At 67.6% G+C, this 57671-nt stretch carries 45 protein-coding genes (2 of these 45 running past the window's edge); 13 read left to right on the forward strand and 32 right to left on the reverse strand.

Features of this window, described 5'->3' with window-relative positions; all coding sequences use genetic code 11:
• The 7 genes in view from HWX09_RS08430 to HWX09_RS08460 are tightly spaced (at most 42 nt apart) and all read right to left on the reverse strand, a layout consistent with a single transcriptional unit that may run on beyond the window.
• Positions 1–431, reverse strand: the beginning of a protein-coding gene (locus HWX09_RS08430; RefSeq protein WP_227789466.1) for a mannitol dehydrogenase family protein. Its footprint begins 775 nt before the window's first position; only the first 431 of its 1206 coding nucleotides appear in the window; its start codon is at positions 429–431; the stop codon falls past the left edge of the window.
• A 31-nt stretch (positions 432–462) separates the two neighbouring features.
• On the reverse strand, positions 463–1473 hold the full coding sequence (locus HWX09_RS08435) for a zinc-binding alcohol dehydrogenase family protein (protein WP_027786591.1): 1011 nt from the start codon (positions 1471–1473) through the stop codon (positions 463–465).
• A gap of 22 nt (positions 1474–1495) precedes the next feature.
• Complete coding sequence (locus HWX09_RS08440; protein ID WP_027786590.1) at positions 1496–2371, reverse strand: amidohydrolase family protein; 876 nt, start codon at positions 2369–2371, stop codon at positions 1496–1498.
• Complete coding sequence (locus HWX09_RS08445; RefSeq protein ID WP_027786589.1) at positions 2368–3384, reverse strand: aldo/keto reductase; 1017 nt, start codon at positions 3382–3384, stop codon at positions 2368–2370. Before HWX09_RS08445 ends, HWX09_RS08440 begins: the two co-directional genes overlap by 4 nt.
• Before the next feature lie 36 nt (positions 3385–3420).
• Positions 3421–4368 (reverse strand): ABC transporter substrate-binding protein, encoded by a 948-nt coding sequence (locus HWX09_RS08450; protein WP_027786588.1) that lies wholly within the window; start codon positions 4366–4368, stop codon positions 3421–3423.
• Between the two features lie 42 nt (positions 4369–4410).
• Positions 4411–5442 (reverse strand): ABC transporter permease, encoded by a 1032-nt coding sequence (locus HWX09_RS08455; RefSeq protein ID WP_027786587.1) that lies wholly within the window; start codon positions 5440–5442, stop codon positions 4411–4413.
• Entirely contained in the window at positions 5435–6979 is a 1545-nt protein-coding gene (locus HWX09_RS08460) for a sugar ABC transporter ATP-binding protein (protein ID WP_027786586.1), read from the reverse strand. The genes HWX09_RS08455 and HWX09_RS08460 overlap by 8 nt, the downstream gene beginning before the upstream one ends.
• 233 nt (positions 6980–7212) lie before the next feature.
• Between HWX09_RS08460 and HWX09_RS08465 the strand changes: the two genes are divergently transcribed.
• The gene (locus HWX09_RS08465) at positions 7213–7914 is read left to right on the forward strand and encodes a FadR/GntR family transcriptional regulator (RefSeq protein ID WP_027786585.1); all 702 of its coding nucleotides are present in this window, start codon (positions 7213–7215) and stop codon (positions 7912–7914) included.
• Between the two features lie 250 nt (positions 7915–8164).
• Positions 8165–10270 carry a TonB-dependent receptor gene (locus tag HWX09_RS08470; RefSeq protein ID WP_027786584.1) on the forward strand — a complete coding sequence of 702 codons (2106 nt, stop codon included), beginning with the start codon at positions 8165–8167 and terminating at the stop codon, positions 10268–10270.
• A gap of 29 nt (positions 10271–10299) precedes the next feature.
• Here the strand turns inward: HWX09_RS08470 and HWX09_RS08475 are convergent, their stop codons facing one another.
• The 6 genes from HWX09_RS08475 to HWX09_RS08500 form a co-directional block, all read right to left on the reverse strand.
• Positions 10300–11553: an arsenic transporter gene (locus HWX09_RS08475; RefSeq protein ID WP_027786583.1), complete on the reverse strand. Its 1254-nt coding sequence runs from the start codon at positions 11551–11553 to the stop codon at positions 10300–10302.
• A gap of 37 nt (positions 11554–11590) precedes the next feature.
• The gene (locus HWX09_RS08480) at positions 11591–12856 is read right to left on the reverse strand and encodes an MFS transporter (RefSeq protein ID WP_027786582.1); all 1266 of its coding nucleotides are present in this window, start codon (positions 12854–12856) and stop codon (positions 11591–11593) included.
• Between the two features lie 20 nt (positions 12857–12876).
• Positions 12877–13425: a hypothetical protein gene (locus tag HWX09_RS08485; RefSeq protein ID WP_027786581.1), complete on the reverse strand. Its 549-nt coding sequence runs from the start codon at positions 13423–13425 to the stop codon at positions 12877–12879.
• A 42-nt stretch (positions 13426–13467) separates the two neighbouring features.
• Positions 13468–14049, reverse strand: a complete 582-nt coding sequence (locus HWX09_RS08490; protein WP_230469160.1) for a hypothetical protein — start codon at positions 14047–14049, stop codon at positions 13468–13470.
• Between the two features lie 369 nt (positions 14050–14418).
• A complete protein-coding gene (locus tag HWX09_RS08495) occupies positions 14419–15801 on the reverse strand; it encodes a sigma-54 dependent transcriptional regulator (protein WP_027786579.1) in 1383 nt (460 codons plus the stop codon).
• The gene (locus tag HWX09_RS08500) at positions 15783–17273 is read right to left on the reverse strand and encodes a HAMP domain-containing sensor histidine kinase (RefSeq protein ID WP_027786578.1); all 1491 of its coding nucleotides are present in this window, start codon (positions 17271–17273) and stop codon (positions 15783–15785) included. The genes HWX09_RS08495 and HWX09_RS08500 overlap by 19 nt, the downstream gene beginning before the upstream one ends.
• A 223-nt stretch (positions 17274–17496) precedes the next feature.
• Between HWX09_RS08500 and HWX09_RS08505 the strand changes: the two genes are divergently transcribed.
• On the forward strand, positions 17497–17754 hold the full coding sequence (locus HWX09_RS08505) for a hypothetical protein (protein WP_027786577.1): 258 nt from the start codon (positions 17497–17499) through the stop codon (positions 17752–17754).
• Positions 17755–17888: 134 nt separating this feature from the next.
• Here HWX09_RS08505 and HWX09_RS08510 read toward each other — a convergent pair whose 3' ends face one another.
• The 7 genes from HWX09_RS08510 to xylA form a co-directional block, all read right to left on the reverse strand.
• Positions 17889–20012: a LamG-like jellyroll fold domain-containing protein gene (locus tag HWX09_RS08510; protein ID WP_227789479.1), complete on the reverse strand. Its 2124-nt coding sequence runs from the start codon at positions 20010–20012 to the stop codon at positions 17889–17891.
• 515 nt (positions 20013–20527) lie between these two features.
• Positions 20528–20848 (reverse strand): hypothetical protein, encoded by a 321-nt coding sequence (locus tag HWX09_RS08515; protein ID WP_027786575.1) that lies wholly within the window; start codon positions 20846–20848, stop codon positions 20528–20530.
• A 37-nt stretch (positions 20849–20885) separates the two neighbouring features.
• Entirely contained in the window at positions 20886–22097 is a 1212-nt protein-coding gene (locus tag HWX09_RS08520; protein WP_027786574.1) for a sugar ABC transporter permease, read from the reverse strand.
• Complete coding sequence (gene xylG, locus HWX09_RS08525) at positions 22094–23653, reverse strand: D-xylose ABC transporter ATP-binding protein (protein ID WP_027786573.1); 1560 nt, start codon at positions 23651–23653, stop codon at positions 22094–22096. Before xylG ends, HWX09_RS08520 begins: the two co-directional genes overlap by 4 nt.
• Positions 23654–23716: 63 nt before the next feature.
• Positions 23717–24745: a D-xylose ABC transporter substrate-binding protein gene (gene xylF / locus HWX09_RS08530; protein WP_027786572.1), complete on the reverse strand. Its 1029-nt coding sequence runs from the start codon at positions 24743–24745 to the stop codon at positions 23717–23719.
• A 70-nt stretch (positions 24746–24815) separates the two neighbouring features.
• Complete coding sequence (gene xylB / locus HWX09_RS08535; protein ID WP_027786571.1) at positions 24816–26309, reverse strand: xylulokinase; 1494 nt, start codon at positions 26307–26309, stop codon at positions 24816–24818.
• A gap of 4 nt (positions 26310–26313) precedes the next feature.
• Positions 26314–27636: a xylose isomerase gene (xylA, locus tag HWX09_RS08540; protein ID WP_027786570.1), complete on the reverse strand. Its 1323-nt coding sequence runs from the start codon at positions 27634–27636 to the stop codon at positions 26314–26316.
• Positions 27637–27900: 264 nt separating this feature from the next.
• Between xylA and HWX09_RS08545 the strand changes: the two genes are divergently transcribed.
• A complete protein-coding gene (locus HWX09_RS08545; RefSeq protein WP_027786569.1) occupies positions 27901–29094 on the forward strand; it encodes a DNA-binding transcriptional regulator in 1194 nt (397 codons plus the stop codon).
• Positions 29095–29121: 27 nt separating this feature from the next.
• A complete protein-coding gene (locus HWX09_RS08550; protein ID WP_027786568.1) occupies positions 29122–30210 on the forward strand; it encodes an aldose epimerase family protein in 1089 nt (362 codons plus the stop codon).
• Between the two features lie 226 nt (positions 30211–30436).
• On the opposite strand, the gene HWX09_RS08555 is transcribed toward HWX09_RS08550, so the two are convergent.
• The gene (locus HWX09_RS08555; RefSeq protein ID WP_027786567.1) at positions 30437–31330 is read right to left on the reverse strand and encodes a LysR family transcriptional regulator; all 894 of its coding nucleotides are present in this window, start codon (positions 31328–31330) and stop codon (positions 30437–30439) included.
• Here HWX09_RS08555 and HWX09_RS08560 point away from each other — a divergent pair.
• Positions 31299–32243, forward strand: a complete 945-nt coding sequence (locus HWX09_RS08560; RefSeq protein WP_230469159.1) for an SDR family oxidoreductase — start codon at positions 31299–31301, stop codon at positions 32241–32243. The genes HWX09_RS08555 and HWX09_RS08560 overlap by 32 nt on opposite strands.
• 59 nt (positions 32244–32302) lie before the next feature.
• Here the strand turns inward: HWX09_RS08560 and HWX09_RS08565 are convergent, their stop codons facing one another.
• Entirely contained in the window at positions 32303–33541 is a 1239-nt protein-coding gene (locus HWX09_RS08565) for an SfnB family sulfur acquisition oxidoreductase (protein WP_034185528.1), read from the reverse strand.
• A gap of 339 nt (positions 33542–33880) precedes the next feature.
• On the opposite strand from HWX09_RS08565, the gene HWX09_RS08570 reads away from it, so the two are divergent.
• Together HWX09_RS08570 and HWX09_RS08575 are read left to right on the forward strand one after the other, a co-directional pair.
• Complete coding sequence (locus HWX09_RS08570) at positions 33881–35152, forward strand: acyl-CoA dehydrogenase family protein (RefSeq protein ID WP_027786564.1); 1272 nt, start codon at positions 33881–33883, stop codon at positions 35150–35152.
• Positions 35149–36549 carry an LLM class flavin-dependent oxidoreductase gene (locus HWX09_RS08575; protein WP_027786563.1) on the forward strand — a complete coding sequence of 467 codons (1401 nt, stop codon included), beginning with the start codon at positions 35149–35151 and terminating at the stop codon, positions 36547–36549. The genes HWX09_RS08570 and HWX09_RS08575 overlap by 4 nt, the downstream gene beginning before the upstream one ends.
• A 142-nt stretch (positions 36550–36691) precedes the next feature.
• Here HWX09_RS08575 and HWX09_RS08580 read toward each other — a convergent pair whose 3' ends face one another.
• Both HWX09_RS08580 and HWX09_RS08585 read right to left on the reverse strand, forming a co-directional pair.
• The gene (locus HWX09_RS08580; RefSeq protein ID WP_027786562.1) at positions 36692–38119 is read right to left on the reverse strand and encodes an MFS transporter; all 1428 of its coding nucleotides are present in this window, start codon (positions 38117–38119) and stop codon (positions 36692–36694) included.
• Between the two features lie 255 nt (positions 38120–38374).
• On the reverse strand, positions 38375–39283 hold the full coding sequence (locus HWX09_RS08585; protein WP_027786561.1) for an alpha/beta hydrolase: 909 nt from the start codon (positions 39281–39283) through the stop codon (positions 38375–38377).
• An 86-nt stretch (positions 39284–39369) separates the two neighbouring features.
• Here HWX09_RS08585 and HWX09_RS08590 point away from each other — a divergent pair, with 86 nt between their 5' ends.
• The gene (locus HWX09_RS08590) at positions 39370–39756 is read left to right on the forward strand and encodes a MerR family transcriptional regulator (protein WP_027786560.1); all 387 of its coding nucleotides are present in this window, start codon (positions 39370–39372) and stop codon (positions 39754–39756) included.
• Positions 39757–39942: 186 nt separating this feature from the next.
• Here the strand turns inward: HWX09_RS08590 and HWX09_RS08595 are convergent, their stop codons facing one another.
• On the reverse strand, positions 39943–40350 hold the full coding sequence (locus HWX09_RS08595; RefSeq protein WP_027786559.1) for a VOC family protein: 408 nt from the start codon (positions 40348–40350) through the stop codon (positions 39943–39945).
• A gap of 337 nt (positions 40351–40687) precedes the next feature.
• The gene (locus HWX09_RS08600; RefSeq protein WP_027786558.1) at positions 40688–44281 is read right to left on the reverse strand and encodes a YadA-like family protein; all 3594 of its coding nucleotides are present in this window, start codon (positions 44279–44281) and stop codon (positions 40688–40690) included.
• Between the two features lie 1130 nt (positions 44282–45411).
• Here HWX09_RS08600 and HWX09_RS08605 point away from each other — a divergent pair.
• Positions 45412–46227 (forward strand): response regulator, encoded by an 816-nt coding sequence (locus HWX09_RS08605; RefSeq protein WP_027786557.1) that lies wholly within the window; start codon positions 45412–45414, stop codon positions 46225–46227.
• A 16-nt stretch (positions 46228–46243) separates the two neighbouring features.
• Here HWX09_RS08605 and HWX09_RS08610 read toward each other — a convergent pair whose 3' ends face one another.
• Entirely contained in the window at positions 46244–48415 is a 2172-nt protein-coding gene (locus tag HWX09_RS08610) for a TonB-dependent siderophore receptor (protein ID WP_027786556.1), read from the reverse strand.
• Between the two features lie 278 nt (positions 48416–48693).
• Here HWX09_RS08610 and HWX09_RS08615 point away from each other — a divergent pair, with 278 nt between their 5' ends.
• The 3 genes from HWX09_RS08615 to HWX09_RS08625 all read left to right on the forward strand — a co-directional run bounded on the left by HWX09_RS08615 (position 48694) and on the right by HWX09_RS08625 (position 51380).
• Positions 48694–49605, forward strand: a complete 912-nt coding sequence (locus tag HWX09_RS08615; protein ID WP_027786555.1) for a DUF72 domain-containing protein — start codon at positions 48694–48696, stop codon at positions 49603–49605.
• A gap of 169 nt (positions 49606–49774) precedes the next feature.
• Positions 49775–49945: a hypothetical protein gene (locus HWX09_RS08620; RefSeq protein WP_175884989.1), complete on the forward strand. Its 171-nt coding sequence runs from the start codon at positions 49775–49777 to the stop codon at positions 49943–49945.
• A gap of 274 nt (positions 49946–50219) precedes the next feature.
• A complete protein-coding gene (locus HWX09_RS08625; protein ID WP_027786554.1) occupies positions 50220–51380 on the forward strand; it encodes a glycosyl hydrolase 53 family protein in 1161 nt (386 codons plus the stop codon).
• Positions 51381–51459: 79 nt separating this feature from the next.
• On the opposite strand, the gene HWX09_RS08630 is transcribed toward HWX09_RS08625, so the two are convergent.
• From HWX09_RS08630 to HWX09_RS08650, 5 genes are all read right to left on the reverse strand, one after another.
• The gene (locus HWX09_RS08630) at positions 51460–52764 is read right to left on the reverse strand and encodes a sugar efflux transporter (protein WP_027786553.1); all 1305 of its coding nucleotides are present in this window, start codon (positions 52762–52764) and stop codon (positions 51460–51462) included.
• A gap of 4 nt (positions 52765–52768) precedes the next feature.
• Entirely contained in the window at positions 52769–54739 is a 1971-nt protein-coding gene (locus tag HWX09_RS08635; protein WP_027786552.1) for a beta-galactosidase, read from the reverse strand.
• Positions 54740–54774: 35 nt separating this feature from the next.
• On the reverse strand, positions 54775–55626 hold the full coding sequence (locus HWX09_RS08640) for a carbohydrate ABC transporter permease (RefSeq protein ID WP_027786551.1): 852 nt from the start codon (positions 55624–55626) through the stop codon (positions 54775–54777).
• An 11-nt stretch (positions 55627–55637) separates the two neighbouring features.
• Positions 55638–56555 carry a sugar ABC transporter permease gene (locus tag HWX09_RS08645; protein WP_027786550.1) on the reverse strand — a complete coding sequence of 306 codons (918 nt, stop codon included), beginning with the start codon at positions 56553–56555 and terminating at the stop codon, positions 55638–55640.
• Positions 56556–56634: 79 nt separating this feature from the next.
• A protein-coding gene (locus HWX09_RS08650) for an extracellular solute-binding protein (RefSeq protein WP_027786549.1) crosses the window boundary here: on the reverse strand, positions 56635–57671 show its 3' portion. Its footprint extends 202 nt past the window's final position; the window shows 1037 of its 1239 coding nt (coding positions 203–1239); its start codon lies beyond the right edge, outside the window; the stop codon is at positions 56635–56637.

Raw genomic sequence — 57671 nt, forward strand, 5'->3', positions numbered from 1 at the left:
TGCAGCAGCACGAGCAGCTTCGCCGGAAAGCCGCGCGGGGTCTGCTGCGGCCGGTCCGGCAGGTCCGCCGCGTCGCGCGGATCGGTGCGATAGCCTGCGTCGCCGGTGTTCGATACGATCACGCGGACCGTCTCGATCGCGGCGCGGCGTATCTCCGCCCAGTCGCGCTCGGCGTCCCATGCGCGATGCACGGCGCGGCATTCGACGACTTCGTCGACGATGCCGCCGCGGTCGCGCCCGCGAATCCGCACCGGATAGCGACCGGTCGCGCGCAGCGCGTCGATGCGGGCGCGGCTGGCCGGATTGCCGGTCGTCTGCACGATGCCGATGCCGCCCATCGCGTTGCCGTCGTCCAGCGCCTGGGAGACGAACAGGTCGACATGCGCCAGCAGGAAGCGGCTCGTGCCGAATTGCAGGATCGGCGGCGTCATCGCATGCGCTCCACGTGCCGGATTCGACGGATCAACATTCGACGAGCGCCTTCACGACGGTCTGCCCCGCTTCCAGCAGACGCGGAAGCGCGTCCGGCACCTCGTCGAGCCGCATCCGGTGCGTGTTCAGCGCACGGTCCGGAATACGCCCTGAACGCATCGCGTCGAGCACCGTCGCGAAATCCTCGGCGGTGGCATTGCGGCTTGCGAGCAGCGTGGTTTCCCGCTTGTGGAATTCGGGATCCGAAAACGCAACGTGCCCGCGCACGATCGAGATCAACGTGTATTTGCCGCCGTGCGCGACGAATTCGAAACCGCGATTCATCGCATCGAGGTTGCCCGTCGCGTCGAATACCGCATCGAAATACTCGCCGTCGGTCAACGACGCGAGACGCGCCGCGTCGTCTTCCCCCACTTCCACCGCCGCATCGACCGCCAGGTGCTCGCGGCAAAACGCCAGCCGATCGGCCCGCGTGTCGAGGCACGTGACGTCGGCGCCGCGCAGCTTCGCGAAGATCATCGCGGCCATGCCGATCGGCCCGGCGCCGACGACCAGCGCCCGCTGTCCGGCACGGACGTCGGCGCGCCGCACCGCATGCGCGCCGATCGCAAGAAATTCCAGCATCGCCGCCTGGTCGAGCGAAATGCCGTCGGCCTTGTGGACGAACTGGGCGGGCACGCTGAGGTATTCGGCCAGCGCACCGTCGCGATGCACGCCGAGCACCTTGATGTTGACGCAGCAGTTCGTGTTGCCGTGACGGCATGCGATGCAATGCCCGCACGACAGATACGGCATCACGTACACAGCGTCCCCGACGTCGAGCCCCGACTCGGGTTCCGCCTCGACGACCACCGCGGAAAGCTCGTGACCCATCACGCGCGGATAGTCGAGGTATGGCTGGTTGCCGGTGAAGATGTGCAAATCGGTGCCGCAGATGCCGACACGTTGCACGCGCAACAATACTTCGCCGCTGCCGCGCACGGGCAGTTCGCGATGCTGCACGCGCAGCACGCCGGGGGATTCGCAAATCACGCTGAGCATGTCGGGTTCCTTTCGTTCTGGTTCATTCGTCGTGGCGTGCGGTGTCGATCCGGTAAAAGCGGCGCGCGTTGCCGCCGAAAAGATCGGCCAGTGAAGCCGAGCCAAGCAACCGCGTGCAATCGTCCTCGCACGCAGCCAGCCATTCGCCGTAGCCGCCGCATGCCGACGCCAGCCGCAGCACCGGCCAGTCGCTGCCCCACATCAGGCGCGTCGGCCCGAACAGCTCGGCCAGCGCGTGGACATACGGCCGCGTGCGCGCCCGCACGGCATCCGGGCCGGCCGACGACCCGGCCTCCGTCCAGAGGCCGGACAGCTTGCAATGCAGGTTCGGCAGGCTCGCGAGCCGGCGCATCGACGACAGCCACGGCTGCAACTCGCCGCGCTCGACGAATGGCTTGGCGCCGTGGTCGATCACGATCGGCAGATCCGGATGGCGTCGCGCGAACGCATGCAGCGCATCGAGATGGCGCGGCATCACCAGCGCATCGAAACCGAGCCCATGCTCGAGCATCGCGGCGACTGCGCGATCCAGCCGCGGATCGTCGATCCATGCGTCGTCGGGCAGATCCTGCAGCATCGGTCGCAAGCCGCGCGCCTTCGGCGCGGATGCAAACGCCGCGATCCGCGCCGGCGCGTCGTCGGCCTTCATGTCGACCCAGCCGACCACGGCGCCGACGCTCGGCGTGGCGGCCGCGAGATCGAGCAGAAAGCGCGTGTCGGCTTCGCTCGGCAGCGATTGCACGAGGACGGTGGTATCGATGCGCGCGGCATCGAGCAGCGGCGCCAGATCGGCGGGGCCGAAATCGCGGTGAATCGCGTCGAGTTCGGCCGGCGGCCAGCAGCCGGCCCGCGCGCCGATTCGCCAGTAATGCTGATGGGCGTCGATGCGTGCGGTCATGCGCGTGCCCCCGGAACCGGCGCGCGCGCGTCGATCAGACCTTCGTCGCGCAGCGCATCCCACAGTTCGGCCGGCGCGGGGCGCTCGAACCATTCGATGTTCTGCTTAAGCTGAGCCACGCTGCGCGCCCCGACCACGCACGACACGACGGCCGGATGGCCGAACGGAAACTGCAATGCAGCGGCGGGAAGCGGCACGTCGAAGCGGTTGCACAGCGCGCCGAGCCGCGTGGCCTTGTCGATCACGTCGGCGCTCGCATCCGCATAGTTGAACTTGCCGTTGCCGGCAAGCACGCCGGAATTGAACACGCCGCCGATCACGATACCCGTCCCTTCACGGGCGCACGCATCGAGCAGCGGTTCCAGCGCCGTCTGTTCGAGCAGCGTGTAGCGGCCGGCCAGCAGCACGGCGTCGAGCGCCGCTTCGTTCAGCGCATCGGCCGCGACTTCCCATTCGTTCACGCCAAGACCGAACCCGCCGATCTCGCCGCCCGCGCGCAGCGCGTCCAGCGCGCGAAACCCGCCGCCGCGGGTCAACTGCTCCCAGTAGTGCGCGTGACGATCGCCGTGCGTCATCGCGCCGATGTCGTGCACATACAGCAGGTCGATCCGCGCGAGCCCGAGCCGTTGCCGGCTGTCGTCGTGCGAACGCATGATGCCGTCGTAGCTGTAGTCGTAGACCGGCCGGAACGGCAACGGCTCGGCCCAGCCGTCGTCGCCTGGCCGCACGCTCGCGTCGGCGCGCATCAGCCGCCCGACTTTCGTGCTGAGCGTGAAGGCGCCGCGCTCGCGCGGGGCGAGCCCCGCCCCCGTGCGCCGCTCGGACAGCGTGTAACCGTAATAAGGCGCGGTGTCGAAGTAGCGCAGGCCGGCCGCCCACGCGGCGTCGACGAGCGCGGCGGCGTCGGCGGCCGACATCGGACGATAAAGGCCGCCGAGCTGCGAGCAGCCGAGACCGAGCGCGGACACCGTCAGCCCGCTGCGCGGCAACATGCGCGTATCGTTTGCATTCATGCGTCGTGACTCGATGCGGGAAAGCGGCACGGCCGGTCAGTACAGGACATTCTTCGCCGCCTGCGAATCGAGGTTCTGCTTGTCGACCATCACGACGCCGGTATCGATCAGCTTCGGCGCGGGCTTGCGCTCGATGACGTCGAGCGCCGTGCGCACGCCCTGGTTCCCCATTTGCCACGAGCCCTGCACCGCGATCGCCTGCACGGTGCCGTCGCGCACGAAGCCCTGCAGGTCCTCGTTGCCGTCGAACCCGATCGCCACCACCTTGCCCGCCTTGCCCGACTGCTTCAGTGCGCGGCCCATCCCGACCGCGGTCGGCTCGTTCGCGCCGAAGATGCCCTTCAGGTCCGGATTCGCCGACAGCACGTCGGTCGTCTGGTTCAGCGCGGTCGCCATTTGCGATTGCGAGTAGTACGGACCAACGACCTGCAGCTTCGAATGGCTCTCGATATACTTGCGGAACCCGCCGACGCGGCTGACCTCGGACCCGGCGCCCGGCACGTACGACATGATCGCGATCTTGCCGGACTGCCCGACGCGGTCGATCAGCGCCTTCGCGCACAGCGCGCCCGCCTTCTCGTTGTCGGTCGACAGGAACGCCTGGTAATACGGCTTGCCGGCATCCGCGATGGCCGAATCGATCAGCACGACGGGAATATGCGCTTCCCACGCCTTCTTGATCGCGGGTACCAGCGCATCGGGGTCGGACGGCGCGAGCACGATGCCCGCCACATGGCGCGTGACCGCGTTGTCGACCATGTTCACCTGTCCGCTGATGTCGGACTCGGCCGCCGGCCCCTGGAACGTCATCGTGTAGCCCTTGGCCCCGTCGAGCGCCGCCTTCGCGCCTTTCTGCACGTTCTGCCAATAGTTCGAATTGACCGTCTTGACGATCACGGCGATCTCGCCGCCCGCCGCATACGCGCCGCTGTTGCACGCCGCGAATACGCACGCCGATGCCGCCAGCAGGATGGGTTTGTTCATGTCTCGCTCCGCTTCTCGTTGGTAGGGACTGCTTGCTGCCGGTCAGGGCCGGCGACTGCGCAACTGGTCGATCCAGACCGTGCCCAGGATCACGACGCCGATGATGATCTGCTGAATGAAGCTCGACACGCCGTTCATGTTCAGGCCGTTGCGCAGCACGCCGATCACGAACGCGCCGATCGCCGTGCCGGAAATCGTGCCGACGCCGCCCATCAGCGACGTGCCGCCGATGACCGAACTGGCGATGGCGTCGAGCTCGTACATGACGCCCTCGTTCGGCTGCCCCGTGACGAGCCGCGACATCAGCACGCAGCCGGTCACGCCCGCGAGCGCGCCGGACAGCACATAGGTGAACAGCTTCACGCCCTGCACGTTCACGCCCGAGAGCCGGGCCGCCTCCGCGTTCGACCCGACCGCGTAGATATGACGGCCGAGCGACGTTCGAGACAGCAGGACGGACACCACGACGAACAGCACGACCATGATCACGACCGGATACGGAATGCCGGGAAAGGTCGTGTCGGGGAACCCGTCCGCGCCGATGCGCGAGATCCGCAGCAGCGCACCGTTGCCGAGTGCGCCGAACGCGTCGCCGAGATCCGATACCGGCCGGGCGCCCGTGATCTGGAGCGCGATGCCGCGCGCGACGAGCATCATGCCGAGCGTCGCGATGAAGGGCGGCAGGCCCATGCGCGTCACGCAAATGCCGTTGACGAACCCGCACAGCGCGCCGACCAGGATGCCGGCCGCCATGGCCGCCGGCACCGGCACGCCGGCCTTGACCAGCAGCGCCGCGCACACGCCGGCCAGCGCGAGCACCGAGCCGACCGACAGGTCGATGCCGCCCGTGATGATCACGCAGGTCGCGGCCACGCCCAGATAGGCGATGGACGTGACCTGCAGGCCGACGGTCATCAGGTTGTCGACCGAGAAGAACGCCGCGCTCGAAATCGAAAACGCGAACACGAGCACGACCAGGCTGCCCAGCGCCGCGAACTTCTGGATCAGGTCGCGCCGCCGCTGTCGCGCCGCCCGTTCGTCGGCCTGGCTTCGATCGGATGTCATTTCAAGCATGGGAACGCCCCGACGCGTAGTGCATGATCTCCTCCTGACTGGTGTGTTTGGTGTCGAGAAACGCGGTCAATCGACCTTCGTGAAAAACGGCGATCCGATCGGTCATGCCAAGCAGCTCCGGCAGTTCCGAACTGATCAGCACCACGCCGACGCCGTCGGCGGCGAGCCGGTCCATCAGCCCGTAGATCGCGAATTTCGCGCCGACGTCGATCCCGCGCGTCGGCTCGTCGAAGAACAGGATCTTCGAACCGCGGTAGAGCCATTTGCCGATGACGACCTTCTGCTGGTTGCCGCCGGACAGATTGCGCACGCGCTGATGCACGGACGGCGTGCGAATCGCGAGGTCCTGCACGTAGCGGCGCGCCACGTCCAGCTCGGCGTCGAAGCGCAGGAAACCGAGGCGCGACGAGATACCGCGCACGTTCGCGAGCGTGAGGTTCGCCGCGACGGGCATCGGCAGCGCGAGCCCTTCTTTCTTGCGGTCCTCCGACAGATACGCGATGCCGTGCCGGATCGCCTCGCGCGGCGAGCGGATCGTCACGGGCCGGCCGTGCAGCGCGATCGTGCCGCCGTCGGGGCGGTCCGCGCCGAAGATCGCGCGTGCGATCTCGGTGCGCCCGGCGCCCATCAATCCCGCGAAACCCAGGATCTCGCCGCGGCGCAGCGCGAACGACACCGGCCCGAACACACCGTCGCGGCGCAGTTCCCGCACGTCGAGCAGCACGTCGTCCGTCGGCACCGATTGCCGTGACGGATAGGCGTCGTCGAGCGTCCGCCCGACCATGCGCGCGACGATGTCGTCGATGCTCACGTCGGCGAAATCGTCCGTCGAGATGTGGCGCCCGTCGCGCAACACCGTCACGCGATCGACGATCTGCGCCATTTCGTCGAGCCGGTGCGAGATATACAGAATCGCCACGCCGTCGGCGCGCAGTTCCTCGATGATGCGAAAGAGCTGCACCGTTTCCGTTTCGGTCAGCGACGACGTGGGTTCGTCCATGATCAGCACGCGCGCATCGAGCGACAGCGCCTTCGCGATCTCGACCATTTGCTGCTGCGCGATGGACAGCACGCCGACCTTCGTCGTGGGCGCGACATTCAGGCCGATTCGCGCGATGCAGCGCGCCGCATCCGTATTCATGCGCCTCGTATCGACGAACGGCCCGCGCCGCGGCTCGCGTGCGAGAAACAGGTTCTCCGCCACGCTCAGGTGCGGGACGAGATTGAGTTCCTGGTGAATGATCGCGATGCCCGCCGCCTGCGCTTCGGATGCCGAACGAAATCGCACCGGCGCGCCGCGATAGCGAATCACCCCCTCGTCGGGCAGGTACTGACCGCTGATGATCTTCATCAGCGTGGATTTGCCCGCGCCGTTTTCGCCGCACACCGCATGCACCTCGCCGCGGCGCAGATCGAGGCGAATCCGGTCGAGCGCGACGACGCCCGGGAAGCATTTGCGAATCCCTTCCAGGCGCAGGATCTCCCGGTCCGCTTCGTCCTGAGCGGCCTGACCGGGCAGATTGCGAGGCATTGCCATTGCGTCTCCTTGGGGTGGATCGACCTCGGCAGGCTCTGGTCAGTCCAATTTAGACGAATTACAGCAATCAAACCAATTTTGGTCAAGCCAATTTAACTATTCACATCTGATCTTACCAATGGTGAAAACCCGCACATCGGGATGAACGGGCCGCCGCAAAGGGCGAAGCAGCGTGCGTGATAGACTCCGCGACACGCGCTTGCGCCGAAAGCGCATTGACCCCATTGCATCGAATGAAATCGACAGAACCCAAGCGGCTTTACCAATCGGTCGCGGCCCAGATCGTCGCGTTGATTCGTCAGGGCGAATTCGCGATCGGCGAGCGGCTGCCGCCGGAACGCGAGCTGGCGCTGACGCTCGGCGTATCGCGCCCGTCGCTTCGCGAGGCGCTGATCGCGCTGGAAATTGGCGGCCAGATCGAAATCCGGATGGGCTCCGGCGTCTATGTCCGCGACACGGCGGCCGACGATGTCGGCACGATGGTCACGCTCGGCGACAGCCCGTCGGAATTGATGCAGGCCCGCGCGGCCGTCGAAGGCAGCGTCGCCGCACTGGCCGCCGCGCGGATGACGGCCGCGATGCTCGAGCGCCTGCGCCGCACCGTTCAGCGCATGAAGCGGCTCGCGGAGGCCGGCAAATCCCCGGTCGAAGCCGACCGGCAGTTCCACATGCTGATCGCGGAAGCCGCCGGCAATTCGGTGCTCACCCGCTTCGTCGGCGAGCTGTTCGACAGCCGTCACGACCCGATCGCGACGGCCATGCGCGGCCACGCGGAGAATCCTCAGACCTGGACCGCCGCCGTGCGCGAGCACGAGGACGTGCTCCTCGCGCTGCAGGCCGGCGACCCGATCGCGGCGCAGACGGCCATCCGCGCGCATCTTCGCGCGTCCGAGGCGCGCTGGATCGACGGCGGGCTGAAAGCCGATCCCGACTGATCGCGCACCGGCGCCGGCACGCGTCGGCGAGCGCGTCGTCATGTGACGCCAGCCCGGTTTCCGTCCCTCTCTTCCCCTCCTTCGCGGCCGCGTGCCGCGCCGTTTCGCGTTGCGCGTCCGTTCTGAAAATTACGATTGCAAATGCCTCTCATTTGCATTAAATTGCCGCGCAAATGTACTGTTTGGAACACAGATGTCGGCGCGAGGCCGCCCGCCGTGCCCGAACGCGAAACACACCAACAGGAGGCGTATGAGCAGGAGCAACTGGGCGGCCGCACCGATGGCCATCGTGGTCGGCACGGCGGGCATGGGCGCCGCCGACGCGCAGGAAACGTCGCTGCCCACCATCGAGGTATCGGCGCAACGCGCGACGGCGCCGTTTCGCATGCGCGAATCGACGAGCGCGACGCGCGGCGAGGCGGACGTGATGGAGATTCCGTTCGCGGTCAGCAGCGTCGATACGAAGCTGATCCAGACCGTGGCCGCCACGCGCGGCGACGATCTTTACGACTGGGTCGCGGGTGTCTCGCGCCAGAACAACTTCGGCGGCCTATGGGACAACTACGCTGTGCGCGGCTTCGCCGGCGACGGCAACACGTCCGGCACCGACTATCTGGTCAACGGCTTTTCGTGGAATCGCGGCATGAGCGTGCCGCGCGACACCGTCAACCTCGAGCGCATGGAAGTGCTCAAGGGGCCGGCGTCCGCGCTGTATGGCCGCGGCGATCCGGGCGGGATCATCAGCTATACGACGAAGCAGCCGCAGTTCGCACGCGCGAACACCATCGGCGTGTCGGCCGGCAGCTACGGCGCATTGCGCCAGACGCTCGATTCGACCGGCCCCGTCACGAAATCGCTGGCGTACCGCTTCGTCGCGATGAACGAGAACAACGGCAGCTTTCGCGACACGGTGTCGAGCAAACGCTACCTGTTCTCGCCGTCGTTCACCTGGGACATCGGCGCCGACACGACGCTCCACTACGAGTTCGAGAGTGCGCGTCAGCGCGCGCCGCTCGATCGCGGCGTGCTGGCGGTCAACGGGCAGCTCGGCGTGATCCCCGCGTCGCGCTTTCTCGGCGAGCCGCGCGACGGCGACTACGACGTGCGCAACACGGGCCACCAGTTCACGCTCGAGCATCGCATCGATTCGCGCTGGTCGATCAACGCCGGCGTCGCGCAACGCAACACCGACCTGTCGGGGCGTTCGTCCGAAGCCTTCGCGTTGCAGCCGGACGGCCGCACGCTGTGGCGCCGCTACCGGCAAGTCGCGTTTCACTCGAACGACCTGCAAGGCCGCCTCGAGACGACCGGCACGTTCCGCACGGGCGGCATCGGCCATACGCTCGTGATGGGCGTCGATGCGTACCGCTTCAACTACGACCAGTTCGTCACGCGTTCCACGCCGACCGCCGCGGCGCCGTATGCGATCGACATCTTCGATCCGGTCTACGGCCAGCCCGCGCCGACACCGCGCACCGCGACCAACCTGCTCGAGCGCGACGACGGTCAAGGCGTCTACGCACAGGACACGCTCGCGTTCGGGCCGCACTGGAAAATCCTTGCCGGGCTGCGCTGGGATCGCTTCCACCAGTCGATCGACAACCGCCTGAAGGGCGTGACGACGAGCCAGTTGCAGACCGCGGTGAGCCCGCGTGTCGGCGTCGTGTATGAAATGAGCCCCGCGTTGTCGCTGTATGCGAACACCGCGTATTCGTTCCGGCCGAACAACGGCGCCGACGTCGGCGGCCGCGCGTTCGATCCCGAAAAGGGCCGCGGCTACGAAGCCGGGGCGAAATGGGCAGGCGCGCGCTGGCTCACGACCGTCTCGGCGTTCTACGTCACCAAGCGCAACGTGCTCACCGCCGACCCGGCGAACGCCGGCTTCTCGCGCGCGGCCGGCGAAGTGCGCAGCCGGGGCGTCGAATTCGAGTGGAGCGGCGACCTCGGCCACGGCTTGCGCGGCATCGCCAATTTCGCGTACGTCGACGCCGAGGTCACGCGCGATACCGTGCTGGCGCCCGGTTCACGTCTCGTCGACGTACCGCGGCTGAGCGGCAGCGCGCTGCTCATGTACGAGACCACGCTGCCGTTCGCGGACAAGGCCGGCGCCGGCGCGGGCCTGATCTACGTCGGGCGCCGGGCCGGCAACACGGCCAACACGCAGGACGGCTTCGAGCTGCCGGCCTACGCGACCGTCCAGCTCAACGGCTACCTTCAGGTCAACAAGCACCTGCGTGCGTCGGTGGTGCTGAACAACCTGTTCAATCGCACCACCTACGTCAGCTCGTACAACAGCCTGTGGGTCACGCCGGGCGCGCCGCGCAGCCTGTTCGCGTCGCTCGCGTACTCGTTCTAGGCCGGCCGGGACGGCTGACGCATCGCGCGTCAGCCGCCGACCACGAATCGCGCGCCCAGCGCGAGCAGCAACGCCGGCGGCATCACGCACGCACCGACCGCGAGGAATGCGCGGAAACCGACCTGCAGCCCTTCGCGCCGGATCGCCCTCAGCCACAGAATCGTCGCGAGCGATCCGGTGACCGACAGGTTCGGGCCGAGGTCCACGCCGATCAGGATCGCATCGACCACCGTTCGCGGGCTGTGCGCGGCCTGGATCGTCGAGCTCGCGATCAGCCCGGCGGGCAAGTTGTTGACCCCGTTCGACACCAGCGCGACCGCGACGCCCGCCGCCGCGGCGGCGACGTGCTCGCCGCTTTGCATCAGCGCGTGCAGCAGCCCCGCCAGTACGTGCACCGCGCCGGTCCGGTCGAGCGTCTCGACAACGACGAACAACCCCGCGACAAGCGGCAGCACGCTCCATGAAATCGCGCGAACGATCGGCACGCACGCCGCGCGATCCCGCATCGCCACGCACGCGACCGTGACGACGCCCGCCAGTGCGGTCGGCAATCCAAGCGGGCGATCCAGGACCGACACCACCATCAGCGCGACGGCCGTTGCCGCGATGCCCGCCAGCGCGATGCGCCCGCCGCGCGTCAGCGGTTGCACCGGCAGCCCCGACTCGCAACCGCCGGAAAGCGCACGTCGCTGCACGATCCGCAGCATGACGAACGTGCACGCGATCGACGCGACGGACGGCGCCGCGAAGTGCACGAGCCATGGGCCGAGCGACGGCATGCGCGCGCCATACAGCACCAGGTTCGCCGGATTCGAAATCGGCAGCACGAAACTCGCGGCATTCGCGACGAGCGCACAACTGTACAGCAGCGGCATCGGATCGGCCTTCGCGCGGCGCGCGGCGGCAAGGACCGCGGGCGTCAGCACGACGGCGGTCGCATCGTTCGACAGGAACACCGTGGTGACGACACCGACCAGGTAGATCAGCGCGAACAACCGCCGCGGCGAGCCCTGCGCGAGATTGACGACGTGCGTCGCGACCCAGTCGAACAGCCCCTCGCGACGGGCCGCCTCGGACAGCAGCATCATGCCCGTCAGAAAGAGGTACACGTCGCCGCCTTTCGCGACGGCGTCCAGCGCCTGGGCAGCGGGCAGCAGGTTCAACCCGACCAATAGCAGCGCGCCGCTCACCGCCCACGTGGCCTCGGGCCAACCGAACGGACGCGTGATGACGCCCGCGGTGGCGAGCGCGGAAATCAGCCAGGCAAGCGAAACAGGGTTCATGAGCAAAGGGACGGAGGCATGGGAATCGACATCGCTGTCACGACGATGTCGCCGATAGATCGGCGGGCTTGCCGCACACGCTGCTCAGCGATCGCGCGTGGCCGAGCCACAGCGCGAGCGAGCCCGTCGACACGGCGCCCAGCACGACGAACGCGGCCGGATAGCCGAAGTGCTGCGCGAGCACGCCGCCCAGCACCGGACTGAGCGCCGCGCCGATGCCCTGCGCGGTCGCGACGGCGCCCTGCCCGGCATTCACGCGGCCGGAGCCATGCAGCAGGCGAACCACGAGCGCGGGCACGACCACGCTTTGCAGGCCGGCGCCGATACCGTCGAGCACCTGCACCGGCCACACGCCCGCTTCGCTCATCCACGTCGCGGCGACCAGCCCGCGCACCGGCAGCACGAGGTACGAGCACAGCAGCACCCGCCAGTAACCGTGCGTGCGAATCAGTCGGGGCGCGAGCCACGCCGCCGCAATCATCACGCACTGCGCGATAACGATGGTCTGTGCAGTGAACGCGCTCGGGTTGCTGCGATGCGTGACGACGACGCCCATCCCGTAGAGCGGCAGCATCGCGGCGTTGCCGAGATGAAACAGCGCGAGCGACGCGCCGAGCAGAACCAGCGGCCGGTTTTCGGCGAGCGTGCGCAGGCCGCCGACGCGCGACGTCGACGCCGTGTCGAACGCATCGGGATGCGTCGCGTCCGTTCCCGGCGTAGCGCCGGCAGGATCGAGACCACGTGCGGACGCATGATCAATCGCGTGCCCGGGAATCGCCAGGGTGCTCACGATCGCGAGGACCGTAAACACGCCGACGAGCGCGAACACCGCGTCGAATCCGACATGCCAGCCGAGCCACCCAGCGAGCGCCGCACCGGCGACGTTGCCGGCATGGTTCGCCATCTGGTTGCGCCCGAACTGCCGATCGAACCCCTGCCGGCGCACTATGCCGAGCGTCACGCCCGCGGCGGCCGGCGCCAGCACCGCGCCGCTGACCGCCGCCAGGATCTGCGACGCCGCCACCGCCGGATAGCTGTGGACGAAGATCAACGCCAGCGACGCAAGCGCCGTCACCGCGGTCGCCACGACGATCAACGCCTGCTTCGCGCGCACCGCATCGACGAGCGCGCCGGCCAACGGCGTCGCGGCCATCGCGGCGAGCCCGGCCAGCGTCATGACCGAGCCGATCGCATCGGCACCCCAGCCGCGCGACAGCAGAATGACGCCGATGAACGGGCCGATGCCGGCCTGCACGTCGGCCAGGAAGAAGTTGAGCGCTTCGAGCGCGCGTGCCGCTCTCATGTCGTCTCACCGTCGCACGATCATTCGATATCCGCATCGACGAGCTCTGCGATCTCGCTCACGTCGAGCATCGTGCCGTGCGGCGTGACGATGCCGTGGCCCCACGCCTGCACATGGACACCGGGACGCAGATAATCGTGCAGGGCTTCAGCCGCATGCGGCGGTACCCGCAACGCGACGCCGCTCGTCAGCAACGCGCCGTTCAACTCGCCTTTCGGGCCGTGCAGCGCAAACGCGACTTCGCCGCTCGATTCCATCGGTTTTCGAGTGGCGTGCGTCGGCTTCGGCGGTGCAGCGTGCGCAGGCCCGTCGTCGACGATGTCGACGCCGTCGCGCCCGGTCAGTTGCACGGCCGCGATCATCGCCGCTCGACGCGGCTTGACGCCCCGCACGCGAATGCGGTCGCCGACCGCCACACGGCGCACCAGTTCGCGGCCCAGATGCGGCGGCACGTGAACCTGCAGGTCGCCGTTCAGGATCAGGCCGTCTATTTCTCCGTGCGGATTGAGCAGGAACTGCGTGACGCGGCCGCGCGTTTCGGGCAGGCAGGCGGGATCGATCCAGTGCATGGCAGGACTCCTTTCGATGGATTGGGGAACAGCGTCGCGCGATCAGCGCGCGACATCGTCATAGAGATTCACGACATGGCCCGGTGCGCCGAACGCCGTCGCCTGCAACGCTTCACCGTATGCGTTGCGCGTGCCGTAACCGACCGCGGCCACGCGCTCGCCGGGGACGAGCAGCGCGCCGAATTGCTGGGCGGCCGGAACGGTCAGCTTGACGATTGCACCGCTGTCGAGCATTACGCCGTCCGGCTCGCCGCGCGGCGCGCGCGTCACGCGGCGCACGACGCCGGACACGCTCAGGCGGGCGAGGTGGACGCCGCGCAGCATGGGCGGCACGGGCGCGACGGGCGCGGGCGGCTGATCGGACAGCGATGCACCGGTGTCGTCGTTGCGGACGATGCGTGCGCGGATTTCATCGTCGACGCGTCGTTCGCCGGCTACCGTGACACGCTGGCCCGACCGCACGAGCGCTGTCAGTTGCGAACCGAGATGCGGCGGCAGTCGGACGAGCGTGCCGTCGGCGAGCACGAAGCCGTCGACGGTGCCTTCCGGATTGATCGTCAGGCGCGACAGCGTGCCGGAAACCAGCGCATCCGATGCGGTGTCGTTTCCGGGCCCGGCAGGCACGAGCGTGCGAGGCCGAGGAGGAGCAGGAGACGGAGGCGGCACGGCGCCGGGCGGGTCTTCCGCGCGCGGCGCCGGCGGCACCTGCGCCAGGCCGACCGTTGCGACGGCAACGAGTGCGGCGGCGCAGAGCATGCGATACGACCGGCGCACGGCGCCACGGCACCGCGGCCGCGATCGAACGACAGGCAGGTACGACTTCATGACGGGCTCCGGCGACGGATTGCGATGCATCGATATCCGCAATACCCGTGCCAACCCGTGACGCCCCGCGTGGTCATGCGCCGAACGACGACGCGCGCCAAACATGTCGGATTTCCCGACACGTCGCTTCGCCGGATGTCGGCATTCCCGACAGTCGAAACGGCGCGACTAGTCGTCGCGCTCGATCCCGAGATTCGCCATGCGTGCATAGAGCGACTGGCGGCCGATCCCGAGCTGCCTCGCGGCTTCCGCGCGATTGCCGTTCGCGCGCTCGAGCGCATGCATGATCGCCGCGCGCTCGACCGTCGCCAACGCATCGGGCAGCGGCATGTCGAGCAGGTGCGCCGGCACCGCATCGGCGCCCGGCTGGCGCGCCGGCACGGCGGCCAGGCCGAGATCGGCCGCGCTGACGGCCGGCCCGGGGGCGAGCGCGGCCGCCCGCTCCATCACGTTGCGCAGTTCCCGAACGTTGCCCGGCCAGCGGTGATCGAGCAGCGCGCGTTGTGCGTCGTTCGTCAGGTGCAGCGGGCGCATGCCCGCCGCGCTGCCGAGGAAATGCGCGGCCAGCGGAAGGATGTCGGCCACACGCTCCGCGAGCGGCGGCAGGTGCAGCGGAATGACGTTCAGCCGATAGAAGAGATCTTCGCGGAACGTGCCGTTCGCGACCGCCGCGGCGAGGTCGCGGTGTGTCGCGGCCACGACGCGAATGTCTATCGCGGTCGGGCGATCCGCGCCGAGCGGCATCACCTGACGCTCCTGCAGCGCGCGCAACAGCTTCGCCTGCATCGCGGCGGGCATGTCGCCGATCTCGTCGAGAAAAAGCATCCCGCCGTCGGCCTCGACGAGCCGCCCCGCGCGATCGGCATGCGCCCCGGTGAACGCGCCGCGACGATGCCCGAACAACTCGCTTTCGAGCAGATCGGCCGGGATGGCCGCGCAGTTGACGGCGACGAACGGCCCCGCATGCCGCGCCGATGCCGCATGCAGCACGCGGGCCGCCACCTCCTTGCCCGTACCCGTCTCGCCGGTCAGGAGCACGGTCGCATCGCTCATCGCGGCCCGGCCGATCTGCTTTTGCACGTCGCGCATCGCCGCGCTCACGCCCAGCAAGCGCGGTCGGTCCGCGGCAGGTTCGCCCGCGAAACCGCCGTCGGATGGCGCCGGCGCCGGCGGCTGATTCGCCGACACGATGCGTTCGAGCAGTTGCGCGATGTCGCGACGCCCGATCGGCTTCGTCAGGTGATCGAATGCGCCGAGCCGCATCGCTTCGATCGTGTTGTCGCTGGTCGCATGGGCCGTCAGCATGACGACCGGAATCGCGGCCAGGGTGGCATCGTCGCGCAGTTGCGCCAGCACGGCCAATCCGTCCAGATCCGGCAGGCGGAAATCCAGAAAGATGCATTCGATACCGTTGCCACCGCCGTCGCGCAGCACGCTGAGCGCGGCCCGGCCGGTTGCGGCCTCGACGACGCGATGACCGAGATCGGCGAGCGTTTCGGCGAGGCCGTCGCGAAAGGCCGCGTCGTCGTCGACTATGAGGATGTTTGCCATGGAATTTCAATCACGAATGCGGCGCCTCCATCGAGGCGCGCGTGCCCGCCGTGCGCCGCCGCCACTTCGCGGACGACGGCAAGACCGAGACCCGTGCCATCCGCGCGGCCCGTCACGAACGGCTCGAAAATCCGCTCGCGCTGCGCGGCCGGCACGCCGGGGCCGCTGTCCGACACGATGATGCGCAGCCAGTCGCGCCCGGCGAACGCGCGCCGCTCGGCGGCGAGCGTGACCGCGCCGCCGTCGCCCGCGTGGTGCAGCGCGTTGAGCAGCAGATTGTCGAGCGCCCGCCGCATCTGGTCGGGATCGAAAGCGGGAAAATCCGACGGCCACGCGAGCCGTTCGCCCTGCCCCGCGAGCGACAGCGTCAGATCGATCGCTTGCCGCTGCGCCAGCTCGCGGTGCGCATCGACGACCTGCGCGAGCCACGCGTCGACGTCGACACGTGTCGCATGCGGGCGCACCGGCTGCGTCAGCGCGAGCAGGCTCGACAATTGCGCGTCGATGCGCTCGATCTGCGCGAGGATCACGCGCAACGCGTCCTGCTGCCGCCGGCCGTCACCGGCCAGCGCGTTTTCCGCCTTCAGCCGCATCGCGCCCATCGGATTGCGAATCTCGTGCGCAACCTGCGCGGCAAGCTTGCCCAGCATGCCGAAGCGCTCGGCCTGCGCGAGGCGCGTGCGCAGTTCGTCGGCCTGCTGTTGCAACAGGTCCGCGCGCCGCGCCCGCTCGTTGAACGCATCGATGACGCGGTCGAGATCGGGTTCGCCGACGTACGGCAGGTGATGCTCGCGACCGTCGGGCCCCAGCCCCCTCTCGATCCGTGCGAGATTGCGCTTCCATCGGCGCAGCGCCACGGCCAGCGCCGCCGCGATCGCCAGAATCACGGCGAGCACGGCCGCGAGGCCCGTTGCCAGCAGTTCCCCGTGCCGGCCCAGCGGCGGGCGCGCACGCGTCAGCATCCACACGTACAGACCCGAGCCGCCGCGTACCGGGCAGGCCGCCGCGATCACGGCATCCTGCGCGCCTTCGACGACGTTCGCCGTCGCGGCATGCGTCGCGGCCGAGGCACGCAGCGTGCGGAGGATCAGCGGCGTTTCCGCTTCCGGAACGTCGTGTTTGGCGCCGCTGCCCTGATAAGTGGGAAAGGAATACGCGAGAAAGCCGCTCGCCGCAGGGGCGGCGCCGGGCATCCAGAACCCGCCCTCCATGTCCGGCGCACGGGAGAGCACGATATCGAGGATCGCGTGCATCAGCTCCGGCCCGGGCGCGGCGCCCGCCGACGCGGAAGACGCGCTGTAACGCGACGCGACCGCTTCGCATGCCGACGCGCCGGCGGCCTTCGCGCTGGCCACCTGCTGGCTCTCGGCGGAACTCGCCATGACCCAGACGACCGCGACCAGCGTCGCGTACAGCGCCGCGACGAGTGCCCAGAGCATGACGAGTTGGGTGGAAAACGACGGGCGCTTCATCGGATCGGGCTGGCGGTCGAGGACGACAGAATAGCGTATTGCATGTCATGCGAAGCCGTCACGACCGCCATCCATCGCGCCGACGGCTGGCCCGACCGGATGGGAACGGCGACGGCGCGCGCCGCTGCCATCACGCTCGCCGCTTGCATTTCGGAATCGGCGACCGATCCCGACGACCGCGCACCAGGAATGGTCGGCCAATCTGTTCACCACGGCTTCGGACATGTTTCCCAAGGCAGCCGTCGGTTCGGTGGTGGGTATCGGCGGACTGGCGGGTGCGCTCGGCGCAACGCTCTTCCCGCTGCTAGTGGGCGCCGTTCTCGATCACTTCAAGGCGCTCGGGCACATCGGCGCGGGCTACAACATCCTCTTCATGATCTGCGGCTCGGCTTACCTCGTCGTGTGGATCGTCATGAGGGTGATCCGCTCGTCCCACCAGACGGTCGATCTCGCGCGGCTGTCGTCGAAGGCAAGTATGTAATCCGTTCGGGACACAAGGCAGGGCATGATCAGGCTTAAAGGTGTCCGACCGAAAAAACGAACGGGAATCAAAAACGCCCGCCGCCGGAAATCCGGCGCCGGCCATCTCGGCCAATCCTGGCGTGTGGGGCGCCCCTACCGCGCAAGCGCGGCGACTTGCGCCGCCGTCAGCGCCCCCTGGTACACGCGGAAATCGCTCACGAGGCCGTCGAAGGCCGGATCGGCCGCAAACTGCGAACGCCCGATCCAGTTGTTCGCGGTCGAACCGAGTCGCCAGGGCGCGAGAAACGCGTCGGTCGCGCTGCCGACGGCTGCACCGTCGACGTAGAGCGTCGCCGTCGTACCCGCCAGCGTGACGGCAACGTGTGTCCACTGCGCGGCCCGCAGCGGCGCCTTCGCATCGATGCGCCGTTCGCCGTGCGGCCCGTTGACCGTGATCGCGAAGCGCAGCACACCGGTGTCGGCCAGCGGCGTGAGCATCATGTAGCGCCCGGTGCCGGTGCCGAAGTCGAACACCCGCGACCATTTCCGCACGGTGCGCGCGCACACCCACGCGGCAACCGTGAAATCCGACACGTCGGCCAGCACGCCCGCCGCAAGCGCGACATGGCTGCCGGCACCGTCGAGCGACAGCGCATTGCCGTTGCGCCCCGGCGCGAATGCCGCCGCACCGACCAGCGTACCGGCATGCCCGTTGCCGCTGCGATCGGCGGCGGTGGCGCCACGCGACTCGTCGAACGGCAGCCAGATCTGCAACTGCTGGCCGGTCACCACGCGCGCTGGCGCAGAATTCGCCGTTTCGCCCGTCGGCGTCGTCGCGCTCACCACGTAATACCAGGTACCCGCGGCCGGGCTGTCCGTCCACGTCAGCGGATCGACGATGCCGGTCGCCACGGTGGCGTACGGGCCGCCCGATGCCGCGCCGCGCTTGACCGTGTAGTGCGTGGCGTTCGCGACGCCCCACCACGACAACACCGCGCGCCCGGTGCTCGCATGCGCGGTCAGGCCGCTCGGCGCCGGCGCGGCCCCGGCCGGATCGCGCGTGTGCATCAGCGTGCCGTAGCCGAGCTGGTCGTAACCACCGCTGTTGGGCCCGTAGTTGCCGCCCCCGCCCTCGGGCTGCGCCGCGAGCGCGAAACGTTTCGACCACGGCGCCGCGAGCCCCTTGCGGTTCACGTAATGGTTGTACACGAGCGCCCAGCACGGCCGAACGCCGCCCTGTCCGCCGGTCGCGAACTGCGTTTGCGTGACGTTCACGTTCGCGTAGGTGACGTAGGGCACGTCGAAGAACGGACCGTCGGGCGATTGGCGCAGGTTGGCTTTCGCGACGTATTCCGCGCCGGCGAGAAAGCGGTTGTTGTCGTATCCGTACAGGTCGACGCCCTGGTTCCAGGCCATCTCGCAGATCGCGCCCGCCAGCGCGATGCCGAGCGTGTTGTGCCCCTGGTCGCGGCCGCTCTCCTGCCACTGGCCGAGATGGCCGGGATGAAGGTAATACACCGCCTGCGGTATCGCGCCGTTGCCGGGCCCCGACCGGAAATAGTCGATCGCCTCGTCGAACAGCGCGCGGTCGTCGCACAGCACGCCGATCGCGAGAATCGACGCGATATTGCACAGATCCCAGTTCGCCCAGTAGTGCGTGATCTCGGTATTGTTGTGGCGATGCAGGAAATCGGTGTTGATCGGGTAGAACACGGTGCGCATCATCTTCTGGAACGCGGCGAAATCCGCCGCGGCCCAGTTCGGATAGCCGCGCATGATTTCGCCGGCATTCGCGAACTCGTAGCCGTACAGGCCGGCCGCGAGATCGACGTTCGAATCGCCGCCCAGGCGCTGCAGCGTCGACGCCCATTCGTTCATGATCCGCACCGCCGTGTCCGCATACGCCCTGTCGCCGGTCACTTTCCAGCGCAGCGCGCACGCATAGGCGGCGGCGACGTCGTTGTACAGGATTCCATAGTTTTGCGACCCCTTGCCGCCGCGATCGATTTCGACCTGCGGCCGCGGCTTCCACGACGAGTTCGCGTGGCTGTTCGCGATCAGCACCGACCAGCCGTCGAACCACGGCTGCGCGTGCGTCATCATCTTTTGCGCGACGCGATCGAAATCCGCCTGCGTATGCAGCAGGCCCGGATGGACGAAGGCCGGCGACGAGCCCGTCGATACGGCGGCGAGTGCGGTGCTTGCGCCGCCGAACGTCTCGCCGCAGGCGAGCACCGCCAGCGCGCCCAGACTGTGGAGAAACGTGCGCCGCGACATCGCGTCGTCCGACGTCCATTCCGCTTGCGAAGCGTCGCCCGTGCGATGCGCCAGCGCTTCGCGCATCGCCTTGTCCTTCGTCCCTTGCCTGCCGCTCATGCGTCTCCCTTCGTCGTTGCGGCCACGCCCGCGCGCGGCCCTGGGTTCGAACTTCATCGAAAGCGTGCCGCACGCCGGGAATGCCGGCACGGCGATCGGCGATCCGGAGGGCTGTCGATCGGGCATCCTCCGAAGCGTCCCCGCTTCGCCTGCCCAGCTTCCGGCCGCCACGGCAACACGCCATGCGATCCTAAACGTGAACGGTGACAGTGGTGGGAAGCGGCGGCGACCGCGCATGGTGCGCGTCGGGATCGGCTGGGTCAATTACGTGTTGTAAGCAACGGTCCCGTCGGCTCGCGACGTGGGCAAGCGTCGTCGCCCGATCGGCGTGCGATCCGGTTCGCCGCGTTCAACGTCGACCGTACGGCATGCGTGGCGCTTTCGGCCTGCAGTCCGCGCATCGGCCCCATTGCCTTTCAGCGTGCGTTCGCGGGGACGGCAGCGCGCTTCGCCGCGCCGTCCCGCTCGATCCGCTCGACGATGCGCGCGAGACGAATGATGTCGGTCAGCGCGAAATCGGCCGCATCGGGCCGGGGCCGGCCGCACTGGTCGGCCATGCGCATCGCGAATGCAAGCGCTTCGGAACGCTCGCGCAGCAGCGCGCGCAGTGCATCCGCGATCACCTGCCGGTCGCGCGGGTCACCGAGGTCGAGCATGGAGCCGGCATCCGGCATCGCGAGCGGCCGGGCCGCCCCGAGCACGGAAACATCCGGCAAGCGCATCGTGTCTGGTTCCATGGTCTTCCTCTTTTTCGACTGGCGACCGACCGGCCCGTCACCGCCGGTTCGATCGCGACACCACGTCGATCCACACCGCCAGCACCAGCACCGCGCCCTTGACGATCATCTGCCAGTACGCATCGACGTCCAGCATCGACATTCCGTTGTCGAGGCTCGCCATCACGAGCGCGCCGATCAGCGCGCCGTAGACCGTGCCCGACCCGCCGCGCATCGACGTGCCGCCGATGAAGCACGCGGCGATCGCGTCGAGTTCGCCCATCGAGCCGGCGGACGGCGACCCAGCCGCGAGCCGCGCCGTATTGACGAGGCCGGCAAACGCGCACATCAGCCCCATCAGCGCGAAGATCACGAGCTTCACGCGGTCGGTATCCACGCCCGACAGCCGCGTCGCCTCCAGGTTCGAACCCACCGCATAGATACGCCTGCCGAACACCGTCTGCGTGGCGATCCACGAGAACACGCCGAGCAGCACGAGCAGCAGCAGCACGGGCACCGGAATACCGCCGTAACGGTCGAGCGTCGCGACGAAGGCGAACAGCACCGCCCCGGCGCCCACGATCTTCGCGACGTCCTGCCACAACGGAGCGACCGCGAGCCGGTAGCGCCGCCGCGTGCCGCGCTGCCGCACCACCAGCAGCGTCGCGACCACGAACAGCAGCACCGCGAGGGCGTCCCCGGCCACACGCGGCAGATAGCCCTGCCCGATGAACACGAAGCCGTCCGACACGGGTGCGATCGTCGAGCCGCCCGTCACGCCGAGCAGGATGCCGCGAAACGCGAGCATTCCGCCGAGCCCGACGATGAACGACGGCACGCGCCGATAGGTCGACCACCAGCCGTTGAAGAGCCCGATCACCACGCCGAGCACGAGCACGGCCGGAACCGTCGCCGCGACCGGCCAGTGGCGGTTGACGTCGAGAATCGCGGCGACGCCGCCGAGCAGCCCGAGCAGCGAGCCGACCGACAGGTCGATCTCGCCCGCGATGATGACGAACACCATGCCGCACGCGAGCATGCCGGTGATCGACATCTGCCGCAACAGGTTCGATACGTTGCGCGGCGTGACGAACGCGCCGTCCGTGAGCACCGAGAAGAACGCCCAGATCGCGACCACCGCGAACAGCAGCGCGAGCACCTTGTAGCGCGTGAAGACATGGCGCAACGGCAGCCGCGGCGCGCGGCCGTCGGGACGACGCGCGTTCGCATCCGGCGTCGCCGGGGTCGAGGAAGAAAGTTCGGAATTCATGTCGCACTCGCTGCGGTGGGTTCGGCGGGCAGCCGCGCGGGCTTCAGCGCGGCGCCGAGAATCTGTTCTTGCGTGAGGCCCTGGTTGATGAAATCGCCGCGTAGCTCGCCTTCACCGATCACCAGCACGCGATCGGCCAGGCCGAGCACCTCCGGCAGTTCCGACGACACGACGATCAGTGCGACGCCGCGCTTGGCCAGCGCGAAGATCAGCCGATAGATCTCGGCCTTCGCGCCCACGTCGACGCCGCGCGTCGGTTCGTCGAGGATCAGCACCTGCGGCTCGGTCAGCAGCATCTTGGCGAGCACCGCCTTCTGCTGGTTGCCGCCCGACAGGCTCGCGATCGACAGAAACGGATGCGCGGCGCGCACCGACAGCCGCTGCATCTCGGTGCGGATCGTATCGAGTTCGGCGGCCGCGTCGATCCGCCCGCGCGCCGAGAAGCGCCGCAGCACCGCCAGCGTGATGTTGTGGCCCACGCCGAGCTGCGGCACGATGCCGTGGCGCTTGCGGTCCTCCGGCACCATCGCGATCCCGGCGCGAATCGCGTCGGCCGGCGAGCGGATCGACAGCGGCCGGCCGTTCATCGTCACGGTTGCCGTGCACGCGCCCGGATACGCGCCGAAGATCGCCTGCATCAACTCGGTGCGCCCCGCGCCGACGAGCCCGGCGACGCCGAGAATCTCGCCGCGCCGTACGCTGAACGACACGTCGTCGACGCGCTTGCGGCGCGCGTTCGTCACGTCGCGGCACGTCACGTGGCGCACGTCGAGCACGACGTCGCCGATCTCGTGCGGCTCGCGCGGATACAGGTCGCGAATCTCGCGGCCGACCATCATCGCGATGATCCGGTCGGTGGTCAGCGCGGCCATCGGCTCGGTCGCGACATGGCGGCCGTCGCGGATCACCGTAACCGTGTCGCACACGGCCGCCACCTCGTCGAGCTTGTGCGAGATGTAGACGCAGGCGACGCCGCGGCGCTTCAGGTCGCGCACGATGTCGAGCAGGATGCGCGTCTCCGACGCGCTCAGCGACGACGACGGTTCGTCGAGGATGAGCAGCTTCGCTTGCTTGTTCAGCGCCTTCGCGATCTCGATCAACTGCTGGTGGCCGCCGCCGTAGTTCATCACCGGCTGCGCGACGTTGATCGTGTCGATCCGCAATTCGTGCAGCAGCTCCTCGGCGCGCTGGACCATCGCCGCGAAGTGCATGCGCCCGCCCGGCAGCGTGATCTCGTTGCCGAGGAAGATGTTCTCGGCCACCGACAGCTCGGGCACGAGCATCAGCTCCTGATGGATGATCGCGATGCCCGCGCGCTCGGTGTCGCGCACGCCCGATGCCGTGAGCGGCGCGCCTTCCCAGCGGATCTCGCCGTCCCACGTGCCGTGCGGGTACACGCCCGACAGCACCTTCATCAGCGTCGACTTGCCCGCGCCGTTCTCGCCGCACAGCCCGACGCATTCTCCGGGCCGTACGGTCAGGTCGATACCGTCGAGCGCCTTCACGCCGTCGAATGCCTTGACGATGCCACGCATCGTCAGCAGGGGTTCCGTCATTCGTTCATGCCTCGCAGGATGCGCGCGGGTGCGCCGGTGAAGCGCCGCCCGCGCGTCGCGCCGTTACTGGCTCGCCAGCTGGGCCTGGGTATAGAAGCCGTCCTTCACGACGACGTCGACGTTACGCTTGGTCAACAGCGTCGGCTGCAGCAGCACCGTATCGACCTTCTTCTTGCCGTTGTCGTATTGCGCGTTGAACGCGGGCTTCGTGCCCTTCGCGAGATCGACCGCGAGCTTCGCGGCTTCGCTCGCGATCAGCTTCAGCGGCTTGTAGACGGTCATCGTCTGCGTGCCGGCGATCACGCGCTTGACCGCGGCCAGATCCGCATCCTGCCCGGACACCGGCACCTTGCCGGCCAGATGCTGCGCGGCGAGCGCCTGGATCGCGCCGCCGGCCGTGCCGTCGTTCGACGCGACGATCGCGTCGATCTTGTTGTTGTTCGCGGTCAGTGCGTCCTCGACGATCCGCAGCGCGGTCGACGCGCTCCATTCGGGCACCCACTGCTGGCCGACCACCTTGATGTCGCCGCGGTCGATCGCCGGCTTCAGCACCTTCAGTTGTCCTTCGCGCAGCATCTTCGCGTTGTTGTCGGTCGGCGCGCCGCCGAGCAGGAAATAATTGCCCTTCGGCTTCGCGTCGAACACGCCCTGCGCCTGCAGCTCGCCGACCTTCTCGTTGTCGAACGAGATATACGCGTCGACGTCCGCGTCGAGGATCAGGCGATCGTACGACACGACCTTGATGCCGGCCTTGCGCGCTTCGGCGACGACGTTGCCGAGCGTCTTCGAGTTGAACGGCACGATCACGATCACGTCGACGCCGCGCGAGATCAGGTTCTCGATCTGGGAAATCTGCCGCTCCTCGCTCGCATCGGCCGACTGCACCGACACCTTCGCGCCGAGCTTCGTCGCGGCCGCGACGAAATAGTCGCGATCGCGCGACCAGCGCTCGACGCGCAGGTCGTCGATACAGAAGCCGATCTCGGGCTTGTCCTTGCTCGCGTGGGCGAGCGGCGTGCCCAGCGCGAGGATCGCCAGCGCGGCGGCGCCGGCAAGCGAACTCAATACGGTACGACGCGTCACGGATTTCATGTCTCCACTCCTTGTTATTGAACCACTCACGAACCGCGGGCGGCCGCCGGATGGCACCGCCCGCATCGAGTCACTGCAACGTGCGTCGCGCGCCCGTCGCAAACACCGGTTCGAGCGCACGATACAGCGCGCGAAACGTCGGCCGCCGCACGTCGCGATACCACGCGTGCCGCGCGGGATCGGGCTCGCGCACCGCGACGACCGGCGGTTGCGGACACACGTCGGCGAGCGTCGCACCCGGTTCAAGCGCGAGACGGGCAAGGCGCGCGGCGCCGAGCGCCGGCCCCACTTCGCCGCCCGCGCGCAGCGTCAGCGCACGGCCGCTCAGGTCCGCGAGCATCTGCGTCCAGTACGCGCTGCGCGAGCCGCCGCCGATCACCGTGATGCTGTCGGGCGCGAGCCCGGCCGCATGCAGCGCGTCGATGCCGTCGAGCAGCGCGAAGCCGACGCCTTCGAGCGTCGCGTTCGCGAGATCCGCGCGCCGCGTGTCGGGCTCGAGCCCATAGAACACGCCCTTCGCGTTCACGTCGTTGTGCGGCGTGCGCTCGCCGCTCAGGTACGGCAGGAACCACGGGTGGCTCGCGCGTGCGTTCGTCTCGGCATCGTCGAGCAGCGCCGCGACGCCGTCGTAACCGGCCAGTTGCGCGGTGAAGTCGACGCAGCCGGCCGCGTTCAGCATCACGGACATCAGGTGCCACGTATCCGGCAGCGCATGACAGAAGCTGTGTACCGCCGATTCGGGATTCGCGCGAAACCCGTCCGACACCGCGAAATACACGCCCGACGTGCCGAGCGACAGCAGCGCGTCGCCGGGCCGCACGATGCCGACGCCCACCGCGCCGGCCGCGTTGTCGCCGCCGCCGGCGACCACCGGGATCTCGCGCAGGCCGAGCTCTCGTGCGACCGCCGGAAGCAGCGTGCCGGTGATGCGGTTGCCCTCGAATACGGCCGGCATCTGCGTGCGCGACAGCCCACAGGCGGCGAGCAGCGTGTCGTCGTAGTCGCGCTTCGCGACGTCGAGCCACAGCGTGCCGGCGGCGTCCGACGGATCGGTCGCGAACGCGCCGGTCAGTCGGTAGCGCAGATAATCCTTCGGCAGCAATACGCGGGCGATGCGCGCGAACACGTCGGGCTCGTGACGACGCACCCACAGCAGCTTGGGCGCCGTGAAGCCCGGCATCGCGATGTTGCCGGCCACCGTGCGCAGCGCGGGCGCGAGCCGTTCGAGTTCCTCGCACTCCGCGTCCGCGCGTCCGTCGTTCCACAAGATCGCGGGGCGCAGCACGTCGCCGTCGGCATCGAGCAGCGTTGCGCCGTGCATCTGTCCGGTCAGGCCGAGCGCATCGATGTCGCGCGGGTCGATGCCGGCCGTGCGCGCGTCCGACACGAGTGCGGCAAGCGCGCCGCATGCGGCGTCCCACCAGTCGCGCGGGGCCTGCTCCGACCAGCGCGGCTGCGGCCGGCTCACCGCGAGCGGGCGGCTCGCGCTCGCGCGCACCGCGCCATCGCGGTCGAGCAGCACCGCCTTCACGCCCGACGTGCCGAGATCGAGTCCGATGTACATGGCGTCAGCGCAGCCCGTAGATCGCCTGATTCACGATATTCTCGAGCCGCTCCTGCGCACCGCTTGCATGCCGCGGGTTCACGCCCCGCGCGAGCGCGTCGGCCGCGAGCGACTCCAGCGTATAGCCGCCCGACAGGATCTTGCGGCCGAATGCATCGTCCCACTGCGCGTAGCGTTGCCGGCGCAGCGCGTCGAGCCGGTCGTTCTCGACCAGCACCGCCGCGCGTTCGAGCGCGAGCGCGAGTATGTCGATCGCGCCGACGTGACCGTAGAACAGGTCTTCCGGATCGATGCTCTGGCGCCGCACCTTCGCGTCGAAGTTCATCCCGCCGGTCGTGAAGCCGCCGTGGCGCAGGATTTCATAGAACGCGAGCGTCAGTTCCTCGACGCTGTTCGGGAACTGGTCGGTGTCCCAGCCGTTCTGCGCATCGCCGCGGTTCGCGTCGACGCTGCCGAACACGCCGAGCGCGAATGCATTCGCGATCTCGTGATGAAACGAATGGCCCGCGAGCGTCGCGTGATTCGCCTCGATGTTCACGCGGATCTCGTTCTGCAGTCCGTACTGCACGAGGAAGCCGTGCACCGTTGCCACGTCGTAGTCGTACTGATGCTTGGTCGGCTCCTGCGGCTTCGGCTCGATCAGCAGCGCGCCCTTGAAGCCGATCCGGTGCTTGTGCTCGACGACCATCGACAGGAAGCGTGCGAACTGGTCGCGCTCGCGCTTCAGGTCGGTATTGAGCAGCGTCTCGTAGCCTTCCCGTCCGCCCCACAGCACGTAGTTCTCGCCGCCGAGCCGGTGGGTCGCGTCGAGCGCATGGCACACCTGGGTGGCGGCCCATGCGAACACGTCGGGGTTCGGGTTCGTCGCGGCGCCGGCCGCGAAGCGCGGGTGCGAGAACAGGTTCGCGGTGCCCCACAGGAGCCGCACGCCGCTTGCCTGCTGGCGCTCGCCGAGATAGTCGACCATCCGCGCGAAATTGGCCGCGTATTCGCGCAGGCTGTCGCCTTCCGGCGAGACGTCGGTGTCATGGAACGTATAGAACGGCGTGCCGAGCTTCGTGAAGAACTCGAATGCGGCGTCGGCCTTCATCCGCGCGCGTTCGAGCGCGTCGCCCGGCTGCTGCCACGGCCGCTGAAACGCGCCCTGCCCGAACATGTCGTGGCCGGGCCATACGAACGTGTGCCAGTAGCAGACCGCGATCCGCAGATGCTCGGCGAGCGTCTTGCCCAGCACGCGCTTCTCGGGGTCGTAATGGTGATAGGCGAGCGGGTTGTCCGACTGCGGACCTTCGTAGCGAATCGCGGGAATGTGTTCGAAATACGACATGGCGTCTCCGTGCAGGTTCTTGTTGCAGCGCAACGCACGTCGCGACGACGCACGCGGCCGAGTTCGGTTGGCTGGATCGTGCCCGCACGCCTGCCGGCCGGCAATTGCGAAATTGCGCAGCGCGCTTGATGTTTCTTGCCAGCCGCGCTCGCGCGGCGCACGTTCCGTCCTACAATCGCCGTACACCAGACCACCGCGCCGCCTCCGCGAGCGCGCCCCGGAGACAACGGCACGGCGCCCCCGACGCGCTCACCCGACACCGACATGACACGCGCCCCTTCCGCCCAGACACCGCACCGCATCGCGCTGCTGTTCAACGCGAACAAGGTCTACGACCGCGAGATCATCAGCGGCATCGGCCAGTACCTGCACACGACGCGCGTCGTGTGGGACCTCTTCCTCGAAGACGACTTCCGCTGCCGGCTCACCGGGATCGAGCGTTTCGACGGCGACGGCATCATCGCGGACTTCGACGACCCCGCCGTCGCCGACGCGCTCGCCGGTTCGCCGCTGCCGATCGTCGCGATCGGATCGTCGTACGAGGATCCGACGCAATACCCGGACGGCGTCCCATATATTGCGACGGACAACTCCAAGCTCGTGTCGCTCGCCTATACGCATCTGATCGGGGCGGGCCTCGCGCATTTCGCGATGTACAGCCTGCCGGTCGCGCAGGAGAACCGCTGGGCGCAGCAGCGCGAACTGGCGTTCGACCGGCTCGCGCGCGCGGACGGGCTCGACGCCCCGATCTACCGCGGGCTGTCGACGAGCGCGTCGGGCTGGAATCACGCGATCGAACAACTGGTCGGCTGGCTGCATGCGCTGCCGAAGCCGGTCGGCGTGATCGCGGTGACCGATGCCCGCGCGCGCCACCTGCTGCAGGCGTGCCTGATCGCCGGCATCGCGGTGCCGGAGCAGGTCGCGATCATCGGTATCGACAACGATCCGCTCACGCGCACGCTGACGCGCATTCCGTTGTCGTCGGTGATCCAGGGCACCGAGGAAATGGGCCGCACCGCCGCGCACTTGCTGCACCGGATGCTGCGCGGCGCGCGCTTTCCCGGGCAGCGCATTCTCGTGCCGCCGGTCGGCATCAACGTGCTCGAATCGACGCGCCACCAGCCGCTCGCGAGCCCGCACGTGATGCGTGCCCGGCATTTCATCCGGCAGTACGCGTGCCAGGGAATCAAGACCGAACAGGTCGCCGACTATGTCGGCGTATCGCGCTCGCTGCTCGAGGAGCACTTCCGGCGCGAACTGCAACGCACCGTGCACCAGGAGATCCTGCGCCACAAACTCGAAGCCGCGCAGGCGCTGCTCGCCGGCCGGCAGGCATCGAGCGCCGAAGTCGCGATCCGGTGCGGGTTCACGTCGATTCAGTACATGTACGCGGTGTTCAGGCGTGAACTCGGCTGCACGCCGCGCGAATATCAGGAACGCGCGGCCGCCACGCACTGACGAGCGCCGCCCACCCGACATCCACTCATGCATATCGATACCGATTCCTCATACCTGACGCCCGGCGTGGCACGCGTGCATGCCGAGCCGTGGGGCACGTTGCCCGACGGCGAGCCCGTGCGGCGCTATACGCTGCGCAATGCGCACGGGATGCGTGTCGTCGTCAGCGACCTCGGCGCGACCGTCGTGTCGTGGCTCGCACCCGACCGCACGGGACGCTTTGCCGATATCGTGCTCGCGCACGACACGCCCGCCGAGTACCTCGAATCCGGGGTCTACCTGGGCGCGACGATCGGCCGATGGGCGAACCGGATCGCCGGCGCACGCTTCACGCTCGACGGCGTGGACTACCTGCTCGACCGCAACGAGAACGGCAACCTGCTGCACGGCGGCGCGAACGGTTTTCATCGCGCGCGGTGGGACGTGCTCGACGATAGCGGCGGGCTGACGCTGCGGCTCAATTCGCCGGAAGGCGACGCGGGATTCCCCGGCAACGTGAGCGTGCAGGTTCGCTACACGCTCGACGACGACGGCACGCTGACGATCGACTATACGGGCTGGACCGATGCGCCGACGCCGCTGAACCTGACGAATCACAGCTACTTCAACCTGAACGGGCGCGCGGGCAGCGACGTGCGCGGCCATCTGCTGCACATCGACGCCGACGCGTTCCTCGAAGTGGACGACGCGCTGATCCCGACCGGCACGGCCGACGTGACGGGCACGGCGTTCGATTTCCGGCAAAGCGCGCCGCTCGGTGCACGCCTCGACTGGCCGCATGCGCAACTGGCGCGCGCACGCGGCTTCGATCACTGCTTCGTCGTGGGCAACGGCGCGCGCGAGGTCCGGCCCGTCGCACGGGTCTACGATCCGGAGAGCGGCCGCGAATTGATCGTGTCGACCGATCAGCGCGGACTGCAGCTCTATACGGGCAACTATCTCGACGGCGTGCGCGTGAGCGGCGGCACGCCATGCGCGCGACACGCGGCGCTGTGCGTCGAGGCGGGCGGCTTTCCGGATCAGGTCAACATGGACGGCCTGCGCGACGATGCGATCCTTCATCCGGGCGCCGTCTATCGGCAAACCACCCGGTATCGGGTGGGGGTTCAGGCATAGGAGGCGCACAGGACGCGCGAGCCGCATCGTCGCGCGTCAGGCGGCGTCGACGTCGCCCCGGGCGACTGCCGGCTCCGCCACGGCATCCGGGCCGTCGTGGCGGCGGGTCTTACGCATGACGAACGACCGGTTGCCCCACCGGATCGGCGTCAGCGATGCGCGGTCCCGGTTGTCGTTCCTTCGGTTCGCGTCTCGATGCCGATACGGTGACGATCCCCGTGGTTGCCTAATCGCGCTGGGCAAGAGCGGCGGAAAAGAAGTCGGTCACCATGCGGACGCGTGCCGGCACATACCGGCGTTTCGGCCACACGAGGCTGATGTCCCTCACTTCTTTCAAAAATTCGTCGAGAACCGTGATGATGCCGGGATGCCCGAGTTCGTCGGTAAGCGAAGCCTCAGTGAAGAGGCCAATTCCGACACCCGCCAGCACGCCCGCCCGAATCGTTTCGACGCTGTTCGACGACAAGTTGCCGCGAACGGTCACGCTGAAATCGCCGGCGGGGCCGACGAACGGCCAACTGGCGGCCGATTCCGAAAGGCCCCCGTACAGAAGGCAATTGTGATCGACCAGTTCGTCAGGCGCCTTCGGGGTGCCATGGTGCTCGAAATAGTCTCGGGAGCCGACGCAAACAAGGCGAGTGCTTGCCACGCGTTTGACGACAGCGTCGGCATCGTCGACTCGACCGACTCGAATGGCGAGATCGATGCGATCTTCCACCATGTCTCGCACGAAGTCCGAGAGAACGAGATCGACCTGAAGCCCGGGATTCGATGACAGCAAGTCCGGAATAAGCGGAAGTACGTGCAGGCGGCCGAAGGTCGAAGGCGTCGCTATCCTGACCAGGCCCGTGACATTGAGCGTGCTGCTCGTCATCTCGCCGTCGGCTTCGTCGAACTCGTCGACGAGCGGCTTCATGCGATCGTAATAGCGCTGCCCCTGATCCGTCAGCGTGACACTCCGTGTGCTGCGGTTCAGCAGCATGACGCCGAGACGTTTCTCGAGCGAGCCGACCGCCTTGCTGATGGCCGACTGCGAGTGGCCGGTTCTACGCGCCGCGGCCGAGAACCCGCCTGCGTCGACGACGGCGATGAAGGCGCCGAGTTCGTCCAATCGATCCATTGCAGCCCCTGGCGAAACCGCTCGTTTCCGCGCTCGGATCGCTCACATTGAAGTGCGAGCGATTCTAACAAGGAATAGCGCTTATGAAGATTCGCCCGATTATCATTCGCGGCGCAGGCAGTTACGCTTTCTTCCGTCAACCACGAATACACGGAAGATTCCAATGACTTCTCTCGCAGGCAAGGTCGCCGTCATCAGCGGCGGCACAACCGGTATCGGTCTCGCGATCGCGCAGCGCTATGTCGCCGAAGGTGCGCACGTATTCATTTTCGGGCGCCGGCAGGCTCAACTCGACGCGGCCGCCGAACGGATCGGACGCAATGTCACGGCCATCCAGGCCGACGCGACGAATCTCGACGATCTCGAACGCGTTGCGTCGGCGGTCAGGGCCGACACGGGCGCGGTCGACATCGTCGTGTCGAATGCGGCGTTGGTCGAACAGGCGTCGATCGATACCCTGACCCCGGAACATTTCGACAAGACGTTCGACCTCAACGCCCGTGGCCCCGTCTTCCTGGTGCAGAAGCTCCTGCCGCTCATGACGAATGGCGGATCGATCATTCTGGTTTCGTCGGCCATGCACGTGATGGGTATTCCGGGTCACACCACCTACGCAGCGACGAAAGCGGCCTTGCGTTCGTATGCACGCACCTGGGCCGCCGAGTTCAAGAATCGCGGCATTCGGGTCAACACGCTGAGCCCGGGCGTCACCGACACGCCGATGCTCGACTCACAGGTGACGAATGCGCAGGAGCGTCAATCCTTGGTCGACATGTACCTGAACATGGTCCCCCTCGGCCGGCTCGCGCAGCCCGAGGAGATGGCGAACGCGGCCGTGTTCCTTGCATCCGATCAAAGCGTGTACATGACAGGCGCGGACATGATGGTTGACGGCGGCGTCGGTCAGGTTTGACGCTCGACGGCATCGCGCGGCCGTCGACCCGCGCGCTGCCGGCGTCCGGCCGCTGACGTTCAATTCCACGCATGGCGCGCCGGGCGCGCGCCGTTCAGGTAGTAGTTGCCGACGAGGTGATATTTCCAGCGCACCGGATCGTGCAGCGTATGCGTGCGCGCATTGCGCCAATGCCGGTCGAGGTTGTGCTCGGCGAGCGTCGATTGCGTGCCGGCCAGCTCGAACAGCTTCTCGCCCGCGAGCAGCGCGACCTCGGTCGTCAACACCTTCGCTTCACCGACCGCGACGGATGCCCGCGCGACATCGTCATCGGTCACGTCGCCCTTTGCCGCGATCTCGTCGAGCGTGCGCGCCGCACGCTCGAGCAACGCGTCGGCCGCGTGCAGCTGGACGTGCAGGCGGCCGATTTCGCGAATCGTCAGCGGATCGTCCGCCGCCCGTTCGACGCCGCTGTCGACCCATGGCCGCGAGCGGGTTCGCACGAATGTCAGCGTATCGTCGATGGCCGCCTTCGCGATGCCCGCGTCGATCGCCGCCTGGATGATCTGCGACAGCGGACCGTTGAGCGTCGGCACGTCCGATACGCGCTGCGCCGGCAGCACGTGCGACGCCGGAATGCGCACCGCGTCGAGCACGACCGTCCCGCTCGCGGTCGTGCGCTGCCCGAATCCCGACCAGTCGTCGATCACGGTCAACCCCGGCGTCGGTTGCGGCACGTACGCGAGCCATGCCTGGCGTGCGTCGTCGAGCCCGAGCACCGGCACGTAATGCGCGAACAGTGCACCGGTCGAGTAGAACTTCGTGCCGTCGACGACATAGTCGTCGCCGTCGCGGCGCACGCGCGTCTTCAGGTCGAGCACGTGCTTCGTGCCCTTCTCCGAGAACCCGTTGCCGAATCGCTTGCCGCTCAGCACTTCGGCGAAGAAATGACGCTTCTGCGCGTCGTTGCCGACGAGCGCGATCACGTCGACGAGCCCGAAATGATTCTGCGGAAGCTGCCCGAGCGACGCATCGGCCGCGGCGACGATCTTGATCACCTCGGTGAGCGTCACATGCGATACGCCCGCGCCGCCGTATGCCTTCGGCACCGTGATCGCCCACAGCCCGGACTGCGAAAACCATTCGATTTCCTCGCGTGGCAGGCGGCGCTCGCGATCGCGTTCGGCCGCCCCTTGCGCCAGGCGTTGCGCCAGCGCATGCGCGACCGCAAGCGCTTGCGCATCGTCGGCGATCACGTTCGCCGCCTGCGATGGCACGTCGGCCGGCCGCTCCTGAATCGTCGCGCTCGTGTCTGACATCGGGTTCTCCTGTCGAATGGCGAAAGCATTCAATCTAGCAGCGCCGCGCGGGCCGGAAAACCGAGCGATTCTTGAAACGATATTCCTTTGGATAACAAACGATGTCGAGCCTGACGCAGGCGAACCGGTGTCTTGGCGTCGAAACGGACGCGAGAACGTCGATGCGGCCCCACTCGGTCGCGGTCGCGGTCGCGGTCGCGGTTCCGGTCGCGGTCGAAGTCGCAGTCCCGGTAATACGCAGCGACGATAACGATCCGAGAATCCGTTATTGGAACGCCCGCGCCGCGCTTCCTATACTGGGCTCCCGGCGCACACGGCCCGTCTTTCGAGGAATACCGCATGACTTCGTCGCACGCAGCCTTCGACCTTTCCACCGGTACCGACTACGATGCGCTCGCGAGCCGGTTCCGGCCGATCTTCGAGCGCATCGCCACCGGCACCGCCGAGCGCGAACGCCGCCGCGAACTGCCGCACGAGGCGATCGGCTGGCTGAAATCCGCTGGCTTCGGCGCGATACGACTGCCGGTCAACGCCGGCGGCGCCGGCGCATCGCTGCCGCAGTTGTTCCGGCTGCTGACCGAGCTGGCCGCCGCCGATTCCAATTTGCCGCAGGCGTTGCGCGGACATTTCGCGTTCGTCGAGGATTGGTTGAACGCGCCGGACGGGCCGCAACGCACGACCTGGCTCGACCGCTTCGCGAGCGGCCAGCTCGTCGGCAACGCGTGGTCGGAAGCCGGCGACGTACCGCTCGGCCAGACCGCCACGAAGGTGTCGGAGCAGCACGGCCGGCTCGTGCTGAACGGCCGGAAGTTCTACAGCACCGGCAGCCTGTTCGCCGACTGGATCGACGTGTTCGCGCAGCGCGCGCACGACGGCAGCGACGTGATCGTCGCGGTTGCGACCGCGCAGCCCGGCGTGATCCGCGAGGACGACTGGGACGGTTTCGGCCAGACGACCACCGGCAGCGGCACGACACGTTTCGAGAATGCGACGGTCGACGCGGACAACGTGATCGATTTCGCGCGCCGCTTCAAGTACCAGACCGCGTTCTACCAGTTGTTCCACGTCGCGACGCTGGCCGGTATCGGCCATGCGATCGTGCGCGACGCGGGCGAACTCGTGCGCAACCGCACGCGCGTGTACAGCCACGGCAATGCACGGCGCGCGGGCGACGACGCACAGCTGCAGCAGGTGATCGGCGAGATCGCGTCATGGGCATACGCGGCCGACGCGCTCGCGCTGCGCGCCGCGCAACCGCTTCAGCAGGCGTACGAAGCGCGCTTCGGCGGCGACGAGGCGGCCGAGCAGGCCGCGAACGTCGCGGCCGAAATCGAATCCGCGCAGAGCCAGCTCGTCGTGTCCGAACTCGTGCTGCGCGCGGCGACGCGCCTGTTCGACGCGCTCGGCGCGTCCGCGACCCGCAGCACGACCGCGCTCGATCGCCACTGGCGCAACGCGCGCACGGTGTCGTCGCACAATCCGCTCGTCTACAAGGCGCGCATCGTCGGAGACTGGATCATCAACGGCCGCACGCCGCCGTTCGTCTGGCGCGTGGGCAACGGTTCGGGCGCCGATGCGGGCACCGGCACGCAAACGGGAGCCGCGCAATGAGCAAGACCATCCGCTTCAACGCGTTCGAGATGAACTGCGTGGGCCACCAGTCGCCCGGCCTGTGGGCGCATCCGCGCGACCGCTCGTGGCAGTACAAGGATCTCGACTACTGGACCGACCTCGCCCGCGTGCTCGAGCGCGGGATCTTCGATGCGATCTTCATCGCGGACGTGATCGGCTACTACGACGTGTACAAGGGCAGCAACTATCACGCGCTGCACCAGGCCGCGCAGATCCCGGTCAACGATCCGCTGCAACTGGCCGCGCCGATCGCGATGGCGACCGAGCATCTCGGCATCGGCATCACCGCGTCGACGACGTTCGAGCACCCTTACACGTTCGCACGCCGGCTGTCGACCGCCGACCATCACACGAAGGGCCGGCTCGCGTGGAACATCGTCACGTCGTACCTGGAGAGCGGCGCGAAGAACGTCGGCGATCACGGGCTGCGCACGCACGACGACCGCTATGCGGTCGCGGCCGAGTACGTCGAGGTGCTGTACAAGCTGTTCGAGGGAAGCTGGGAGGATGGTGCGGTGGTGCGCGATCGCGACGGCCGCGTGTTCACGCATCCCGAGAAAGTGCACGAGATCGGTCACCAGGGCCGCTTCTTCGACGTGCCCGGCTATCACCTGTGCGAGCCGTCGCCGCAGCGCACGCCGGTGCTGTTCCAGGCCGGCGCGTCGGGCCCCGGCAAGGCGTTCGCCGCGCAGCACGCCGAGTGCGTGTTCGTCGCCGCGCCCACCCGCGACCAGCTTGCGCGCTACGTGGCCGACGTACGCGCGCAGGCCGCTGCCGCCGGACGCGACCCGGCCAAGGTGCTGATCTACAACCTCGTCACGGTGATCGTCGACGAGACCGACGAGCGGGCGCAGGCCAAGTTCGACGAGTATCGCCGCTACGTGTCGTACGACGGCTCGCTGGTGTTCATGTCGGGCTGGACCGGTATCGACTTCGGCCAGTACGCGGCGACCGATCCCGTCAGGCGCGTCGAAACGAATGCCATCGTGTCGGCGGTCGAGCACCTGTCGGGCGGCGACACCGCGTGGACGATCGAGGCGCTGGCGGCCTGGGGCGGCATCGGCGGGATGGGCCCGGTATTCGTGGGGTCGGCGGCGACCGTCGCGGACATCCTGCAGGAATGGGTGGCCGCGACCGACGTGGACGGTTTCAATCTCGCGTATGCGGTCGCGCATGAAACCTTCGAGGATGTCGTCCGCCATCTCGTGCCCGAGCTTCAGCGCCGCGGCGTGTATCCGAGCGCGTATGCGCCGGGCACGCTGCGCGAAAAGCTCTTCGGCGGCTCGGCGCGATTGCCCGACGAGCATCCGGCCGCGCGGTTTCGCGATATCGAACAGGTCAAGCGCGAGGCCGAGCGGGAAGCGGTCGGCGCGTAACGAAAACGTCGGGCAATATCGAAGCCGGCCGGTCCGCATATGCGACTCCGGCCGGCTTCAGGACAAACGGCTTCGTGCGGTTCGACGAAGCCGTTCGTGTTTTCCGGGGAAGGCGAGCGTCCCCGTCAGCGCCCGTCAGCGCTTACGCGACGCTTTCGTCGTCGATGTCGTGCGCCGTCGGTTCGTGACGCACGATCAGCAGAAACACGATCGGCGTGACCGCACTGACCGCGACGACCCAGAACATGTCGGTGCCGAGTCGGGCTTGCAGGATCGGCAGCACGAACAGCGCCAGCGCCTGGCCGATGCCGCACAGCGACCGTCCGAAGCCGACGCCGGTGCCGCGGATCGCGGCGGGATACGACAGCGTCGGATAGATCATCATCTGCGCCCCCGGCCCGAACCCTTCCGCGAACAGCCACGTGCCGAGCATCAGCAGCACGACGCCCACCGCCAGTGCGCCATGCGGATGTCCCGCGAGCGCCAGCGCGACGAGCGCGACCGTCTGCAACGCGAAACCCGCGATCGCGACGTGGCGCGACGGATAGCGATACGCGAGACGCATGCCCAGCAAGCCGCCGGTGAACGCGAACAGCACGTTCAGCGCCAGCGATGCCGCGATCGTCTCGAACACGCCCGCACCCAGAAATTGCGACAGAATCGACGGCAGGAAGAACGCAATCGCCGTGTACTCGAACGGGATGCACAGGTTCATCACGCTGGCGACGATCGTGCGCCCCAGATACGGGCGCTGAAACAGCACGCGAATCCGCACGGGCGGCGGGCTCGGCTCGCGTCGCGCGTCCTCCGCTTCGTGCGCGTGAATGCCGTACGACTCGCGCAGGATGCGCGCGGCATTGGCCAGATCGCCCTGATTCGCGGCCCACAGCGGCGATTCGTTCATGAAGCGGTTGCGGAACAGGATGATGACGAGCGCCGGCACCGCGCCGAAAATCAGCGATGCGCGCCACAGCCATCCCGCATGCTCGGCCGGCAGCAGGAAATACAGGCCGAAGATCAGCAGGAAGCAGACCGACGACGCGACGTACCACATCGGGCACCATGCCGCGAGCCGCGACGCCTTGTTGCCGCGGCCGTCGAACTTCGAGAATTCCGCGAGGAACGCCATCGCGACGGGCAGGTCGATGCCGACGCCGAGCCCCATCACGAAACGTGCGGCGATCAGCACCCAGACGTTCGGCGCGAGCCCGGCCGCGATCGCCGCGACCACGAAGAACAGCATGTCGGCCATGAACACCTGATAGCGGCCGATCCGGTCGGTCAGCCAGCCGCCGATCAGGCTGCCGAAGATCGTGCCGATCATGATCGCCGACCCGACCAGCCCGGTCAGCGCGGGCGTCAGCCCGAATTCGCGCGCCACGTCGTCGATGCCGTACGACAGCGTCGTCAGGTCGTACGCGTCGAGAAACACGCCGCCGAGCGCCAGCAGCACGATCATCCGTGCATGGCTGACCGAACTGCCCACCGTGTTGATCAGGCGCGCGACGTCGCTGGCCGAGCGGATGGGGGAAGAAACCGGCGTGACGGGGCTCAGATCGATCGAACTCATCGGATTCCTTAGTTTATTGCCGAATGCACGGCAAGGTCGTCGTGAAGCCGGGAACCGGGCAGGTGCCTTCGCGATCATCGCGGCGCCAAGCGAACGCGGCGCCGCTGTGGGCGGGTTCCGGCAGCAGAAATTCTGTTCCTCCGATCCGGCAATCCCAAGCGATATAAAGCGATAAATTAATCGGCGTGCGTCATAAACACGGCCGGAATCCCGGTCACGCCGGCCCGACATCGCCGGCCCGCACGGCACACGACTTCATGGCGAGGACGCCGACCGGACGAACTCGGCCAGATCGCGATTGAACCGCTCGGCTTCCTCGATGAACGGCGCGTGCCCCGACTCCGCGTACACCTTGCTGGCAATGCGTGGATTCAGCTCGGCCGCGCGGGCCAGCGTCGCATGCGTATCGACCAGCGCGTCGCGGCCGCCGTAGACGAAGAGCAGCGGCACGCGCGCGTTGCCGAGCCCCGCGGCGGCGAACACCGACATCGTCGGGATGGCCTTTTGCATGTCCCACGACGCCATCGCGGCGTTGGCGAGCAACCGCTCGAACGTGACGGCATCCGGCCGACGGTTGAAGCACAGACCGACGAACGTACGTTCGCCGTCGAGATGCGTTTTCAGATCCGTCGCGTTCATGTCCCGGTACACGTCCGGATGATCGACGATCTGGCCCGGCGCAAGCTCGACCACGCCGTCGACGTACACAGCGCCCGCGATCGCGCGATCGCCGTACCTGGCGAGGTAGTTCGAGATCACCACGCCGCCGAGCGACCAGCCGACCACGACGGGTTTGCGCGCATGCGCGCCTTCGATGACGGCGGCGAGATCGTCGCCCCAGCGGGTTCCGTCGCGATACGGCTGCGCGCCGGACGGCTTGTCCGACAGCCCGTGGCCGCGCAGATCGTACGTGATGATCCGGAATCCACGCAGTTCGGGGCTGCGGACCTGCGCGTCCCAGTTCAGACGGCTGCCGAGCAGGCCGTGAATCAGGATGATCGGTACGCCGTCGGGGTCGCCGCTTTCCTGAACGGCCAGCTTCACGCCGTCCGTCGACGTGACGGTATAGCTCAGCGGCGCGGCCGCCGCGTCGTACGCCCATGCGAAGGGCGTCGCCCACCAGATCGCGGCAATCAGCCAGTGGATCAGCATTCGGATATTCACGATTTTTCCTGTAAGGATGAACGGGCGTACAGTCTCAACCCTCACACTGATGTGAGAGTCAAGCGAATCGTGCTAACCTGCCTTTCATGAAAAACCCGCCTCCGCCACCGCTGCTGACCGTCCGCAAACTCGCGCAGCTCACCGGCGCGAGCGTGCGCTCGATCCGGCACTACGACGAGCACGGCTTGCTCGCGTCGGTGCGCGCCGGCAACGGCTATCGCCTGTTCCCCGACAAGGCGGTGACGCAGGTCAAACAGATTCAGCGCATGATCGCGACCGGTTTCACCCTCGACGACATTCGCGGCTTTCCGGACTGCATGCTGCTGATCGAGGGCGCGCGTTCGTGCGATCAGAACACCGACGTCCAGCGCGACCGCCTCGAAGCGATCGACCGTCAGATCGCCGATCTAGAAAAGCGGCGCGCGCGGCTCGTCAAGATGTTGCGGGATGGCGCGGTGCCGCCGCTCGATTGACGCGGTGGCGTTCGCGGCACGGATCGCCTCTCCTCGCCCTTCGGCTACTCATACGCGCATCTGCAATGGACGGAGATCACCAAACCGTCGCGTACCCGCGCGGTCATCGAGTCCCTCGCCCTCACCCGAGCCGGCGGTAGCGATTGCGATTGCGATTGAGCGCGGCACGGCACGAACCGCCTCGCGTCAATCGTCGAAGGTGCCCTGATATTCCGGCGCGGCATCCGCGCGCGTGTTCAGTTCGAACATCACGCCGCCCGGCGCGCGGCAAAAGAAGCGCGAACCGCGCCCGTTGTTGAAGACGCCCGTCTCCATCGCGACGCCCTCTTGCTTGAAGCGCGCGAACAGCGCTTGCACGGCATCGAGGCTCGGCAGTTCGAAGCCGACGTGGAAATTGGCGGGCCACGCGGGCACGCCGTCGCCGACGTGATCGATCACGACGTCGAAACCCGGGCGTTTGAGGATCCACGATTTCTCCCAGCTTCCCGCGATCGTGAAGCCGAGGTATCGCTCGAAGAATCGGGCGGTCGCCAGTGTGTCGGCGGACGGAAAGCTCAGGTGGTTGAGCTTCATCGTGGGTGTCGTTTCGGTCATTGTCGCGTGCTCCGATGCGGTGGTGGGCGCAGGCCCCATGCCGTGCCGCCCGGTGACTTCAGAATACGAGCGCGGGCTCGCATTCCACAACTCGCATTGGACGCACCCGCCGAAAGGACGCCCAGCCCGCGTGAGGCGGTCGTTCGGGCGGCGAGCGACGCTCGCAACGGATCGCGCTGCTCGCATTCGGCGTCGTGCGACCGATCGCACCGGCGTGCGTCAAACGACGAAGGCCCGGCGTCCACACTCGGACGCCGGGCCACCGATCTACGGCGAATACCGGGCTTTGCATGCATTGCCCGGCACCTGCGCATCGCTCAACGCGACGCGACCTGCATCAGAACTGATAACCCGCGCCGACCACCGCGCCGAAGTCCGACCGCGCGTTGCCCGTTACCGATGCCTTGACGACCCAGCGGTTGCTCTCCGTCACGTACGAGTAGCCGGCCGCAAAGCCCTGCTGGCCGTGATAGTTCGACGTCGCCGCCGATACCATCGAGCGCCCCGCCCCCGTCGGCTGCGGCAAGCCTGCCACCGCCATCGCCGACGCCACGCCGCCGTACATGTCCTTCTTCAGGTCGTTGAACGAGTTGTATACCTGTCCGATGCGCTGGTCGGTATAACCCTTCGCCTGCGTCGACGCCGTCGCGAGGTTGTCGTTCAGCTGCTGCACGTTCACCGCGTCGGTCGGCGCCGTGCCGGCCGCGACGTTCGTGATCTGGCGCTCGCTGCCCTTCGCGCCGACCGAGAACGAGTTGTCGCGATCGGCGACGGAGCCCTGCCCGACCGCCACCGCGTTCTTGCCGGTCGCGGTCGCCGTCGAACCGATTGCACCGGCATCGGCACGCGCGATCCACGTGGTGTTCGAATCGGTTGCGGCCGCACGGATCTTGTCGTTGGCCGCCACGTTCTTCAGCGCGTTGTTGAACTGACCCACGTTGACCGCGTCGTTGTCGCTCACGCCCGCCGCGACACCGGTCAGCACGCGGTCGCCCGCCGTGCCGGTGAAGTTCACGCTCGCGCCGCCGGAGTCCTTGCCGACCGTGATCGCGCCGTTCGGATCCTGCTGCTGCACGAGGCCGGCCTTGCCGTTCGCGATGTTGGTCACGCTGCCTTGCAGGTTCGAAATGTCGGTGGTGTTCTTCGACACCTGCTGATTGGTCGCGTAGAGCTGCGAACCGTTCACCGCGTCGGTGCTGGTCGCGCCGAGCGTGCCGGCCTGCACGTTGGTGATGCGCGTGCCGCCCGCACCGCCGAGCGTGATCGTGCTCTTCGAGCTGTCGTCGTACTGCACCGCGAGCGCGCCGAGCTGATTCAGGTTCGACTGCACGTCCTTCAACTGCTTCACGTTCACCGCGTCGGTATCGCTGGTGCCCGCCGCGACGTTCTTCAGCACGACCGCCGACGTTGCGTCGCCGCCGACGAGCGACACTGAATTCAGCCGGTTGCCGCTCGGGTCGACGTCGTACTTGACGACGTTTTTCACGGCTTCGCCGGCCTGGTTCGACACCTGCGTGATCTGCTGTTCGAGCGCGGTCTTCACGCCCGACAACTGGCCGCCGTTCACCGCATCCGTGCTGCCCGCGGCGAGGTTGCCGTCGGCCACGTTCGTCAGCTTCGTCGGCGCACCGCCGCGCGCGGCGTTGAACGCGCCGAGCGCCGGGTCGAATTGCAGCGCATCCTGTTGCAGCCCGGCAATCGCGGCCGTGTTGCCCGCGATATTCGTCTCGGCGTTGCCGATGCGCGTTTCGTGATTCTCGAGCGTCGTCGTGTTGCTGCCGACGCGGCCGTCGAGGTTCGTCAATGCGTCGCCGACGTTGTTGAACGCGCTGCCGCCGATCTTGTAGTTCGGTGCGCCGATCGAGCCGTCCGGGTTCGCGCTCGCGCCGCCGCCGAGCGCAGCCGCGGCGCCGTCGGTCGCGCGGCGCAGTTGCGCGCCGTTCACCGCATCGGTGCTGCCGGCCGCCACGTTGCCTTCCGCGACATTGGTCACGCGCACCGGGCTGCCGCCGTTGCCCGCGCCGAGCGACACCTGCTGCTTGCTTGCATCGTCGTATTTGACGGCGAGCGCATCGAGCTGGCTCGTCCCGTCGTGAATCGCCGCGGTCAACTGATCGACGTTGACCGCGTCCGTTCCGCTCTTGCCGGCCGCGACGTTGCTGATGAGTTGCGGACCGTGGCCGCCGTGGCTCGCATCGTAGGCGCCGAGGTCCGGGTTCCATTGCAGCGCATCCTGCTGAAGCGCCGCGATGTTGCCGGTATTCGTCGTCACCTGGTTGCCGACGGTCGTGATCGACTGGTTGAGCGTGTCGGTCGCCTTGCCGAGCTGGCCCACGTTCACGGCATCGCCTGCCGCCACACCGTCCGCGACGTTGTGCAGGCCGACCGGCGCCGCGGCGCCCGTGCCGCCGAGCGTGACGCCGCCGTGTGCATCGTCGTCGTACTGCACCGCGTTCTTCGTCGCGTTGCCGATCTGGCTGGTGATCGACGTGCTCAGGTTGCCGAGCGTCGTGCTGAGGTTGTTCGTCACGCTCGTGCTGAGCGATGCGAGGCCGCCCGTCAACTGGCCGACGTTGACTGCGTCGTGCAGGTCCTTGCCGTCCGCGACGTTGTGCAGCGTCGTGCCGTTCGGGCCGGCGAACGTCACCGAGTCGAAGCCGCTCGCGCCGTCGTACTTGACGTTGCGCGTATCGGCCGCCTGCAGGTTGACGATGTTCGACGCCGCGGTGCTCAGCGAGCCGTTGATGCCGGTCACGCTGTTCTGCAGGTTCGTGATGTTCGAAGCCGCCGTCGAAACGGACGTCTGCAGCGGCGCGATGCTGCCCTTCAACTGGCCGACGTTGACGGCGTCGGTATCGGCGACGCCGGCAGCCACGCCGCCGATCGTCGTGCCGGTGGCGCCGTCGAGCGCGATCGCCGCATGCGAATCGTCGGTGTATTTCACGACGTTCTGCGTCGCCGTGACGATGCTCGTGCTGAGGCTGTTGCCGACGCTGGTCACGCGTGCGTCGACGTTCGAGATCGAGGTCGACAGCGCATTGCCGACCGACGTCACGCGTGCGTCGACATTGCCGATGCCCGTGCTCAGCGTACTGTTCACGTTCTTCAACTGCTGGACGTTGACGGCGTCCGTATCGGCCGCGCCGGCCGCGACGTTCTTGAGCTGGCGTTCCTTGCCGAGCGCGCCGAACGACACCGCGCCGCCGACCGGCGCGGCCGTGCCGCCGAACACCGGCGTGCCGCCGTTGTTCGCGCCGACGCTGCCCGAGCCGATCGCCACCTGGTTGTTGTCGTTCGTCTGCGCGCCCGCGCCGATCGCCACCGACTGCGTGCCGGCCGCACGCGTCTGCGTGGCCGCGTCGTACGAGGCGCCGGCCGATACGCCGTCGCTCGACGTCGGGTTCGCGCCGCCGATCGCGACCGAACGGTCGCCGCTGGCCAGCGCCGAATGGCCGAGCGCGATCGAGCTCGTGCCGTGCGCATCCGCGACGTTGCCGAGCGCCATCGAGAAATCGCCGACCGCGGCCGACTGGCGGCCGATCGCCAGCGCCGTGTTGCCCTGCGCGACCGCCACCGTGCCGATCGCGGTGGACGAATTCGCCAGCGCCTGCGAACCGACCCCGATCGCGATCGCGCCGCCGCTGCTGCTGCCGCCGTTGCTGCTCGCATTCGACTGGTCGCCGATCGCGATACCGCTGGAGCCTGCCTTCGCATTGGTGCCCTGCGTCACGTTCGTGGTACTGACCGCGACGAAGCTGCCGTTCTTCGTTGCCACGCACAGCGGGTTGGTGCCGTCGATGCACTGGCCGTTCAGCGCGTTGTCCGGGTTGCCTCGGTCGACGAAATTGTCCGCGTGCGCGGCGCCGGCGATCAGCACACCCGCCCCCGTGAACATCGCGGCGGCGAGCGCCGAAATCTGCTTCCTCTTCATGGTCTTCTGCTCCGTTGTGTAGCGTCTGGTTTGAATATGGACTACTTACTTTTATTGACAGCTTCGACTTCGATTGCGACTTCGTTTCGGAAGCGGATTCCGGCGCCGGGCAAGCCATGTCGACACGACACGCGTCGAGCATCCGTTTCGACCGGGCGTTCGAACGCCCGGGGCATGCCGTCGGCCTGACGTCCCGTTCCGTTAATTCGACAACTGCATTAGGAATACGTATCGATTTCCATGGACGAGTCTTTCCCCGACTGAATCCGGAGATTCAACCCGTCGTCATGACCATCCCCGATTTGTCGCCGCACCGATCGCGGCTCACTCCGCTTCTTTTATTTCATCCCCGGCGACCGGGTTTCACTTCGTGCAGCGAGCACATGCCTGGACAATCATCAATTGATGCGCCGGCCCCGGGTCAGGCAACGTCCGTCACCGCTTGCGGTGCTTCCGCTTACCTGCTCCACCCGTTACTCAAAGTTCGGACGAATTATGAGACACGAACTTGAATTATTAAAGCGGGCATTCTTTATAGATTGTAAAATTCCGTATATTCAATGAGTTACGTAAAATAAGCCCACCCCGCAAACGATTGCCGCTCGACGCCGTTATTCAAGATCTTTTACCGGGCGGATAAATACTTTGCCAAAGCGGATTCAAATAATGTTTTTCCATAAAATACAATCCGAAAGCCGGCCGGATACGCGGCTTCTCACTGGGTATACGCGTAAACCACGAGTAATTGCGCGCCTCGACGTTTCACATCCCTGTCGCAAACCGACATTTTCGATAATCACGAAGATGGAATGGCGCGAATGAAGCGGTCATGGCTGGCCGGATTTCCAATATGCTCCTACAATTCCGCTCGCATCGATTCCGGCAGTCGCGATCATTCTCCACGCGAGCACGGCAATGCGTCGCGTCCCGACCGGCTCGGCGATCAAAACGACGAACGCCGCGCGATGCGCCGAGCGGTTGCCTGCCGCGCGGTTCTACCCTGTCGGGAATCGATGCGAGCGTGCGATGCGCCGGATGCATCGCCACGGAGCGGCTTCCGACGTTTCCATCTCACCGGGCAGGCCACCCGCGGAAAACGCAGCCAACCGCCTTTTCACAACAGGTGCACGATGCCTTCATCGATCTCCGCATTGAGCGACGCGCATATCCTGATCGTCGACGATCAACCCGACCAGCTCCGTTTGCTGACCGACATCCTGCGCAGCACGGGATGCCGGATCAGCATCGCATTCGACGGCGAGCAAGCGTGCCAGCGCGCGCAGGCGCTGATGCCCGACCTGATCCTGATGGACGTGCGCATGCCGCGCATGGACGGCTTCACCGCATGCCGCCTGCTGGCCGCCGATCCGCTGACGGGCGCGATCCCGATCATCTTCCTGACCGTGGCCGGCGCGTTGCACGAACGGCTCGAGGGGCTCGAGATCGGCGGCGTCGACTATGTGGTGAAGCCGTTCGAGCCGGCGGAGGTGATCGCGCGGATTCGCGTGCAGCTCTCGCGAGCGAAACGCGAACGGCCCGCCGGGACGGAACAGGCGGAAAGCCCGTTCGCGGGCGGCAACGACGACGACATCATCGTGCGCGCGGCCATCCGCCACCTGTCGCGCACGCTCAACGATCCGCCGACGGTGGAGGAACTGGCGCGTGCGGTCGGCACGCACGAAAAGCGCTTGTCGCGCGCGTTTCGCGACAATCTCGGCCAGACGGTATTCGAATATCTGCGCTACGAGCGGCTGCGGATCGCGCAGGATCTGCTGGATTCCACGTCGCTCAGCATCGCCAGTATCGCGAAGGAAATCGGCTTTTCCACGCCGGCCAATTTCGCCACCGCGTTCCGCGAACGTTTCGGCATCACGCCGACCGAATGGCGACGCCAGGGCCATGCGGGCGCGCGCACCGTTACCCGGGCGCCGCAACGCCGCGTGTAGGCCGCATGCGACGCGCTCACCAGTTGTATTTCGCGCTGGCCAGCACGGTCCGCTCGTTGCCGAACACGCACACGGCGTACGACTGACAGCCGCTCACATAGCGCCGGTCGAACAGGTTCGCGACGTTCACCGCGAAGCGCCAGCGCGGCAGGTCATAATGGATCGCGAGGTCGTAAAGCGTCGCGCTCGGCACCGTCAGCGAATTGTCCGGCGCGCCGGCCGATGCGCTCTGGTAGCGCACGCCGCCGCCGATGCCGAGACCGGCCAGCGCGCCCGTGTGCCAGGTCCAGTCGGCCCACATCGACGCCATCTGCCGCGGCAGCGGTACGGACACCGGCCAGTGGTTCAGCGACGCGTCGTTCGCCTGCACGTTCTTGACGTCCTGATAGAGATACGACGCGACGATCGACACCTCGCGCGTCACCTTGCCGACCGCACTCAGCTCGATGCCGCGCGAGCGCACCTTGCCGGTCTGCACCGACGTCGTCGCGCTCGGGTCGAGATTGACCGGCGTCGGCGTCACGACGTTGGTCTGGTCGATCTGATACACGGCCGCATTCAGCATCAGGTTCCGGCCGGCCGGCTGCCAGCGTAGCCCGGCTTCCGTCTGCGTGCCGCGGGTCGGCTTCGGCAAGCCGCCGCCGAACATCCGCACGCCGATGACCGGATCGAACGACGTCGAATAGCTGACGTACGGCGATAACCCGGCGTCGCCGCGATAGGTAAGCCCGACGCGTCCGGAGAACGCACTGACGTCCTGCTGCGCATGCGTGCCGGCGGTCCGGTCGTCGAAGCGCGCGTTCACGACGTCCTCGCGGCCGCCGAGCGTCAGCGTCCAGCGCTGCCAGCGGATCTGGTCCTGCGCATACACGCCGAACCCGTTCATCGCGGTGTACTGGTCGACGTGGCCGAGCGACGTCGGGCCGGAGAAGATCGCGGCCGTCACGGGCCGATAGACGGGGTGGTACAGGTCGAGCGACGGCGCGAGCGCAAGCTGCACGCTGTTGGTCGTCGTCTGCCGGTCGAACTGCAGGCCGAACAGCAGCGTGTGTTCGAGCGGCCCCGTGCCGAAGCGCGCCTGCGCATGATTGTCGATGTCGAGCCGGCTGTAGTTGAGCTGGAACAGCCCCGCGAAACGCATCATGTTCGTCGTGCTGCGGGGCACGAGGCCGTTGCCGAACACCGTCGCATCGTCGAGCGACAGGTGCGACCAGCGCACGTCCTGATGCAGCGTCCAGATCGCGTTCACGCGGTGTTCCAGCGCGTAGCCGAGCGACCATTGCTTCTTGCGGTAGTCGTTGAACGACGGGTCGCCCATGTAGATGTCCTGCGACAGGCGGCCGTTCGGGTTCGGCAGCACCGTGCCCTGAGCGGGCAGGAAGTTCGACGAGATGTCGCCGCTGTCCTGCAGGTACGTCGCGGAAAACGTCAGCGACGTGTCGGCGTTCGGCCGCCACCGGAACGACGGCGCGAGCGCGACCCGCCGGTCGCCGTTCGGGCCGGTCACCGCGTTGCCGTCGCGCGCGACGCCGACGAAGCGGTACGCATACTTGCCGTCCGGATCGAGCCTGTCGCCGACATCGAGCATGGCTTGCTTGCGCGCATCGTTGCCGATCTGCACGCCGGCTTCACGCACGCGCGCGCCGTCGGCGCGCTTCGTCTGCGCGTCGACGATCGCGCCGGGCTCACCCGCGCCGTACAGCACCGACGTCGGCCCGCGCAGCACCGCGATCGAATCGATCGTGTACGGATCGACGCGCCAGTTCGCGATCACGGCCGTGTCCGGCGCCGGCAGGCCGTCGACGTACAGCGTCGGCGTGAAGCCGCGCAGCGCCGCATACCAGTCGGTGCGGCTGTCGGCGCCGAACGTCGCGAAACCCGGCACGTAGCGCAACGCCTGGTTCAGGTCGGCCGCGCCGGTCATCTCGATCTGTTGCGCGGTCACGATGTTGATCGTTTGCGGAATCTCGTCGATCGGCGTGTCGGTCCTGGTGCCGGTGGCGGTGCGCCGCCCGACGAGCCCGACGGCCGAAGCATCGGTCGGCCCTCGCACGTCGATGGCCGGCAGCACGGCCGCCGCGGCCGGCGCCGATGCCTGCGCGTGCGCACCGCCCGCGGCGGCCATGCACAATGCTCCGCCAGCCGCGATCGCCGTCGCGCGCCGCCCCGCCTCTGTCTCCATCCACATCGTCTCGATACTCCGTCGTGCTGGGTTGGCCCGTTCGGCCGGATCGACGGACCGCGTATCGTCGGGGTCCGTCCGGTGGTGTCGTGATTACCGTGCTGGCGAAGGCAGTGAAGCGTGGATCGGTACGCACCGGCCGATCGCGCCGTTCGCGAGCGCAGCGATCATACCGGCCGAACGTGGCGCGGTCTTTAAAAAAAGAATTGGACCGGTGACGGGGCGGCACGCATATTGCGCGTCGCCCGAACCTCATCAGGGACCCGGCATAGCCGGGCATCGACGTGACACGCACATCAGGCAGGATTCACATCGGCATTTCAGGCTGGCGCTACCCCGGCTGGCGGGGGACCTTCTACCCGGACGACCTGAAGCAGGCCGGCGAGCTGCGGTATGCATCGGGCCGGATGCAGACGATCGAAATCAACGGCACGCACTACAGCCTGCAAGCGCCGGACAGCTGGCGGCGCTGGTATGCCGAAACACCGCCGGGGTTCGTGTTCAGCGTCAAGGGCTCGCGCTACCTGACGCACATACTGCGTTTTCGCGACGAAGCAGCCACGGTCGCGTGCGCGAATTTTTTCGCCCAGGGGCTGCTCGCGCTGAAGGACAAGCTCGGGCCGTTGCTGTGGCAATTCCCGCCGTCGCTGCGTTTCGACCCGGCGCACATGGAGCACTTCCTGAGCTTGCTGCCGCACGATACGGAAGCCGCACTCGCGCTCGCCCGCCGGCACGATTCGCACGTCCGGGCGACGTATCTGGAGATCGACCGCAAGCGAGCGTTGCGCCACGCGGTGGAAGTGCGGCACGAGAGCTTCGTGGATCCGGCGTTCGTGAAGCTGCTGCGCCGCCACAAGGTCGCGCTCGTCGTGTCGGATTCGACCGAGGCGTGGCCCCAGTTCGAGGATCTGAGCGCGCGTTTCGTTTACATGCGGCTGCACGGCACCGAAACGAAGTATTCAGGCGAATACTCCGATGCGGCGCTCGAGCGATGGGCACGCAGAATCGAAACGTGGAGCCAGGGCGGGCAGCCCGACGATGCGCGTCTCGCCGCACCCGCGCTGCAACCGCCGCGCGCGGCCACGCGCGACGTGTACTGCTATTTCGACAACGACACGAAAACGCAAGCGCCGTTCGACGCCGGGCGGCTGATGGCGCGGCTCGGGCTGCATGCGCACGACACGGCATCCGAATGAAGCGGCTAGCAAGCCGCATGCCGAAAAATGCCGTCGGGAACCGCGAGGCCGGGCGCGCAATATGCTCCGGTGCTGCGAGATCATCTCCTCATCGCGCGCACCGCGCGCCCGGTAAATTTTTCACGACCGGCAAGCGGCGCCATGAACCCAACACTGCAAGGAGAAAGCGATGACCCTGCTTATCTACCTGGTCGGATGGATCATTTTCATCGGCGGCGTCGCCTGGGGCTTGATGACGCTGCACGTCGCGCAGTACATCATCGAGATCGTGGCCGTCATCCTGTTCGGCATCGCGGTCATCACCGGCGCGACGCGCGCGCGGAATCGAGATCGGTCGTAACACGTCACGGGCGCCTGCCCTGCACGATCGGGCGGCATCGTCCGGATTCCTGACGTACGTCCAATGGCCGTTTCGCGCGCACGGCGGGACGCCGGGAATGCGCGCGCCTCCCCACCTCACCAGATAGTAGGCAACGCATGCGTCCTTTGCGTAGGCGACAGCGGTTGCGCTACGCTCGATCCGGCCTCGTATCGGGGCCGCAAATTTAAGCGCTTAAAATTTTTTGAAGCCGGCGATCCCGCATCCGACGGGATCCCTCACCTGGAGGATGACGATGAACAGACGATCGATGCTGAAATGGAGCGTTTCGACCGCGGCGCTTGCCTGTCTCGACCTGGCCGGCCCGCTGCCGGCCTTCGCGCAGGCCGTCACGCGTGCCGCGGGCAGCGCCCCGTTCGCGATGGGCGCCGACGTGTCGACGCTACCGGAACTCGAGGCGCACGGCGCGCAGTACTTCGACCGCGGGCACCCGCGCGACTGCCTGAAGATCCTGCACGCGCACGGCGTCGACTCGATCCGCATCAAGGTATGGAACGATCCGGGCAATCCGGATTTCTTCCCGGCGAATCAGAGCGCCGCGGCCGGCTACAACGATGCGGCCCATGTCGTTGCGCTCGCCAGGCGCGCGGCCGCGCTCGGGATGCGCATCCTGATCGATTTCCACTACAGCGACTGGTGGGCCGACCCCGGCAAGCAATACCCGCCGCACGCGTGGGCCGGCAAGAATCTCGCCGATACGTGCGCGCTGCTGTCGGCCTATACGACCGACGTGCTGCGCCAACTGCAGCGCGCCGGCGTGCGGCCGGAGTGGGTGCAGATCGGCAACGAGATCACGGGTGGCATGCTGTGGCCGCTCGGCCGCTACGACCAGTGGGACAACCTCGCTCAGTTGCTGAAGGCGGGCCACGATGCGGTGAAGGCCGTCGATCCGCGCATCAAGGTGATGCTGCACATCGACAGCGGCGGCGACAACGCGAAAAGCCGCTGGTGGTTCGACAGCGCGACGCAACGCGGGGTCGCGTTCGACGTGATCGGCCTGTCGTATTACCCGCAGTGGCAAGGCGCGCTCGACGACCTGCGCAACAACGCGAACGATCTCGCGGTGCGCTACGACAAGGAACTGATCGTCGTCGAGACCGCGTATCCGTGGACCACCAGCGACGGCGACTCCGAGCCGAACGCGATGACGAACACGGGCTCGACCGCGTTCCCGCCGTCGCCGGCCGGGCAGGCGCAATTCCTCGCGGCGGTCGTCGATATCGTGAAGGGTGTGCCGGGCCATCGCGGCAAGGGCGTGTTCTGGTGGGAGCCGGAGTGGATTCCGACGCCGGGCGTCGGCTGGAAGGTCGGCGCGGGCGATCAGTGGGACAACAACACGCTGTTCGACTTCCACGGCCACGCCCTGTCGTCGCTCGACGCATATCGCCAGCGCTGACGCGGCACGTCGTGACGGCGTCACCGCACCGGCGCAGCGCGCGTCAGTGCGGTGCGTCGAAGCGGCGACGCAGCGCGCGTCAGTGCGGTGCGTCGAAGCGGCGACGCGCGGGCGTCGCCGTGCCGCTTGTGCCGCTTGTGCCGCCGGCTCCGCCCCGCCCGCCGTGCGCATCCCGGGCGAGCAGCGCGAACGCGACGAGCGCGAGCCCACAGCAGCCCGCGAATGTCGCGCGATAGCCGAACAGGTCGACGCACGCGCCCGACAGCACGCCCGACGCGATAGAGCCGACGCGCGCCGTGCTGAAGAACATCGCGGTGGCGGTGCCGGGGCGCGACGGCATCAAATCGCACACGCGCGTCATCCCGAGGCACGACGTGATCGCGACCACGCATGCGCTCAACAACTGCAGCGGCAGGATCGCATCGACCCGCGACACCGCCGCGAGCCCGATGAAATACGCCGCATGCACGAGCGCGCACGCCATCAGCCAGCGCGCCTTGTCCAGCCGCGTCGACCGGACGCCGAGCCACAGCATCATCGGGATTTCGAGCAATGCGGCCAGCCCGAGCGCCGCCGATACGTTCGTCGGCGTGCCGCCGAGTCCACGCACGATGTAGAGCGGCAGCACGATCATCGTCGCGTTCGCCGCCAGCCCTATCAGCGCGAGCGCGACGAGGGTCCGCAGCACGCTCGCGCGAGGCGCGGCGACGCCAGCCGTCGCCTCGTCCGGCGGCGCCGCGGCGCGATCGACTGCGCGCACATGCGCCGCCGTGGGCCGCCGCACCGGCTCCGGAATCCGCGCGACGATCGCCGCGCATGCGACGAAGCCCACGGAAGCCGCTAGAAAGAGCCCGGTAAAACCCGTCTGCGCGAGAATCAGCGCACCGAGCGCGGGACCGAACACCCACGCGATCGACAGCATCGTGCGCAGCGCGGCCGACGCGAGTTCGCGCTGCGCATCGTCGGCGACGGGCAGTACCGCGCGCGCGAACGAGAAGATCTGCGACAGCGACACGGCGCCCGCGCCGAGCAGGATCGTGCCGGCTGCGATCACCGGCCCGTGCGTCCGCAATACGCACAGCAGCGCGAAGCCCAGCGCGGCCGCCGCGAGCGACACGACGAGCAGCGGCCGGTGCCGGTCGCGGCGATCCGACCAGCGTCCGGCCCACGTGCTCGCGACCACCCCGCTCGCCGCGATCAGCGTCATGAACACGCCCGCGAGCAGCGGCGACATTCCCGCCGCCTCCACGCCGAACAGCGACAGGTACGGCGCGGTGAACGACATCGCGACGCCGAGCATCAGCGCCGCCGCGGACAGCGGTACGAAGTACGCGATCCCCGCCAGGCGCGCGAAATGCAACCGCAGCGACCGCAACGACTGCATCGCGTCAGTCCGGCTCGACCCAGGCGGCCACGTCCACCGCGCCGAGTTCCCGGCCGCCGAGCACGAAGCGCGCACCGTCCGGCGCGGGCAGCGTGCACGACGTGTCACCGTAGTTGAACGCGAACGTTACCCGCCCGCGTCGACGCAACCGCACACCGTCCGGCAGCGCACGCATCGGCAGGCCGGCATCGCGTGCGCAGCGGGCAACGATCGCGCGCAACAGCGTCCGATCGAAACAGGCCGTCGCCATCGTGACGTAACCGCGCCGCACGAGCGCCGGCACACCGTCGTCGCAGGCGGCCAGCACGTCTATGTCGGCCGGCGATTCCATGTCGATGTGATCGCGCCATTTCAGTGCATGGCCGTCGACACCGTCGAACGACACACGCGGCGCGAGCGAAGGCCGCAGCGATTCGACCTGGCCGATCCGCACCGGCAGCACGTCGCGCAGCTTGCCCGGTGCGAGACCCGGCGCGATCGCGAATTCCGCGGTGCGCGAACCCGTGCGCGGCCCGAACAACCAATGTGCGTTTCCGCGCGCGGCCTGCTCGACGACGCGATCCGTCACGACAGGCAGCGTCGGCACGACGACGAACGCATAACGCGACACGTCGGCATCGGCCGCGACGATATCGACGTCGAGCCCTAGCTCGCGCAGCGCGCGATACCAGTCGAACGCGTGCTGCTGATAGTCGAAGTCGGCGCCGTGCGGCTGGATGCGGATCATCCAGTCTGCCTCGTAGTCGAACAGCAGCGCGACGCGGGCCGTCTCACGCTCGCCGACGACGAGCGCGGGATCCAGCGCGGCGATCTCGCGTGCGACGCGCGCCACTTCATGACCGCCCGGCGACAACCGGTCGTCCGGCGCGTTGAGTCCCGAGTGCAGTTGCTCCTGCGCGTGCGGATACTGCCGCCAGCGGAAATACGACACGAGTTCCGCGCCATGCGCGAACGCTTCCCACGTCCACAGCCGCACCGCGCCCGCATGCGGCACCGGGTTGTACGGCCCCCAGTTGACGGGCCCCGCCTGCTGCTCCATCACCCACATCCGGCCGTTGCCGACCCCGCGATACAGATCGTGCGAGAACGCCGACACGTCCGGATGCCCGGTGCGGGCCCAGCGTCGCTTGTCCGCCTCATCGAGCGGCAGCACTTCGGTACGCGGCACCGGATAGCTGTCCCACGCGGCGACGTCGAGGCCGCCGCGTGCGAACGCGTAGTGATCGAACTCGGTGAAAAATCCCATGAAGTTATGCAGCACGTCGCGGCCCGGCGCGTGCGGACGGATCGCGTCGACCTGCGCGGCATGAAACCGCGCGACCTCGTCCGACTGATAGCGCCGGAAGTCGAGCAGGTGCGCGGGATTCGCGTCGGTCGGCGTATGACGCGGCAGCTCGATCTCGTCGAAGCCGCGATACTCCATGCTCCAGAACACGTTGCCCCACGCGCGGTTCAGCGCGCCGATGTCGCCATAACGCGTGGCGAGCCACGCGCGGAAGCCTTCGAGCGCCGCACGCGTGTAGCTGGGCAGCGTGTTGTGGCAGCCGAGCTCGTTGTCGGTCTGCCACGCGATCACCGCCGGATGGGCGCCGTAGCGCCGCGCCATCGCGTCGGCGATGCGCACGCAGTGCTCGCGATACACCGGGCTCGCGATGTCGTAATGGCGACGCGAGCCGAACTGCCACACCGCGCCGTCCGCGCCCACCGGCAGGATCTCCGGATGACGATCGACGAGCCACTTCGGCGGCGCGGCGGTCGGCGTGCCGAGCACGATCTTCAACTGCCGGCGCGCGAGCGTGTCGATCGCCTCGTCGAGCCACGCCCAGTCGTAGCGGCCGGGCTCCGGCTCCATCCGGCTCCACGCGAATTCGGCGATCCGCACGCGGGTCAGGCCCAGTTCGGCCATGCGCCGTGCATCGCGATCCCATTGTTCGCGCGGCCAGTGTTCGGGGTAGTAACAAACGCCGAGGTGCATCGTGGATTCCTTGCTGAAGAAAGAGGATGGGACGGTCAGCCCTTGGTCGCGCCGAACGTGAGCCCCGCGACGAAGTGCTTCTGCATCGCGAAGAACATCGCGACCGACGGCAGCGCGGCGAGTACCGAGCCGGCCGACACGATGTTCCAGGCCGTCGTCCACTGCCCTTTGAGCGCGGCGACGCCGACGGTGATCGGCGCCGCGTCGTCGCCTTGCGTGAGGCACAGCGCCCAGAAGTAGTCGTTCCATACGAACGTGAACACGAGGATCGCGAGCGCCGCGAGCGCGGGCCGCACGAGCGGCAGCACCACGCGCAAGTAGATCGCCCACTCGGACGCGCCTTCGACGCGCGCGGCCTCGATCAGCTCGAACGGCAGCTCGCGGATGAAGTTGCGCAGGAACAGCGTGCAGAAGCCGGTCTGGAACGCGGTATGGAACAGCACGAGCGCCCACACGGTGTTGTAGAGGCCGACGCCGAGCATGATCTGGCGCACCGGGATCATCAGAATCTGGATCGGCACGAAATTGCCGGCGACGAACAGCCCGAGCAGCACGAGATTGCCGCGGAACCGGTAGTTCGCGAGCGCGTGCCCGGCAAGCGACGCGAGCAGGATCGACGCGGCGACCGACGGTACCGTGATCAGGAGGCTGTTCGCGAAGTAATGAAGCATCGGCGTCTGCGTGAGCGCGGCGCCGTAGTTGGCGACGAGCGCGAACTGCTTCGGCCAGTCCCAGTAATGACCGGCCATGATCTCGTCGGTCGATCGGATCGACGTGACGAGCACCGCGAGCAGCGGCACGAGCCACAGCGCGAGCGCGCACGGCAGCGATAGCCGGTACAGCAGACGGGCGGGACGTCCCCAGCGGGACACGGGCATCGGATACATGTTGGTTATCCTTACGACTCGACGCGCACCAGCTTGCGAAGCTGCCACACGATATAGACGAGCATGATCGCGAACAGCACGACCGCGATCGCGGCCGAATAGCCTTCGCGGTAATACTTGATCGCCTGGTCGACCATGAAATATGCGAGCACGGTCGAGCTGTCGAACGGGCCGCCGCCCGTCATCACCGAGATCAGGTCGAAGCTGCGCAGCGCGCCGATCACGGTCAGCACGACCGCCATGAACGTCGCGGGCCGCAGTTGCGGCAGGATCACGTGCCACAGCAGCGTGAAGCCGCGCGCGCCTTCCATCCGCGCCGCTTCGACGATCTCGCCGTTGATGCCGGTCAGCCCGGTCAGGTAGAGAATCATGCAGAACGGAATCTGCGGCCACAGCGCGGCGGCGATCACGCCGTAGGTCGCATAGCGCGGATCGCCGAGCACCGGGATCCCGTGCCCGACGATCAGCTTCAGCAGCCCGAACGTCGGGTCGTAGAACCACGAGAACACGAGACCGACCACGACGCCCGGCAGCACGAACGGCGCGAAAAACAGCGACTTCACGAGCCGGATGCCGAACACGTTCTGGTTCAGGTACAGCGCGAGCGCGAGGCCGAGCGGCGGCGCGGCGAGAAACAGCACGAGCCACAGCACGTTGTTCTTCAGCGCGACGTAGAAGGTGTCGGACTGCAGCAGCTCGCGATAGTTGTCGAGCCCCGCGAACGTCATCGGCGTCATCCCGTCCCAGTGATGAAAACTCAGCCAGATGCTGCTGACGATCGGATACAGCACGAACACGGTGAAGAGCGCGAAACCCGGCAGCACGAACCACAGGGCCGCGCGGTTGCGCCGCCGCGCGAGCGACGCGCGTGCAGGCCGCTGCAAGCCGGCATCGCGGCGCGCGACACTTTCGGACAGGCTGGTTGACATGAGATGACCTTCGATGAAACGAACGTAACGGTGACGACGAAGCACCGGACCGGCAGCGCCGGCCCGGCCGCGCGGCGCATTACTTCCGGTAGATGCGCTTGCGGGTCTGCTCGAGGCGCTGCAGGATCGCATCGAGCTGCGTCGGATCGGACAGGAACTGCTGCATCGCCTTCATCCCCTCGTCGGCCATTTCCTTCGTCATGTCGCGGTCGTAGAACTGCGCGATCCCGCCCGGCGTCGTCGCGAGCGTGTGAAAGCCGATCTTCGAGATCGGGTCCTGCGGCTCCGGCGCCTTGTTGTTCGACGGCAGTTGCCCCATTCCCTTCGCGAATTCGCCGCTGACCGCCGGTTGCCCCATGAACGCGAGGAAGCGGCGCGCATCGGCCTTGTTGTGCGCCTTCGCGGGGACGATCAGCACATTGACCGGGCCGTCCTCCGCCAGCGGCACCGACGCGTCGATCACCGGAAAGCGGAAGAAGCTGATCGGGTTGCGCGTCGCGCTCAGCAGTCCTGCCGAATACCACGTGCCCATCAGCGTCATCGCGGCCTGGCCGTTGACGATCAGCGGGCTCAACGAATCGACGTCGTAGGACAGCGCGTTGTCGATGAAATACTTGTCGTCGATCAGCTTCTTCCACGCCGCGTACACGGCACGCACGCGCGAATCGGTATACGCGACGTCGCCGGCCATCAGCTTCTGGTGAAACGCATAGCCGTTGATCCGCAGGTCGAGGTAGTCGAACCACGCAGCGAGCGTCCACGCATCGCGCGCGGCCACCGCGATCGGCGCGATGCCGGCCGCCTTCAGCTTGCGGCACGCGTCGAGAAACTGCGGCCAGTCGGCCGGCTCGCCGTGAATCCCGGCCTTCTCGAACAGGTCCTTGCGATAGAACAACCCGTACGCGTCATAGCCGAGCGGCAAACTGTAAAGCTTGCCGCCGTAGGTCGACGACTGCTTGACGGACGCATACGTGTCGTTCCAGCCGTTCTTCTGCCAGTCCGCGCTCAGGTCCTCGATCAGCCCGCGCTTCGCGAAATACGCAAGCCGTTCGCCGTTGTTCCAGCTCAGCACGTCGGGCGGATCGGTCGCGAGCCACCCGGACATCTGCACCTTGT

Origin of the sequence: Burkholderia sp. BCC1208, assembly GCF_902833095.1 — a bacterium.
Taxonomy (GTDB): domain Bacteria; phylum Pseudomonadota; class Gammaproteobacteria; order Burkholderiales; family Burkholderiaceae; genus Burkholderia.

Coding starts and splice junctions, on each gene's coding strand:
- HWX09_RS08515 (WP_027786575.1), bottom strand. CDS start 20,848: ATGGAACCAGACACGATGCGCTTGCCGGATGTTTCCGTGCTCGGGGCG.
- HWX09_RS08645 (WP_027786550.1), bottom strand. CDS start 56,555: ATGTCAACCAGCCTGTCCGAAAGTGTCGCGCGCCGCGATGCCGGCTTG.
- HWX09_RS08600 (WP_027786558.1), bottom strand. CDS start 44,281: ATGAAGAGGAAGCAGATTTCGGCGCTCGCCGCCGCGATGTTCACGGGG.
- xylF (WP_027786572.1), bottom strand. CDS start 24,745: ATGAAATCCGTGACGCGTCGTACCGTATTGAGTTCGCTTGCCGGCGCC.
- HWX09_RS08570 (WP_027786564.1), top strand. CDS start 33,881: ATGACTTCGTCGCACGCAGCCTTCGACCTTTCCACCGGTACCGACTAC.
- HWX09_RS08640 (WP_027786551.1), bottom strand. CDS start 55,626: ATGTATCCGATGCCCGTGTCCCGCTGGGGACGTCCCGCCCGTCTGCTG.
- HWX09_RS08465 (WP_027786585.1), top strand. CDS start 7,213: ATGAAATCGACAGAACCCAAGCGGCTTTACCAATCGGTCGCGGCCCAG.
- HWX09_RS08505 (WP_027786577.1), top strand. CDS start 17,497: ATGTTTCCCAAGGCAGCCGTCGGTTCGGTGGTGGGTATCGGCGGACTG.
- HWX09_RS08500 (WP_027786578.1), bottom strand. CDS start 17,273: ATGAAGCGCCCGTCGTTTTCCACCCAACTCGTCATGCTCTGGGCACTC.
- HWX09_RS08450 (WP_027786588.1), bottom strand. CDS start 4,368: ATGAACAAACCCATCCTGCTGGCGGCATCGGCGTGCGTATTCGCGGCG.
- xylB (WP_027786571.1), bottom strand. CDS start 26,309: ATGTACATCGGACTCGATCTCGGCACGTCGGGCGTGAAGGCGGTGCTG.
- HWX09_RS08590 (WP_027786560.1), top strand. CDS start 39,370: ATGAAAAACCCGCCTCCGCCACCGCTGCTGACCGTCCGCAAACTCGCG.
- HWX09_RS08455 (WP_027786587.1), bottom strand. CDS start 5,442: ATGCTTGAAATGACATCCGATCGAAGCCAGGCCGACGAACGGGCGGCG.
- HWX09_RS08445 (WP_027786589.1), bottom strand. CDS start 3,384: ATGAATGCAAACGATACGCGCATGTTGCCGCGCAGCGGGCTGACGGTG.
- HWX09_RS08520 (WP_027786574.1), bottom strand. CDS start 22,097: ATGAATTCCGAACTTTCTTCCTCGACCCCGGCGACGCCGGATGCGAAC.
- HWX09_RS08440 (WP_027786590.1), bottom strand. CDS start 2,371: ATGACCGCACGCATCGACGCCCATCAGCATTACTGGCGAATCGGCGCG.
- HWX09_RS08545 (WP_027786569.1), top strand. CDS start 27,901: ATGACACGCGCCCCTTCCGCCCAGACACCGCACCGCATCGCGCTGCTG.
- HWX09_RS08580 (WP_027786562.1), bottom strand. CDS start 38,119: ATGAGTTCGATCGATCTGAGCCCCGTCACGCCGGTTTCTTCCCCCATC.
- xylA (WP_027786570.1), bottom strand. CDS start 27,636: ATGTCGTATTTCGAACACATTCCCGCGATTCGCTACGAAGGTCCGCAG.
- HWX09_RS08435 (WP_027786591.1), bottom strand. CDS start 1,473: ATGCTCAGCGTGATTTGCGAATCCCCCGGCGTGCTGCGCGTGCAGCAT.
- HWX09_RS08605 (WP_027786557.1), top strand. CDS start 45,412: ATGCCTTCATCGATCTCCGCATTGAGCGACGCGCATATCCTGATCGTC.
- HWX09_RS08460 (WP_027786586.1), bottom strand. CDS start 6,979: ATGGCAATGCCTCGCAATCTGCCCGGTCAGGCCGCTCAGGACGAAGCG.
- HWX09_RS08575 (WP_027786563.1), top strand. CDS start 35,149: ATGAGCAAGACCATCCGCTTCAACGCGTTCGAGATGAACTGCGTGGGC.
- HWX09_RS08555 (WP_027786567.1), bottom strand. CDS start 31,330: ATGGATCGATTGGACGAACTCGGCGCCTTCATCGCCGTCGTCGACGCA.
- HWX09_RS08635 (WP_027786552.1), bottom strand. CDS start 54,739: ATGCACCTCGGCGTTTGTTACTACCCCGAACACTGGCCGCGCGAACAA.
- HWX09_RS08610 (WP_027786556.1), bottom strand. CDS start 48,415: ATGTGGATGGAGACAGAGGCGGGGCGGCGCGCGACGGCGATCGCGGCT.
- xylG (WP_027786573.1), bottom strand. CDS start 23,653: ATGACGGAACCCCTGCTGACGATGCGTGGCATCGTCAAGGCATTCGAC.
- HWX09_RS08475 (WP_027786583.1), bottom strand. CDS start 11,553: ATGAACCCTGTTTCGCTTGCCTGGCTGATTTCCGCGCTCGCCACCGCG.
- HWX09_RS08560 (WP_230469159.1), top strand. CDS start 31,299: ATGAAGGCGCCGAGTTCGTCCAATCGATCCATTGCAGCCCCTGGCGAA.
- HWX09_RS08620 (WP_175884989.1), top strand. CDS start 49,775: ATGACCCTGCTTATCTACCTGGTCGGATGGATCATTTTCATCGGCGGC.
- HWX09_RS08480 (WP_027786582.1), bottom strand. CDS start 12,856: ATGAGAGCGGCACGCGCGCTCGAAGCGCTCAACTTCTTCCTGGCCGAC.
- HWX09_RS08550 (WP_027786568.1), top strand. CDS start 29,122: ATGCATATCGATACCGATTCCTCATACCTGACGCCCGGCGTGGCACGC.
- HWX09_RS08495 (WP_027786579.1), bottom strand. CDS start 15,801: ATGGCAAACATCCTCATAGTCGACGACGACGCGGCCTTTCGCGACGGC.
- HWX09_RS08625 (WP_027786554.1), top strand. CDS start 50,220: ATGAACAGACGATCGATGCTGAAATGGAGCGTTTCGACCGCGGCGCTT.
- HWX09_RS08485 (WP_027786581.1), bottom strand. CDS start 13,425: ATGCACTGGATCGATCCCGCCTGCCTGCCCGAAACGCGCGGCCGCGTC.
- HWX09_RS08510 (WP_227789479.1), bottom strand. CDS start 20,012: ATGTCGCGGCGCACGTTTCTCCACAGTCTGGGCGCGCTGGCGGTGCTC.
- HWX09_RS08595 (WP_027786559.1), bottom strand. CDS start 40,350: ATGACCGAAACGACACCCACGATGAAGCTCAACCACCTGAGCTTTCCG.
- HWX09_RS08630 (WP_027786553.1), bottom strand. CDS start 52,764: ATGCAGTCGTTGCGGTCGCTGCGGTTGCATTTCGCGCGCCTGGCGGGG.
- HWX09_RS08470 (WP_027786584.1), top strand. CDS start 8,165: ATGAGCAGGAGCAACTGGGCGGCCGCACCGATGGCCATCGTGGTCGGC.
- HWX09_RS08565 (WP_034185528.1), bottom strand. CDS start 33,541: ATGTCAGACACGAGCGCGACGATTCAGGAGCGGCCGGCCGACGTGCCA.